The organism is Pauljensenia sp. C0254C2 (assembly GCF_056583835.1).
Genome location: NZ_JBWPJO010000001.1, coordinates 288,357 through 334,973, shown reverse-complemented (window position 1 = coordinate 334,973; position 46,617 = coordinate 288,357). Strand labels below are relative to the sequence as shown.

The 46,617-nt window shown below is 60.1% G+C and carries 46 protein-coding genes (1 of these 46 cut by a window edge); 6 read left to right on the top strand and 40 right to left on the bottom strand.

The window, feature by feature from the left end:
* Positions 1 to 400 (top strand): hypothetical protein (locus AC1DA5_RS01575; RefSeq protein WP_480289073.1); only part of this gene is annotated, 400 nt, incomplete at its 5' end.
* Between the two features lie 29 nt (positions 401 to 429).
* Here AC1DA5_RS01575 and thiL read toward each other — a convergent pair.
* From thiL to mraZ, 34 genes are all read right to left on the bottom strand, one after another.
* Complete coding sequence (gene thiL / locus AC1DA5_RS01570; RefSeq protein ID WP_058236485.1) at positions 430 to 1,422, bottom strand: thiamine-phosphate kinase; 993 nt, start codon at positions 1,420 to 1,422, stop codon at positions 430 to 432.
* Positions 1,419 to 2,258, bottom strand: a complete 840-nt coding sequence (locus tag AC1DA5_RS01565; RefSeq protein WP_227469197.1) for a TrmH family RNA methyltransferase — start codon at positions 2,256 to 2,258, stop codon at positions 1,419 to 1,421. The genes thiL and AC1DA5_RS01565 overlap by 4 nt, the downstream gene beginning before the upstream one ends.
* Positions 2,259 to 2,642 carry a 50S ribosomal protein L20 gene (gene rplT / locus AC1DA5_RS01560; protein ID WP_058236484.1) on the bottom strand — a complete coding sequence of 128 codons (384 nt, stop codon included), beginning with the start codon at positions 2,640 to 2,642 and terminating at the stop codon, positions 2,259 to 2,261.
* A gap of 32 nt (positions 2,643 to 2,674) precedes the next feature.
* On the bottom strand, positions 2,675 to 2,875 hold the full coding sequence (gene rpmI / locus AC1DA5_RS01555; RefSeq protein WP_058236483.1) for a 50S ribosomal protein L35: 201 nt from the start codon (positions 2,873 to 2,875) through the stop codon (positions 2,675 to 2,677).
* A 52-nt stretch (positions 2,876 to 2,927) separates the two neighbouring features.
* On the bottom strand, positions 2,928 to 3,644 hold the full coding sequence (gene infC / locus AC1DA5_RS01550) for a translation initiation factor IF-3 (RefSeq protein WP_227469198.1): 717 nt from the start codon (positions 3,642 to 3,644) through the stop codon (positions 2,928 to 2,930).
* 271 nt (positions 3,645 to 3,915) lie between these two features.
* Entirely contained in the window at positions 3,916 to 5,220 is a 1,305-nt protein-coding gene (locus tag AC1DA5_RS01545; protein WP_058236482.1) for a hypothetical protein, read from the bottom strand.
* Between the two features lie 269 nt (positions 5,221 to 5,489).
* Positions 5,490 to 6,572 (bottom strand): hypothetical protein, encoded by a 1,083-nt coding sequence (locus tag AC1DA5_RS01540; RefSeq protein ID WP_058236481.1) that lies wholly within the window; start codon positions 6,570 to 6,572, stop codon positions 5,490 to 5,492.
* 69 nt (positions 6,573 to 6,641) lie between these two features.
* A complete protein-coding gene (locus AC1DA5_RS01535; protein WP_074026157.1) occupies positions 6,642 to 7,364 on the bottom strand; it encodes an SseB family protein in 723 nt (240 codons plus the stop codon).
* A complete protein-coding gene (gene priA / locus AC1DA5_RS01530; RefSeq protein WP_058236479.1) occupies positions 7,361 to 8,098 on the bottom strand; it encodes a bifunctional 1-(5-phosphoribosyl)-5-((5-phosphoribosylamino)methylideneamino)imidazole-4-carboxamide isomerase/phosphoribosylanthranilate isomerase PriA in 738 nt (245 codons plus the stop codon). The genes AC1DA5_RS01535 and priA overlap by 4 nt, the downstream gene beginning before the upstream one ends.
* Positions 8,099 to 8,129: 31 nt before the next feature.
* Complete coding sequence (gene hisH, locus AC1DA5_RS01525; protein WP_257525446.1) at positions 8,130 to 8,786, bottom strand: imidazole glycerol phosphate synthase subunit HisH; 657 nt, start codon at positions 8,784 to 8,786, stop codon at positions 8,130 to 8,132.
* A complete protein-coding gene (locus AC1DA5_RS01520) occupies positions 8,783 to 9,448 on the bottom strand; it encodes a hypothetical protein (protein ID WP_058236478.1) in 666 nt (221 codons plus the stop codon). The genes hisH and AC1DA5_RS01520 overlap by 4 nt, the downstream gene beginning before the upstream one ends.
* Positions 9,448 to 10,050 carry an imidazoleglycerol-phosphate dehydratase HisB gene (hisB, locus tag AC1DA5_RS01515; protein WP_058236477.1) on the bottom strand — a complete coding sequence of 201 codons (603 nt, stop codon included), beginning with the start codon at positions 10,048 to 10,050 and terminating at the stop codon, positions 9,448 to 9,450. Before hisB ends, AC1DA5_RS01520 begins: the two co-directional genes overlap by 1 nt.
* Positions 10,047 to 11,171 carry a histidinol-phosphate transaminase gene (locus AC1DA5_RS01510; protein ID WP_058236476.1) on the bottom strand — a complete coding sequence of 375 codons (1,125 nt, stop codon included), beginning with the start codon at positions 11,169 to 11,171 and terminating at the stop codon, positions 10,047 to 10,049. The genes hisB and AC1DA5_RS01510 overlap by 4 nt, the downstream gene beginning before the upstream one ends.
* Positions 11,164 to 12,489 carry a histidinol dehydrogenase gene (hisD, locus tag AC1DA5_RS01505; RefSeq protein ID WP_058236475.1) on the bottom strand — a complete coding sequence of 442 codons (1,326 nt, stop codon included), beginning with the start codon at positions 12,487 to 12,489 and terminating at the stop codon, positions 11,164 to 11,166. Before hisD ends, AC1DA5_RS01510 begins: the two co-directional genes overlap by 8 nt.
* 15 nt (positions 12,490 to 12,504) lie before the next feature.
* Positions 12,505 to 16,053: a DNA polymerase III subunit alpha gene (dnaE, locus tag AC1DA5_RS01500; protein ID WP_058236867.1), complete on the bottom strand. Its 3,549-nt coding sequence runs from the start codon at positions 16,051 to 16,053 to the stop codon at positions 12,505 to 12,507.
* Between the two features lie 5 nt (positions 16,054 to 16,058).
* Positions 16,059 to 16,538 (bottom strand): GNAT family N-acetyltransferase, encoded by a 480-nt coding sequence (locus AC1DA5_RS01495; protein ID WP_058236474.1) that lies wholly within the window; start codon positions 16,536 to 16,538, stop codon positions 16,059 to 16,061.
* A complete protein-coding gene (locus AC1DA5_RS01490; RefSeq protein WP_058236866.1) occupies positions 16,535 to 17,461 on the bottom strand; it encodes an RluA family pseudouridine synthase in 927 nt (308 codons plus the stop codon). Before AC1DA5_RS01490 ends, AC1DA5_RS01495 begins: the two co-directional genes overlap by 4 nt.
* Positions 17,454 to 17,972 carry a signal peptidase II gene (lspA, locus tag AC1DA5_RS01485; RefSeq protein ID WP_257525445.1) on the bottom strand — a complete coding sequence of 173 codons (519 nt, stop codon included), beginning with the start codon at positions 17,970 to 17,972 and terminating at the stop codon, positions 17,454 to 17,456. Before lspA ends, AC1DA5_RS01490 begins: the two co-directional genes overlap by 8 nt.
* Positions 17,973 to 18,053: 81 nt before the next feature.
* Positions 18,054 to 18,695 carry a DivIVA domain-containing protein gene (locus AC1DA5_RS01480; RefSeq protein ID WP_058236864.1) on the bottom strand — a complete coding sequence of 214 codons (642 nt, stop codon included), beginning with the start codon at positions 18,693 to 18,695 and terminating at the stop codon, positions 18,054 to 18,056.
* 228 nt (positions 18,696 to 18,923) lie between these two features.
* The gene (locus AC1DA5_RS01475; protein WP_058236473.1) at positions 18,924 to 19,232 is read right to left on the bottom strand and encodes a YggT family protein; all 309 of its coding nucleotides are present in this window, start codon (positions 19,230 to 19,232) and stop codon (positions 18,924 to 18,926) included.
* Complete coding sequence (locus AC1DA5_RS01470; RefSeq protein WP_058236472.1) at positions 19,232 to 19,699, bottom strand: cell division protein SepF; 468 nt, start codon at positions 19,697 to 19,699, stop codon at positions 19,232 to 19,234. The genes AC1DA5_RS01475 and AC1DA5_RS01470 overlap by 1 nt, the downstream gene beginning before the upstream one ends.
* Before the next feature lie 58 nt (positions 19,700 to 19,757).
* On the bottom strand, positions 19,758 to 20,480 hold the full coding sequence (locus tag AC1DA5_RS01465; RefSeq protein WP_058236471.1) for a purine nucleoside phosphorylase YfiH/LACC1 family protein: 723 nt from the start codon (positions 20,478 to 20,480) through the stop codon (positions 19,758 to 19,760).
* 3 nt (positions 20,481 to 20,483) lie between these two features.
* Entirely contained in the window at positions 20,484 to 21,743 is a 1,260-nt protein-coding gene (gene ftsZ, locus AC1DA5_RS01460; RefSeq protein ID WP_058236470.1) for a cell division protein FtsZ, read from the bottom strand.
* Between the two features lie 120 nt (positions 21,744 to 21,863).
* A complete protein-coding gene (locus AC1DA5_RS01455; protein ID WP_257525444.1) occupies positions 21,864 to 22,850 on the bottom strand; it encodes a cell division protein FtsQ/DivIB in 987 nt (328 codons plus the stop codon).
* On the bottom strand, positions 22,847 to 24,244 hold the full coding sequence (murC, locus tag AC1DA5_RS01450; RefSeq protein WP_058236468.1) for a UDP-N-acetylmuramate--L-alanine ligase: 1,398 nt from the start codon (positions 24,242 to 24,244) through the stop codon (positions 22,847 to 22,849). Before murC ends, AC1DA5_RS01455 begins: the two co-directional genes overlap by 4 nt.
* Positions 24,241 to 25,356: an undecaprenyldiphospho-muramoylpentapeptide beta-N-acetylglucosaminyltransferase gene (murG, locus tag AC1DA5_RS01445; protein WP_070725884.1), complete on the bottom strand. Its 1,116-nt coding sequence runs from the start codon at positions 25,354 to 25,356 to the stop codon at positions 24,241 to 24,243. Before murG ends, murC begins: the two co-directional genes overlap by 4 nt.
* Positions 25,353 to 26,678 (bottom strand): FtsW/RodA/SpoVE family cell cycle protein, encoded by a 1,326-nt coding sequence (locus AC1DA5_RS01440; RefSeq protein ID WP_227469203.1) that lies wholly within the window; start codon positions 26,676 to 26,678, stop codon positions 25,353 to 25,355. Before AC1DA5_RS01440 ends, murG begins: the two co-directional genes overlap by 4 nt.
* Before the next feature lie 12 nt (positions 26,679 to 26,690).
* The gene (murD, locus tag AC1DA5_RS01435) at positions 26,691 to 28,124 is read right to left on the bottom strand and encodes a UDP-N-acetylmuramoyl-L-alanine--D-glutamate ligase (RefSeq protein WP_058236466.1); all 1,434 of its coding nucleotides are present in this window, start codon (positions 28,122 to 28,124) and stop codon (positions 26,691 to 26,693) included.
* Positions 28,124 to 29,209 (bottom strand): phospho-N-acetylmuramoyl-pentapeptide-transferase, encoded by a 1,086-nt coding sequence (mraY, locus tag AC1DA5_RS01430; protein WP_058236862.1) that lies wholly within the window; start codon positions 29,207 to 29,209, stop codon positions 28,124 to 28,126. Before mraY ends, murD begins: the two co-directional genes overlap by 1 nt.
* Positions 29,206 to 30,639, bottom strand: coding sequence for a UDP-N-acetylmuramoyl-tripeptide--D-alanyl-D-alanine ligase (locus tag AC1DA5_RS01425; RefSeq protein WP_058236465.1), 1,434 nt, complete (start codon positions 30,637 to 30,639; stop codon positions 29,206 to 29,208). The genes mraY and AC1DA5_RS01425 overlap by 4 nt, the downstream gene beginning before the upstream one ends.
* A gap of 34 nt (positions 30,640 to 30,673) precedes the next feature.
* Positions 30,674 to 32,416 carry a peptidoglycan D,D-transpeptidase FtsI family protein gene (locus AC1DA5_RS01420; protein ID WP_058236464.1) on the bottom strand — a complete coding sequence of 581 codons (1,743 nt, stop codon included), beginning with the start codon at positions 32,414 to 32,416 and terminating at the stop codon, positions 30,674 to 30,676.
* 24 nt (positions 32,417 to 32,440) lie between these two features.
* The gene (ftsL, locus tag AC1DA5_RS01415) at positions 32,441 to 32,839 is read right to left on the bottom strand and encodes a cell division protein FtsL (protein ID WP_058236463.1); all 399 of its coding nucleotides are present in this window, start codon (positions 32,837 to 32,839) and stop codon (positions 32,441 to 32,443) included.
* The gene (rsmH, locus tag AC1DA5_RS01410; protein ID WP_058236462.1) at positions 32,836 to 33,819 is read right to left on the bottom strand and encodes a 16S rRNA (cytosine(1402)-N(4))-methyltransferase RsmH; all 984 of its coding nucleotides are present in this window, start codon (positions 33,817 to 33,819) and stop codon (positions 32,836 to 32,838) included. Before rsmH ends, ftsL begins: the two co-directional genes overlap by 4 nt.
* A gap of 112 nt (positions 33,820 to 33,931) precedes the next feature.
* Complete coding sequence (mraZ, locus tag AC1DA5_RS01405; RefSeq protein ID WP_058236461.1) at positions 33,932 to 34,363, bottom strand: division/cell wall cluster transcriptional repressor MraZ; 432 nt, start codon at positions 34,361 to 34,363, stop codon at positions 33,932 to 33,934.
* Between the two features lie 246 nt (positions 34,364 to 34,609).
* Here mraZ and AC1DA5_RS01400 point away from each other — a divergent pair, with 246 nt between their 5' ends.
* Entirely contained in the window at positions 34,610 to 34,738 is a 129-nt protein-coding gene (locus tag AC1DA5_RS01400; protein WP_257590402.1) for a hypothetical protein, read from the top strand.
* A 45-nt stretch (positions 34,739 to 34,783) separates the two neighbouring features.
* Here AC1DA5_RS01400 and AC1DA5_RS01395 read toward each other — a convergent pair whose 3' ends face one another.
* Together AC1DA5_RS01395 and dinB are read right to left on the bottom strand one after the other, a co-directional pair.
* Positions 34,784 to 35,218, bottom strand: coding sequence for a DUF3040 domain-containing protein (locus AC1DA5_RS01395; protein WP_058236460.1), 435 nt, complete (start codon positions 35,216 to 35,218; stop codon positions 34,784 to 34,786).
* A 46-nt stretch (positions 35,219 to 35,264) separates the two neighbouring features.
* Positions 35,265 to 36,536 carry a DNA polymerase IV gene (gene dinB, locus AC1DA5_RS01390; protein ID WP_058236459.1) on the bottom strand — a complete coding sequence of 424 codons (1,272 nt, stop codon included), beginning with the start codon at positions 36,534 to 36,536 and terminating at the stop codon, positions 35,265 to 35,267.
* Positions 36,537 to 36,581: 45 nt separating this feature from the next.
* On the opposite strand from dinB, the gene AC1DA5_RS01385 reads away from it, so the two are divergent.
* The gene (locus AC1DA5_RS01385) at positions 36,582 to 37,403 is read left to right on the top strand and encodes a spermidine synthase (RefSeq protein WP_480289072.1); all 822 of its coding nucleotides are present in this window, start codon (positions 36,582 to 36,584) and stop codon (positions 37,401 to 37,403) included.
* Here the strand turns inward: AC1DA5_RS01385 and AC1DA5_RS01380 are convergent.
* Together AC1DA5_RS01380 and AC1DA5_RS01375 are read right to left on the bottom strand one after the other, a co-directional pair.
* Positions 37,378 to 38,625, bottom strand: a complete 1,248-nt coding sequence (locus AC1DA5_RS01380; protein ID WP_480289071.1) for an MFS transporter — start codon at positions 38,623 to 38,625, stop codon at positions 37,378 to 37,380. The genes AC1DA5_RS01385 and AC1DA5_RS01380 overlap by 26 nt on opposite strands.
* Positions 38,618 to 39,850, bottom strand: coding sequence for a PAC2 family protein (locus AC1DA5_RS01375; RefSeq protein ID WP_480289070.1), 1,233 nt, complete (start codon positions 39,848 to 39,850; stop codon positions 38,618 to 38,620). Before AC1DA5_RS01375 ends, AC1DA5_RS01380 begins: the two co-directional genes overlap by 8 nt.
* 157 nt (positions 39,851 to 40,007) lie before the next feature.
* Here AC1DA5_RS01375 and AC1DA5_RS01370 point away from each other — a divergent pair, with 157 nt between their 5' ends.
* From AC1DA5_RS01370 to AC1DA5_RS01360, 3 genes are all read left to right on the top strand, one after another.
* Positions 40,008 to 42,293: a HelD family protein gene (locus AC1DA5_RS01370; protein WP_480289069.1), complete on the top strand. Its 2,286-nt coding sequence runs from the start codon at positions 40,008 to 40,010 to the stop codon at positions 42,291 to 42,293.
* Positions 42,294 to 42,325: 32 nt separating this feature from the next.
* A complete protein-coding gene (gene serA, locus AC1DA5_RS01365) occupies positions 42,326 to 43,531 on the top strand; it encodes a phosphoglycerate dehydrogenase (protein WP_070725907.1) in 1,206 nt (401 codons plus the stop codon).
* A gap of 81 nt (positions 43,532 to 43,612) precedes the next feature.
* Positions 43,613 to 45,424 (top strand): AMP-binding protein, encoded by a 1,812-nt coding sequence (locus tag AC1DA5_RS01360; RefSeq protein WP_092648466.1) that lies wholly within the window; start codon positions 43,613 to 43,615, stop codon positions 45,422 to 45,424.
* A 31-nt stretch (positions 45,425 to 45,455) separates the two neighbouring features.
* Here AC1DA5_RS01360 and nrdR read toward each other — a convergent pair whose 3' ends face one another.
* Complete coding sequence (gene nrdR / locus AC1DA5_RS01355) at positions 45,456 to 46,079, bottom strand: transcriptional regulator NrdR (RefSeq protein ID WP_480289068.1); 624 nt, start codon at positions 46,077 to 46,079, stop codon at positions 45,456 to 45,458.
* A gap of 87 nt (positions 46,080 to 46,166) precedes the next feature.
* Positions 46,167 to 46,617: the 3' portion of a LysM peptidoglycan-binding domain-containing protein gene (locus tag AC1DA5_RS01350; protein ID WP_070725911.1), read on the bottom strand. The gene runs 32 nt beyond the window's last position; 451 of the gene's 483 nt are visible here — the last part of the coding sequence; its start codon lies beyond the right edge, outside the window — the gene reads right to left on this strand; the stop codon is at positions 46,167 to 46,169.

Below are 46,617 nucleotides of genomic sequence, written 5' to 3'. Positions count from 1 at the left end.
CAGGCTGCTGCACGTAGGGCTGGCCCGGCTGCTGGTACTGCGGCTGTTGCATGGGCTGTGGAGCATAGGGCTGGCCCGGCTGCGCGTAAGGCTGTTGAGGAGCGGGCTGAGCATAAGGCTGCTGGTACTGCGGTTGCTGCGGCGGAACCGGTTGCTGGTACTGCGGCTGTTGCATGGGCTGTGGAGCATAGGGCTGGCCCTGCTGCACCTGCGACTGGTCAGCAACTGGTTGCTGAAACTGCGGCTGCTGCGCAGGTTGCTCCGGCTGACTGAGTGGCTGTTCTTCGGCGGCTTCCGGCTCGGTCACAGGCTCACTTGGTTGCGATCCCTGGACTTGAGCGTCCTGGTTGCTATCATGAACGTTTTCGTTGCTCATGAAGTCCCCTCACTAGCGTATTGACAGGTTACACGTAGTCCTAGTGTATCGGTTTAACTATTGTCTTGACGGAAATGGTCGAAGCCACCACTCAGTCGCTGCCCATCAAGACGAATCCCAGGTTGATCTCCCGGGCTCACTGCTCCGATCACGCCAATTGCCCTGAACGGTGAGGGCAACACAACCTGAGGCGGGAAAGTAGCCAACATCGGATGATCCTCACCGCCGAAAAGGACCCAATCCATCGCGTGATGTCCACAGGCCCGTGCAGCAGCATCCAATGCCTCGACGTCATCGGCCAGCAGGGACGAATCGATTTCAAGCATCACACCCGACGCGCGTGCCATCCTGCCTCCGTCACGCACCAGCCCGTCGGACACATCCATCATGGCGTGGGCATTGTGGCGAGCGGCAATCGGACCGGCTTCCAGCGGAGGCTCGGGCGCACGGTAAATCCTCACCGCTTCAGCGAAATCTCCCAGCAGGATATCGTCATGAACTGAGGGGTCAACGATGCGGCGTGACAGCAATTCCAGGCCTGCGCCGGAACGCCCCAATGTTCCGGCTATCGCTACGATGTCACCGGGTCGTGCACCTGAACGCAGGACGGGAGGCCCATCGACCCACCCGTGTGCGGTGACTGAAATGATCAGTTCCTCTCCCCCGGTCAGGTCGCCGCCAACCACGCCTGCGCCCGCTTCACGGGCACGCTGACCGAAGGCCTGCACCATGTCCACAAGCCAGTCAACGTCGTAGTCGCCGCGCAGAACAAGGGACACGACAAGCGCGCTCGTGCGCCCGCCCATCGCAGCGATGTCTGCCAGATTCTGGGCCGCAGCCCGCGCACCTATTTCAGCGCCGGTGGACCAGGCTTTCAGAAAGTGACTCTCTCCGACCAATGTATCGGTGGTCACCAGGAATGAGGGTTCAGGGCAGGAGATCAGCGCGCAGTCATCACCTGAACCGACGATGGTGCGCTCACCTTGGGGAAGAACATTGACAAAACGGGCGATCAGGTCGCCTTCATCACAGTCTCGGACCTTCATGCTGTCAGTGTACGTGAGCGTGCTGACGCATACAGACACATTGCTGCCGCCGAGGCCACATTCAAAGATTCAGCTTTCCCTGCCATCGGGATGCACACCAGATGGTCGCACTGACGCATTTCATCGGGTGACAGGCCTCGCGCTTCATTGCCGAAAACCCATGCGTGTGTGCGGGAAAGGAGCGGCGAGTCGCCCTCGTCAATGTCGAGAAGGCTGACAGATCCGTGGCCTCCGGACGTCCCAAGGACGAGTGCACCCCAGGTGCGAGCGCGCTCGATCGCCGCATCGAAAGTCAGGCCTGACATGATCGGCAGGTGGAACACTGATCCCGCTGTTGAGCGGATCACTTTCGGGCTGCGAACGTCAGCGGTGCCCACCGTGGTCAGGACGCACTGCGCACCCATCGCATCGGCCGTGCGGATCAGCGTACCGACGTTGCCGGGGTCTTGGATGCGCGCAAGGATCACTGCCAGTCCGTCAACGCTCGGCATCTGCGTAACAATCGCGTCGTGTCGAGCGACCGCGATGATGCCCTGACAGTCAGGGGACATCGCGTGAGCAACCTCGTCGGTGACGCGGTGAACCCACCGTGTGGCCTGGCGGGCCTGCTCCACGATTTCTGGCTGGGATTCCTCGACTCGTTCGGTGACGTAGACGTCGGTGACGCACTCGGGGCGCCATGTCACCAGTTCGAGGACTGCTCCTGGGCCTTCAACCAGGAGGAGTCCGGTGCGTGATTGTGCTGAGCGCCCGCCGAGTGAACGGACTGTTCGCACGCGGTCGGCACGCGGGTTGTCCATCACAGGCGGGCGCTCAGGATGAAAATTGTGAGTCAATCAGGATGCCTTGGGGGCGTTGACGTCTTCGGGCAGCGCTTCACGGGCAGTCTTCACAATTGCTGCGAAGGCGTTTGCGTCGTTGACTGCCAGGTCGGCCAGCATGCGGCGATCGATTTCGATGCCGGCAAGGTTCAGACCCTGAATGAGGCGGTTGTACGTCATGCCGTTTGCGCGTGCGGCAGCGTTGATGCGCTGGATCCACAGGCGACGGAAGTCACCCTTGCGGCGCTTACGGTCACGGTAGCTGTATACGAAAGAGTGAGTGACCTGCTCTTTTGCCTTACGGTACAGGCGTGAGCGCTGCCCACGGTATCCGGATGCGCGATCAAGTGTGGTGCGACGCTTCTTGCGGGCGTTGACAGACCTTTTCACACGTGCCATGTTGTTATCTCCTTACCTACAAGTCTTCGCTATCACTTACCCAGCAGGGTACGAACTCGCTTCGCATCTGCAGGTGCCAGCACCTGGTCACGGGAGAGGCGGCGAGTACGGCGTGAAGACTTGTGCTCGAGCAGGTGACGCTTACCAGCACGTTCACGCATGATTTTGCCGGAACCGGTCACGCGGAAGCGCTTCTTGGTTCCTGAGTGCGTCTTGTTCTTTCCTTTTGACATAGTGTCGTTTCCTAACCTTCAACACCTCTTGGCACTGGTGCCAAGAAAGTAGCTACTGTTCCGCGCTTTCAGCGTTCCTGGCGCTGCGAGCTTGCTCCTTGCTGGAACGTTCTGCCTGCTTGTCACGGCGGGCTTCGCGCTCAGCCTTGCGGCGGCGGCGTTGTTCGCTCATTGCTTCTGACTTGCGTCGCGTTGGGGCGAGCACCATCGTCATGTTGCGGCCATCCTGACGTGGGACGGATTCGACCGTCGCCATGTCACCGACCTCTTCTGCCAGACGTTCCAGCAAACGAACTCCCGCTTCGGGGCGAGACTGCTCGCGTCCGCGGAACATGATCATGACCTTGACTTTGTCTCCCTGGTTCAGGAAACGCTCCACGTGGTTCTTCTTCACGTTGAAGTCGTGGTCATCAATCTTCAGGCGGAAACGGATCTCTTTGAGCTGGGTGTTTGCCTGGTTGCGTCGCGCGTCGCGCGCTTTCTGTGCGGCTTCGTACTTGTACTTGCCGTAGTCCATCAATTTGGCTACTGGAGGTTTCGCGTTGGGTGCCACTTCAACGAGGTCGAGGCCTGCTTCGTCTGCCAGACGCAATGCGTCTTCGACGCGCACGACTCCGACTTGTTCTCCCGATGGGCCGACAAGACGTACTTCGTTTACTTTGATGCGCTCATTGATCCGAGGCTCGCTGATGGGTGGCTCCTTCCATGGTGGTGCATCACGAAAAAATCTCCGTGCGCAACGCAACGGAGACTGACACCACGTGGCCACAGCGATGCTGCATGCAGCATCGGCTCAAGCCAGGAACCCGATCCCCTGAGGCGGGAATCAAGGTGGGAGTATCTCCGCTTACGTCCCGGGTACGGTACCCGGACAATCGACAGCTACTGTATCACTGCCGTCGAAGGCAAATCCAGCGAGATTAGGCAGGATCGTCATGGGGTGCCTCACACTGCCAGATGTGGAAGGCCCCGCGTGCAACATCTGGTCACACACAGGGCCTTCGTCACCGAGATGCGGTGGTATGCGAATCACCCGCGGTTTACCACCATGATCCTGACGACCTCAGTTCAGTGATTTCAGGTTCAGTGCTTCCCTCGGGGAATGTCACCTGGCCTGACACACGGAATTCAACGTTGTCCGGTGAGGGGTTCTTGTTGAATTCGGTCGGATTTGTCTGGGTCTTGATCGTGGCCTTATCCGTGACGAACTCAAATGCGGAGACGTCTTCGAGGGTGGTGGGCAGTTTGGTCACTTCCAGAACAGCGAGTTTGGTGCTCTGCACGCCGCTGGGGCATGCTTCATTCAGATTTCCACCGTCGAGGGAGGCACAGCTTTCCACGAATTCCTTGGCCCGATCAAGCATCAGTGTCTGCAGTTTTTCGGTCGGTTCGGGTGCGTCCCACCAGAGCGTCGAGGATGACTCCGGGCCCCCCACGATCAGGCTCTTGTCGGGATAGTTCACATACTCATTGGATCCGTAGGATGCCTGCGCTGGGTAGATTCCGGGGTACAGGTAAAACGTCTGATACTCCTGGGAGTTCTGATCATCGTTCGTGATCGGAACGCTTTGAGAGCCGATGGTGACCGAGTCAAAAGTGCCTGGCTGGAGGGTGATCTCTGTGGCCAGTGTGTCGTCAATCTTCCAGTTCTTGAGAACGAGGAAGGTGGGCTGGGCAGGGGTGACCTGAAGTGTCGTATCGACGACTTGCCCATCAAGGTAGTATTCGACATCCAGCGTTACTCCGCGCGGCTTGTCGGAGCTGAGTGAATAGTCATCGCTGCCGGAATCAGCTCGCGTCACCGAGAAGTTCTCGATTCGCGCGGTCGCGCCGGCCATTGCTTCGTTTGTCAGAAACGCTCGTTGATTATTGGGTTTGCCTGGGTCCACCATCTGCGATGCAGCATTCGCGTCACCCGCTGCAAGATATCCCAGGTATTCTTCAGCAGCTTTTTCAGGGGTCCGCGTGCTGTTGAGGATGTAGAAAGCGATTGTCCCGATCAACGCGAGTGTCATCAATACGCCGATGAACACCAACACGATGCGGACAGTCTTGCCGGACGAGGACTTAGTCGTGGTCGCTGCGTAGGAAGACCCGGCGCCAGAAGCCATCGCAGCAAACTGCGGCTGTGGTTGCGGCGAGTACTGTTGCGGGTTGGGCTGCTGATAGTACTGCTGCTGGGCATATTGCTGCGGTTGCTGCGTCGCTTGCGCGTATTGCTGTGCCTGCCCCTGCTGCGGTTCTGGCGAATCAGCGGGCGGTGGTGGCGGAGGCATATACGAGTCAGCACTCCCCTGAGTTTCGGAGTGTGAATTCAGGTCGTTGCCATTCGCATTTTCAGACATAGTGCCATACTCCCGGTAAAAAGATTTAGCGCATGAAAGCGCTTCTATCCTAGTCAACTTTCATCGTGAAATGGCCGATCGCGCCCGCTTTCAGAACTGGAAGGGGAAGTCGAACGAGTATGCAGGGGCTCCACTGTCATCAAAAGTAACGGCTCCGACCATCTCGAGCTCATCCTCGTGAGGGGAATCGCCTCCATCACTGCAGAGTTGAAGCTCTGGGCTGCGTAGGCATCCTTTTAAGGCAACATTTTGACAACAATCTTCCCGCTTCAGTCCTCAGGAGTCACGATCCGCATATGGAAAACAGGATTTGATTCCTTCGATAATTCGACCGTGCCCTGGACGGCGAGTTTTTGCTCCTTGTCTGGTATGTTGAGCCCGTCATCCCTGAAATGGAGTGTCACGCTCGTCACGTCTGTTTGCATGTCCGGAATCCCCGTGGAGTGTGCCATCGACACAAGCTGGTTGTCGGCGGGGCTGGCAGTGGTCAGTTCTCCATTGAGGGTGGCTGATTCTGATTGCCCGTCTGTGTAGACAGCATAAATGAATCCGCACTCTTCATCAGGATTGTCGCGCTCTTCCAGACATTCGTGCAGGAAAGCGTTCGCGCGGTCAACAAAAGCCGCAGTGAATTGCTCGGTCAGTTCCGGCTCCCACTCAACAACCGACTCAGGAGCGTATCGATCACTGTCGTCAGGTGCCACAATCAGATCCTGATCGCCAAATGTCACAAAGTCGGTGTATGTGGCCTCCGCATGGAGTTCGTAGTGCGCAGGATACAGACGCACCGCCAGTGCGTTGTCAGGGACCGTCTCCAGTGAGCTGTCCCCAATCGTCAGCTGATCGGCAAGGCCAGAGGGAAATACGACCGTCTCAGCCAGCGACCTGGTGATCTGCCAGGTATCGTCACCAACGGGCCGGCTCACCCCGATTTCCGCTTCATATTCCTGTTCGCCCAGCAGGTAAGTGACGCCGAATAGATGCGTTCCGTCTTCAGACGTGTCTCTAGCTTCGATGCTGCCTAGAACGATTCGTTCAGAAGCGCCTGAGAGCACCGCATCAGTTCTCGCCTCCGTGAATGTGCCGTCGTCATCAGAAACACTGTCTCTTTCCATCGCCCGGGCATCTTCAGCCTGTCCGGCGGCAAGATGCTCAATGTACTGGCGAACAAACACCTCAGGGTTGTCGGATTGCGACGGGCGGGCCATCATCACCATCACAATGACAGCCACGGCCACCACAGCGGCCACTGCACATACGATGCCAATAATCAGGCCGGCTTTCTTCCTGGGTGTCGTGACCGGGAGGTTGGATAACTGAAATGGGGCGGAATTCGGTGCGTGCTGCAACATCGGCTGATCTCCTTACCTGCGTCGCGACAAGTTACGATCATCGTAAGAGACCACGTTCAGGATTAACAGCTATACCGCCTGAACCCACGTTGGCGCGATCACGATCTGGTCAGCCGCAGCTTTGAGGCGATCACTGCCGTGAATGCAGTTGATTGCGCGCGACAATTCGCGTCGGACCGCTCGCTCATCACCACCGGCGGCCGCGCACAGCTCGACGATGACGCGACTGCCGCCTCCATGATGGATACGCACATCGACCACGCATCGGACACCCTCGTCCATAATGATGCGCAGCAGACCGGCGGCAAGTTCGCGATCTTTCCACGCGGGCAGCCACCTGTCCCCCACTGACAGCGAATTGCACGCGGGGCGCGGGATCACGATATTCGCACCGCGCGGATCGGCCACTATCAGCCCTCGGGTTTCGACGAGGGCGCTCAACGCGGCAAGGCGCGTTGAGACAGGCAATGGGCGTGCCTGTGGGTCAAACGCTGCAAGCTCATCCGTTGACGTGAACACGGCCAATGCCGGGCCTTCAGGTGTTTCCGCCCTGGTGAACTCCACGTGGTTGTCAGAGTTTCCGCCATTGAGGACAACTGGAATAATGACGCGCTCACTGCTCAGTGCGTGAACAAGCTGTTCGAGGCGCTCGCCCTGCTCGCTGCGGGTACCGGCTGGCAGTCCGAGTGCGTGACGCGTCAACGGCAACGTCTGGCCACAATCCGATGAGTCGGTGTGCAGTGTCAGGCGCTGCGCAATCTTGTCGCGTTGCTCATCGCTCAGTTCCATCATGACTGTTGAGGGCCGGCCGCTTCCAGCGCCTCTTCCAACGTGAACGCCCCGGCGTACAGGGCTTTACCAATGATTGCACCTTCCAGGCCGATCGACGTCAGTTCACGCAGGGCTCGAATATCGTCAATGCTGGACACACCGCCCGAGGCGACAACCGGCGCATCGGTACGTTCACATACGGCGCGGAGCAGATCAATATTCGGCCCCTGCATCATGCCGTCACGCGCCACATCGGTGACCACATATCGGGCACAGCCAGCCTCGTTCAGACGCTCCAGGACCTTCCAGACATTTCCACCTGGTTTCGTCCAGCCTCGTGCTGCCAGAGTCTCACCGCGCACATCCAGGCCCACGGCAACCTGATCGCCGTAACGCTGGATAATCGATTCGGTCCATTCGGGGTCTTCCAGCGCTGCCGTGCCGATATTGATGCGGCGTGCACCGGTGGCCAGGGCGCGCTGAAGTGAGGCGTCATCACGGATGCCGCCCGACAGTTCAACGTGCAGCGGGATCTGGCGTACGACATCAGCCAGCAGGTCGATATTGGATCCGCGTCCAAAAGCGGCATCCAGGTCAACCAGGTGCAGCCACGCGGCGCCTGCGTGGGTGAACGCCTGTGCAGCTTCCAGGGGTACGCCGTACTGTGTTTCCGTTCCTGCCTCACCCTGGCGCAAGCGCACTGCTTGCCCCTCAACCACGTCAACGGCAGGCAGAAGAATCAACGGAGTATCCATCAGTCACCTTTTCTAGTCAGATAGAGCGGTTTTAGTCAGACACGGTGGTCGCCAACCAATTCTGCAGCAGCTTCAAGCCGGCGGCACCAGATTTTTCGGGGTGGAACTGTGTGGCGTTCAGCGCTCCGTCTTCCACGGCTGCGACAAAGCGCTGACCGTAGGTTGCCCAGCTCGTCTGCGGAGCAGCTGCGGTGCGAGGGCGAGATGTCTGAGCCGGATCATCCATCACGGCGTAGGAATGCACGAAGTAGAAGTACTCCTCATCCAGTCCGTCGAACAGTGTCGTGTCGGATGCGGCTTCAACCTGTGTCCACCCCATGTGTGGAATGATGGGCGCGTCCAGACGGTCCACGGTTCCGTCCCACTGCCCCAGGCCCTCGGTCGTGCCCTTTTCAGTGGAGCGGTCGAACATGATCTGCAGCCCGACGCAGATTCCCAGCACGGGCCTTGCACCTGCGATCCGGCGTTCAATCATCCTCAGGCCTTGCACTGCGCGCAGCTGGTCCATCACCGTGATGAATGCTCCCACACCTGGCACCACCAGGCCGTCAGCTTCGCTGACTTCCTGCGGATCGGCGCTCAGTGAGACGTCGGCACCGGCTCGTTCCAGCGCACTGCACGCTGAGCGCACGTTACCTGACCCGAATTTCAAGACGACGATTCGAGGGCGTCGCTGCATCATGCTCATGGTTTTCTGAACCACCCTAATGGGCCGCGTGGCCGCTTCAGGCATGTGCCATCAGGTGCGACCGACCCGTTGTAGTCATCCGGGGTGGTTCTGCCCAGCAGCAGGTCTTCAAGGGCCACCGGCATTGATCCGATCAGCACGCCAGCTGGAATATCGTCTTCCGGCTCGCCCGACACGTATCGGCGTGCACTGATCTGTCCGGATACACCCGGCTCCACATCTTCCTCGTCACCTTCAACCAGCCACGACATGATTGCCACGGAGCCCAGCTTGGACAGGCGTGAGGTCAGTCGTGCCACCTGATCCACTTCGGGTGGCATGGAGCGGCACTTGCCCATCAGTGAGGCCAGCTCGTCTTCCTCGGTCATCGGCTGATTGGAATCAACTTTCAGCCAAATCGCGGTCCACGGCTTAATCGGGACGACGTGGACGGAAAGCCCGGCCAGCTGCAGGAGTTTGTGCAGCGCCTCGGCTGACGGAATCGGTGTGAGCACCAATGCGACCGACAGGGATCCACCTTCCAGGTGCAAGGATTCATCAACCGGAGTGTCCAGGTCATGCCGTTCGGCAGGTGCGCTTGAGCGCTCGAAGTCCGCAACGATTCCCGCGAACTTAGCGTCAATGTCCTCATCGTCAGGACGCTGAGGAACATCCTGGACCATTACAGTGCTCCTTTGGTAGACGGAATGCCACTCACCCGTGGATCCGGTTCAACAGCGCCGCGCATCGCGCGGGCAAGTGCCTTGAACTGCGCTTCCACAATGTGGTGCGGGTCGCGACCGGCAAGCAGACGCACATGCAGACAGATTCCGGCGTTATAGGCCAGCGACTCAAACACGTGTCGTGTCATGGAGCCGGTGAAGTGCCCGCCAATGAGGTGGTATTCCTGGCCGGCCGGCTCGCCCTCGTGCACGAGGTACGGCCGCCCTGAAATGTCCACAACAGCATGAGCGAGGGCTTCGTCCAGGGGCACCGTAGCATCTGCGAAACGGCGGATTCCTGCCTTGTCACCAAGCGCCAACTTGATGGCCTGGCCCAGGCAGATCGCGGTGTCTTCGACAGTGTGGTGCACGTCCACGTCCACATCCCCGCGCGCCTGAACAGTCAGGTCGATCAGGGAGTGACGCCCAAATGCGGTGAGCATATGGTCGTAGAACGGCACACCAGTCGAAATGTTGGTCACGCCGCTGCCGTCAAGATTCACTTCCAGGTGAATTGTTGACTCTGATGTTTCGCGGTCAATTGTCGCAGTTCGCGCGTTCATGAGAGAACCTCCTCCAGTGCCGTCATGAATTGCTGGTTTTCCTCAGGTGTCCCTACGCTGACCCGCAGCCAGCCGTCAGGGCCGACGACGCGGATCAACACGCCCCGCTCCAGGAGCTTGTCAAAGATGTCCTGCCGGTTATCGAAACGTCCAAAGAAAATGAAGTTCGCGTCAGATTGAGCCACCTGCAGCCCTCGTGATTCCAGCCAGTGCGCGAGGGCGTCCCGACTGTCACGCAGGTCGGCCACCTGCTGCATGAGGCTTTCACGGTGACGCAGCGCCGCCAGTGCCACTGCCTGCGTGATGGCTGACAGATGGTAGGGCAAGCGCACCAGCATGATCGCGTCAATGACGTCCTGGCAGGCCACCATGTATCCCAGACGCAGCCCCGCCATTCCAAATGCTTTCGACATGGTGCGGGAGACGACCACGTGCGGATTCTGCTCAACGAGTTCGAGTGCCGAGGATGTCCCCGCACGCCTGAATTCCGCGTACGCTTCATCGATGACCAGCAGGCTCGCTGTGGGCTGTCCGTCCGGCCCGACAGGCCCGCTGAATCGTGTGTCGTCAGCCAGGGAGCGGATGTCGTCAAGTGACAGTGCTGTTCCGGTGGGATTGTTCGGACTGGCCAGCAGAACGACTGCCGGATGCTCAGTTTCGAGCAGGTCGCGCAAAGCATCCAGGTCGATGGAAAAATCCTCGTGCCGATCACACGTGACCCACCGTGAGCACGTGTCGCGCGCGTACTCGTGATACATCGAGTATGTCGGGGCACATGAAACGACGGTCCGTGACGTGCCGGCGAATGCCTGCAGAATCTGGGTCATGACTTCGTTGGAACCGTTGGCTGCCCATACATGTTCGGGCGGAACACTTACACCGCTTTCGTCAGCCAGATATCGTGCCAGTTCCCCACGCAGTTCCAGAAAATCGCGATCCGGGTAGCGGTTCAGCCCGCTGGCGGCGCGAGCCACTGAGCGCGCGATATCGTCAACCAGCTCGTCAGAAGGCGCCCACGGATTCTCATTGACGTTCAGGCGTACGGGCACCTCCAGTTGGGGCGCGCCATACGGGCTCAGTCCCGCAAGTTCAGGGCGCAGCGGCAAACGTAAATCAGTCATTGCGTCCGCCTTCCTCGCGTCGGATCAGCGCGGCTGCTCCGTGCGCCGGCAGGTCTTCGGCACATGCCAGCGTGTTGAGGTCATCGGTGAGCGCTTCGAGCGCATCGCGTGAATACTCGACGACCTGCTGGCTGCGCAGATACTGTCCCACGTTCAGTCCGGCAGCGTAGCGGGCGGTGCCTCCTGTGGGCAGGACGTGGTTGGAGCCTGCAACGTAGTCGCCCAGCGGTACCGGCGTGTACGGGCCGACAAAAATGGCACCTGCGTTGCGCACGCGCAGCGCTACTTCGGCAGCATTCTCAGTCTGTACTTCGAGGTGTTCGGGAGCATACGCATCCACAACGCGCAGCCCAGCATCCAGATCATCGACGAGAACGATGCCCGACTGCGGTCCGCTCAGCGCCGTCATAATGCGTTCGGTGTGCGCGGTCAGCGGTGCCAGCCGCTGAATCTCAGCTTCCACTGCATCCGCAAGCGGCTCACTGTCCGTGATCAGAACAGATGCGGCAGCAGGATCATGTTCCGCCTGGCTGATCAAGTCAGCGGCAACGAAAGCGGGGTGAGCATCACCATCGGCAAGGATCGCTATTTCAGTGGTTCCCGCTTCCGCATCGATCCCCACGTGAGCAGACACCACCCGTTTAGCTGCGGCCACATAAATGTTGCCCGGTCCTGCTACGACATCAACCGGTTCACACACGTCACCCTCGTCGTCAAATCCGTAGGCAAGGCCGGCGATTGCCTGCGCACCACCCATTGCCCACACGTCGTCCACGCCCAGCAGTGCGCACGCTGCAAGGATTGTCGGGTGCGGCAGTCCGCCGAACTCGCGTTGCGGCGGTGAAGCCAGGGCGATTGAGCTGACGCCGGCGACCTGCGCGCACACCACGTTCATCACAACTGAGGAGGGGTAGACAGCCAAGCCACCTGGGACGTAGACACCGGCGCGCTGCACTGGTACCCACCGCTGGGTAATCGTGCCGCCGGGAATGATGGTGGCGTGTTGCGTGGTGGGCAGCTGGACAGTGTGGCCGGCGCGGTTATGCTCGATCGACACTTCCAGCGCGCCGCGCACCGCAGGGTCAAGTCCATCGAGGGCGGCACGGATCTGGTCGGCCGGTACCTTCAGGCGATCGGGACGCACATGGTCGAAACGCTCGGCACAGTCCTTGATGGCGCTCGCACCCTCGTGGATGACGCTGTCGATAATCGGCGTGACAGCCTCGACCGCTGCGGTGATGTCGAATGCAGCTCGTGGCAGTTGACGGCGGATTGCATCTGTGGTGGCACTGGTGCCGCGAAGATCCATGCGTTTCATAACTCTTAGCCTAACTCAGGAGGTCATCACTCCGTCTGCTCCGACCACGGCCTTGACCTGGCTGAAAAATGCGCTGGATTTTTCGACGCGGTACTTCGGGTCAACTTCGACGATTGTGACGCGCCCGCCTTGGCGCAAGTGGATGCGCACAGGTGATTCGCCTGGGAAAGCTTCCAGCACGTCTTTGAGTTCGGTCAGCATTGAGCGAGTGCATCGGCCAGGAGTCATCTGCAGGTCCAGCGGGGAGTCCTGATCGTCACGCAGATCCAGCAACGTCATGGCCTGGCCGATCAGTTCGACGTTCTCATCGCGCTGGGTGACGCGCCCCTCGACCTGGACGATCGTGTCGGTAGCCAGGTAGGACTGAATTGTTTCGAACGAGCGAGGGAAGAAAAGCACTTCGATGGAAGCGCTGAGGTCTTCCACCGTTGCGATCGCCCACTGGTTGCCCTGCTTGGTGACCTTCATCTGAACCGACGACACCAGTCCTGCGACGCGCACCTTGCGGTCCGCCATGGCTTCTTCGGAGGAGACGATCGCGGCGATGTCGATGTCCTGGTATCGGCGCAGCGCCGCTTCCACACCGCGCAGTGGATGGTCGGAGACATACAGGCCAAGCATTTCGCGTTCATCGGCCAGTTTGTGCCGCTTATCGAATTCGGGCAGGTCAGGGATTTCGACCGTGAGGGAGGACTGTACAGGTGCTGCTGCTCCACCCATGGCGGCAAACAGGTCGAACTGGCCGATGGCCTCATTGCGTTTCAGGTCGGTGACCGCGTCGACGGCCTCGTCGCAGCGGGACAGCAGGGAGCGCCGGTTCTTCCCCAGAGAGTCGAAGGCGCCGGCCTTAATGAGTGACTGGATGGTGCGCTTATTGCACACGGTGGCAGGTACCTTGTCCAGGAGGTCCTGGAAGGAGGTATACGCGCCTTTTTCCGAGCGCGCCTGCACGATACCGTCCACCACGTTCGCGCCGACGTTCTGGATCGCAGACAGGCCAAAACGGATGTTCGACCCATCTGGCGCGAACGTGCCCATCGAAGCGTTGACGTCGGGGGGCAAAACGGTGATATCCATGTGACGACATTCAGCCAGGTACAAGGCTCGCCGATCCTTGTTGTCTTTGGTCGAGGTCAGCAATGCGGCCATGTATTCAGTGGGAAAATTCGCCTTGAGGTAGGCAGTCCAGTACGACACCAATCCGTACGCCGCCGAGTGCGCCTTGTTGAACGCGTAGTTCGAGAACGGAACCAGAATGTCCCACAGTGTTTTCACCGCATCATCGGAATAGCCATGTTCGCGCATCCCCTGCGAGAACGGTCCGAACTCCTGGTCCAGAATCTTTTTCTTCTTCTTACCCATCGCGCGTCGGAGCATATCTGCCTGACCCAGTGAGTATCCGGCCAGTTTCTGCGCGATCTGCATGACCTGTTCCTGGTAGACGATCAGACCGTACGTAGTGCCCAGAATGTCTTTGAGCGGCTCAGCAAGTTCAGGGTGAATGGGAGTGATTTCCTGACGCCCGTTCTTACGCAGAGCGTAGTTCGTGTGCGAGTCTGCGCCCATCGGGCCGGGTCGGTACAACGCGCCCACAGCTGAAATATCTTCAAAGTTGTCGGGGCGCATCAGTTTGAGAAGTTCTCGCATCCCCGAGCCATCCAGCTGGAACACGCCGAGCGTGTCGCCGCGTGCCAACAGGTCGTAGGTTGCCGGGTCGTTGAGCGGCAACTGATCAAGGTCCGGGACATCCTTGTTGTTCAGCCTGATATTTTCGAGGGCGTCTGACAGGACCGTGAGGTTTCGCAGCCCCAGGAAGTCCATCTTCAGCAACCCCAGCGCTTCACACGTGGGATAGTCGAACTGCGTAATGATCGCGCCGTCAGCGAGGCGCTTCATGATCGGAATAATGTCGGTCAGCGTATGCGAGGACATGATCACCGCGCATGCGTGGACACCCCATTGTCGTGTCAGTCCTTCCAGTCCCATCGCCAGGTTGACGATGTCGTGAGTCTGCGGATTTTCCTCGTAGTATTTACGGAACTCCGCTGCCTCGCCGTAGCGCTTGTCTTCCTTGTCGAAAATGCCGTGCACTGAAATGTTCTTGCCCATCACTGCCGGGGGCAGTGCCTTGGTGAGCTGCTCGCCTGTCTTGAAGTCGTAGCCGAGCAGTCGTGCTGAGTCCTTCAGTGCCTGTTTCGTCATGATTCGTCCGAAGGTGACGACCTGACTGATCCGGTCTTCGCCGTATTTACGTTTCACGTATTCGATCACTTCGTCGCGGCGACGTTCGTCGAAGTCCACATCGAAGTCAGGCATGGAGACGCGCTCGGGGTTGAGGAAGCGTTCGAAAATCAGGCCGTGTTCCATTGGGTTCAGCTCGGTGATACGCATCGCGTAGGCCACCATGGAGCCAGCACCGGAGCCTCGGCCAGGCCCCACGCGGATGCCCTGATGCTTGGCCCAGTTGATGTAGTCCGCCACCGTCAGGAAGTAGCCGGGGAACCCCATCGAGATAATGACGTCTTCTTCGTATTCAGCCTGTTTACGCACGTCATCAGGAACGCCGTCCGGGAAACGGTCGGCCAGCCCTCGTTCAACTTCCTTGATGAACCACGATGTTTTGTCTTCGCCCTCGGGCACGGGGAAATCGGGCATGTAGTTGGCGCCCTCTTTGGTGGTGGTGAAGTGCACGTCGCAGCGTTCAGCAATGTCCAGGGTGGTGTCGCATGCTTCGGGCAGTTCAGCCCAGGTGCGACGCATGTCTTCGCTGGAGCGGATATAGTAGCCGTCGCCGTCGAATTTGAAGCGGTCCTGGTCAGCCAGCTTGGCACCCGAGTTGATGCACAATAACGCGTCCTGCACATCGCGGTCTTCATTTTTAACGTAGTGCGCATCGTTGGTCGCTACCAGTGGAGCATCCATGAGCTTGGCCAATTTGAGCAGGTCATTGCGTGTGCGTCGTTCAAATTCGATGCCGTGATCCATGACTTCGACATAGAAGTTCTCCGGCCCGAAAATGTCGCGCAGCTCCCCTGCTTCACGCACTGCTTCATCCCACTGACCCAACCGCATATGGGTTTGGACGGCTCCCGACGGGCACCCTGAGAAAACGATCAACCCTTCGTGGTATTCCTGCAGCAGTTCCTTGTCGGCACGCGGCCACTTACCAAACTGTCCTTCCGTGGAGGCGCGTGAACCAAGGCGAAACAGATTCAGCATGCCTTCGGTCGTGTAGGCCAGCAGTGTCAGGTGGTTGTATGCGCCATTGGCCGAAACGTCGTCACTGCGCTGCCACGGTTCTCCCCAGTGGACACGCTTCGTGTCAAATCTGGACGTGCCGGGAGTGACGTATGCTTCAAGGCCAATGATGGGTTTAATTCCGGCATCTTTGCACGCTGAATAGAATTCGAAGGCGCCGAACAGGTATCCGTGATCGGTCAGTCCGATTGCCGGTTGTTCGAGGCGGGCAGCTTCCTGAACCATCGGCGCGATTTTCGCTGCGCCGTCCAGCATGGAGTATTCGGAGTGGTTGTGAAGATGAACGAAACTGTCACGGGTGGCCATACGTGTCATCTTAATGGTTCTGCAGTGCCCTCGATGAGCTGAGCGAGGTGACGATGCTCAATTCCTGCATCCCAGAATGTGTCGTCGCCGTGTGACACATATCCGAGGCGTTCGTAGAATCCCTGTGCCTGCAGTTGCGCGTCGAGGTCGACCCGGGCGTGCCTGCCGGCAGGGGTTCGTCGTTTGACTTCTTCGTGCAGAGCATTGACGAGGGCGGCTCCGCATCCACTGCCGCGTGCCTCCTGTCTGACAGCAAGGCGCCCCAGGTGATAGCAATCATCACCATCCGGGATGAGGCGCACGGTTCCAACAGGGTGGCCAGCCTCGTCCTCGGCAATGAATTGGGTGACGGCGGGGTTGAAGTCGCGTGCATCAATTTCAAGGACCATAGGAACGTGCTGTTCAACAACGAACACATCCCACCTGATCGAGATAATGGCGAAGCGGTCGGAGTCGGTGGCGCGTCGGACGTGAAGAGTGGTCATCGTGGTTTTCTCAGGAGGGTGAGGGCAGCATCAAGGTCGTCCATGTACGGTGCGTCCACGGTGACGTGTTTGCCGGTGCGTGGGTGTGCGAAGCCGAGCTGGACGGCGTGCAACCATTGACGTTCCAAGCCGAGGCGTTCAGCCTGCGTGGGGTCAGCGCCGTAGAACACGTCGCCGACACACGGATGGTTGACCGCTGCCATGTGGACGCGGATCTGGTGTGTGCGGCCGGTTTCCAGGTGGATTGACAGCAGGGCTGCACCAGCCATGAGTTCGAGGGTGTCGTAATGTGTCACGGCACGCTTGCCACCTTCGATAACGGCCATGCGCCATTCGCGCGACGGATGGCGGCCAATGGGCGCGTCGATGGTGCCCGATGGCGGATCCAAGTGTCCGGCGACCACGGCATGGTAAATCTTCGTGACGGTGCGTTCCTTGAAGGCCCGTTTCATCACCGAATATGCCAGTTCGGATTTGGCGACCATCATGGCGCCAGATGTACCCACGTCAAGGCGGTGCACGATTCCCTGGCGTTCGGGCGGGCCTGACAGTGCGATGCGGAAGCCTGCGGCTTCCAGGTTGCCGATCACTGTGGGACCGGTCCATCCCGGGCCCGTGTGTGCCGCAACGCCGACAGGTTTGTTGACCACGACGATGTCGTCATCATCGTAGAGGATGTCCATGCCGGTCACGGGTGCGGGTTGCACACGGTGCTGCGGTATGTCGACTTCAATGAGGTCCTGAAGGCTGAGCCGGTCCGACTTCCGACTGACGGCACCGTTGATGCGCACGTGTCCTGCGCTGACAAGGTCACCGGCCTGAGAGCGTGACATGCCGAGCATGCGTGAGAGTGCCACGTCCACGCGGGTATCGACCAGCGCGTCCGGCACTGGCAGGTAGCGGTGCTCGAACTCGTCACTCATCGGTGCGCGCACCGGAATGGGAGTGTTCTGTTCGCAGGAAGATGATCACCATCAACACTGCTGCCACAACGATCCAGATATCGGCAACGTTGCCAACGAAGTAGTCGTTGTAGTTGATGAAGTCAACGACGTGTCCGCGCCCGAACGAGGGAGGCTGCACGAGGCGATCCACTAGGTTACCCGCCGCTCCCCCGGCAAGAAGACCCACCACGGCTGCCACACTCGTGGAGGTGATTTTCGGCAGGACCCAGATGATGACGCCGAGCACGACCACTGAGATGATCGTGAAAATCCACGTTGAGCCTGCCCCCATCGAGAAGGCGGCTCCGGAGTTCCTGACCAGCTGGAGACTCAGGAAGTCACCAATAAGTGGACGGCGCTGCCCCTCGGACAACGAGGACAAAGCCCAGAACTTCGTGACCTGGTCACTGATCAGTGCGACGAGTGCTACGACTATGGCGCTGACCAGTGGGCGCCGTGACACATTCGTTGCAGCTGGACTCGTTGACACATGTTCTCCTAACAGGTGGGGCATAAATGTGGCGGCAGCGTCTGGTACGCCGCCGCCACACAGTCATTGGCTTGAGAAACGTCAGTTTTCCGAGCTGTCCTCGTTCACTTCGGTCAGAAGTTTCTCGAGGTGAGTGCGGATGGACTGACGGTATTCCGTCTCGAATCCACGCAACTCGTTGATCTTGTTTTCCAGCAGTCCGCGCTCCTGGTCGAGCTGAGCAAGGATCGTTTCATGCTTGCTCTCTGCGTCGGCAACGATCTCATCGCCCTTGGTGCGAGCTTCAGCAATGATGCGTTCTGATTCTTCGCGGCCGTCGCGCACGTACTCGTCGTGGACGCGCTGCGCCAAAGCAAGCATCGAGGTTGCGGATTCGGGTTCGCTGGGCGTGGCAGGCTGAACCGGCTGCACAGGCTGAACGGGTTCTGGTTCTGGTTCTGGTTCGGGCTGCGCGACCTGCGGTTCTTCCTCGACAACAGGCTGAGCAGTTTCGGCAGGAGTGGAGAAGCCAGATGCGTCGGCCGAACCTTCCTGGAGTTCGGTGATGCGGCGTTCGGCTGCTTCAAGCTTTTCCTGGAGATTCTGCTTCTCCATGTTCAGGTAGTAGATCGTCGCAACGACTCGGTCGAGAAAATTGTCAACCTCGACGGGGTCGTAGCCTTCACGGAACTTCACTGCCTGGAAGTTCTTGTTCAGAACTTCGTCCGTTGTCAGCAGCTGAATCTGTTCCTGACCTGTGGGCTCGTCCATTTCCTCACCTCTCGGTATCTGCCCTGTCGAACGCCGATTGGTAACCGCCCGACGATCGTGGTGTCACCAGCATTCAACCTGATGACACTGATTGTAAGTGATACTTATTCTATCGGACACATGAATCACTGAGGCAACTTCAGTCACAGCGACATCACATTCCAATATGCGTTTCAATTAATCTACCGTTTGAACGCCTAACTAGCCAAATACCATCATCAATCGTGCAACGCGCTGAAGAAGCAGAATACCGATGAACAGCACCATGAAACCGACATCGAGTGCGATCCCGTTACCCAGTCTGAGCGGCGGAATGTAGCGACGCAGGAAACGCAGAGGTGGGTCAGTCAACGCGTAGAGCACATTACCGATCACAATGACGGCCGTTGCTCGCGGATGCCAGTCGCGGGCAAGAATACGGATCCAGTCAAAGATCATCCGTCCAAACAGCACCAGCAGGTACAAGCTGGCACAGAAGTGTACAGCGGCGCCGAGTATGTACACGGGCATTACTCTGCCTGGCTGAACAGCTCCGCACCGTGGGAGGGGGCCATTCCGGATGACACCTTGACAGATCGCGGCGACAGCAGGTAGACGCGTTGAGTCACGCGTTCAAAGTGTCCGCGCAGGCCGTACACCAGCCCGGCGGAGAAATCGATCACGCGGCGCGCTTCATTGTCAGGCAGGTCGGTCATGTTGACGATGACAGGGATATCGCTGCGGAAGGCGTCGCCGATGCTGCGCGCATCCGCATAGGAGGTGGCGTGAATGGTCTGAATTCGGGCCAGATCATTCGGCTCAGTTTGCTGCACTGTTTCAGTGCGGCGCACTGCAGGTGTGGGTTCATAGTCGGACAGTTCAGTGACGTCTGCCCACTGTCCGGGCTCTTCCTGTTCCATTTCGGGTTCATCGAACTCGTCGTCGGATGTGTCCCATCCCATGAATTTCTTCGCGCGCGTAGAAAATGATTCCGCCATCGTTTCTCCTCTGTCAGGCCGCTGATCTTACGCTAATCGAGAAGATAACGCACAGGCCTCAAGTTGCCTCGGCATGTCGCAACGATGGCGAAATGATCAATGCCTGGCGTCCGCAGGTGGGGTCGCGCCTGTAGGAGTGGAGGGCCGGCGTTTCCCGGGTGCACCGCAGGTCGTGTTCAATTGTGTCGACGCCTGCTTCGCGCAGTTCGCTGCATACCCCCTCGCGAAGATCAAGGCTGGGGGTGCCCCAACTGGTGTGGGTACACATATGTGGTCGAACGGCTGCTACGTCGTCCCACAGCGCGCGGTCCACCTCGTAGCATTGGCCGCATATGCAGGCGCCGACAAAGGCGCTGATCGGCTCCGCGCTCATGCGGCGAATCCGGCGAACTGTCGCGCTGAGTATTCCACCGAGCAGCCCCGTGCGTCCGGCGTGGATCGCCGCCAGGATCGTCCCATGAGCTGCACTCAGGCACACAGGCACGCAGTCGGCAACCATCACGGCCAGTCCCGTGCGTGGCCCCTCGGCCAGATTGACGACGAGGGCGTCTGCGTCAATGTGGTCGCTGATCGCATCGACGACGCGGACACGCGTGGAGTGTGTCTGGTCCATCCAGGTCAGCGGGCTTCCGGTCAGCTTGCTCAGGTGATCGCGGCGCTTCGCCACTGCCTGAGCATCATCGCCAACGTGGTATCCCACGTTATTGCGAAGTGGGCAGGTGCCCGACCCCGCTTCAGTGTGCGTGATCAGGGCGCCTGCCCACTCGATCGGTGTGATCATGTTTCAGCGCAGAAAATCAGGAATATCCAGGTCGTCAGCGGAGTCATCCTCGTCGAAGATGCGCGGCACTTCCAGCGAATCGGCATCTCGCGGAGCAGGCTGAGCACTGGGCGCATCCGACGGTGTGGCGGACGGCGCCTGCGTGCGGGTAGGCACGCGAGGTTCTGCACGATGTGCGGGGCGAACCGGCGTCTGGGAAATGGTTCCCGCTGAGCGTTCACGCAAGGGTTCTTCCGCAGACTTCGGGGCCGGCGCGGCGACAGGTGCCGGCTGTTCCGGCTTCTTCGCTGTCGCATCGGTGTTACCTGACGTCACGGGCTGGTCGTCAAATCCGGCCGCAATGATGGTGACGCGGATCTCGTCGCCCAGCGAATCGTCAACGACGTTGCCGAAGATGATGTTGGCTTCAGGGTGAGCGGCTTCGCGCACCAGCAGTGCGGACTGGTAGATCTCCTGCAGGCCAACATCCGAGCCACCCTGGAAGAACATGAGGACGCCGTGAGCGCCGTCAATGCTGGCTTCAAGCAGCGGGGAGGAAATCGCGGTTTCCACGGCGCGCAGCGCGCGGTCATCACCTGTAGCAGCACCGATACCCATCAGCGCGGATCCGGCATCCTGCATCACGGACTTCACGTCGTTGAAGTCGACGTTGATCAGACCCGGGGTGGTGATGAGTTCAGTGATTCCCTGCACTCCCGAGAGCAGGACCTGGTCGGCTGCCTGGAATGCTTCAAGGATCGAGATATTGGGATCCGAGATGGACAGCAGGCGATCATTCGGGATGACGATCAGCGTGTCGACTTCTTTGCGCAGTGCCTCAACGCCCTGTTCGCCCTGGGCGGCGCGACGCATGCCTTCAAAGGAAAAGGGGCGGGTGACGACGCCGACTGTCAGAGCGCCGGAGTCGCGGGCGGCTTTGGCAACGATGGGGGCTGCGCCCGTTCCCGTGCCGCCTCCTTCACCGGCGGTGACGAACACCATGTCGGCGCCTTCAAGGGCGGCCTTGATGTCATCGATGTGGTCTTCAGCTGCCTGACGGCCCACTGACGGGTCAGCTCCCGCTCCCAGGCCGTGGGTCAGGTCGCGACCGATATCAAGTTTGGTTTCAGCATCTGACATCAGCAGAGCCTGGGCGTCTGTGTTCACCGCAATGAATTCGACGCCTTTGAGTTCTGCTTCGATCATTCGGTTAACAGCATTGACGCCGCCGCCGCCGACTCCGACCACCTTGATCACTGCGAGGTGGTTTTGAGGTCCTGCCATTTTGTGCCCCTCCCACTCAACCCTCAACCTCAAGTTGAAGGTTGGTGTTTCTCCTGTATTCTGCCGGAAAGACGGTAGGAAACAACACCTCAAACTGCAAGGAAAGATGTGGGCGTGTCGCTAGGACGTGACCGGCCGGGTCGGAGAACTTACGTCATAGACCTGCGCAGGTCGTTGGTCGATCAGAACCTTCAGGACGCGTGACTTCAGATCCGAATCATCCTGGGTCCCCCACCGCACCACACGGTTATCCGCCAAGGTAATGGTCAGCTGCTGTCCGTCGGCACTGATCTTTCCTGTCATCTGACGCAGCTCAGAACTGAGCGCCGCCCACACCGTCTGGACCTGCTCAATTGCCTGCGCTCTGAGAGGGTCCTCAGATGGAAGCGCGACAACAGGCAGACCCTCGGGCGGATCCCCGGGTATCTCCACGCCGTCCTCGTCAATGACGCGGGCATTTTCACCGACCATTTCCACCATCACTGGCCTGCGAACGGTGATCGTAATGGTCAGCCCATTGGGCCACGAACGCTGCACCTGGCTGTCGCGTACCAGCGTCAGCGAATTCACAGCCTGCACAACTGATGACATCGACAGTCGCGTAATCGGGGTTCCGCTGAATTCGTCGACGCTGGCAATCACCTGCTCGGCCGGTACGACGTCATTCGCGCCCTCGACGGTGATGCGCGAGGTCGTGAGGGCGAAAAGTGGCGAAAAGAAGATGGCCCAGATCGCCGCTGCAGCAAGGAGGACAGTGACAATAATCGACATCAGAGTGCGAAGAGACAGCCGTCTACGTGCTTTGCGTCGTTCATCAAGACGGGTGACCTTCGAGTTTTTCTGGCCCCTCGCGCGCCGCTCGCCGAATGCGTCGACCGCACTGGACGAGGACAGCGGCGTGCGCATCTGGCGTGGCCCGCGGATACGTTCCACCGACGCGGATCGCGTGGCCGACGCAGATCGCTGAGTCGAGGCGGGCCGCCTGCTCGATTCGGAATGCTGCGTTGATGCGGATCGCCCACCGATTGCATGGCGATCATGCACGGTGGAGCGTTCAGGCTGTTCGGCAGGCTCGTGGGGAGGGCGAGGCCGGGGTGGTTGCCTCACTGCACGTCCCCGTTGCGCCATTCATCGAGAACGTCATCCGCGCATTGCGTGATTGAGCCGGCACCCATGGTCATCACTATGCCATGTTCTCCTGTCTGACGCGCTGCCAGGCGGGCAGCTTCATGCATGTCCGGGATCCATTGGGCTCGAGGCAGGTGCGCCACGATCAATCCAGAGTCGACTCCCTCGATCGGATCTTCACGCGCCGGGTAAATATCGGTGACGACCACATGATCCGCGTGCGCCAGAGCGTCAGCGAAACGCTGGGCAAAAGCACGTGTGCGACTAAACAGATGCGGCTGGAAGACGACGGTTACCTCGCCGCCGTCAGCTACGATCCGGGCCTGCCTGAGAGCTGCTTCCACCTCGGTCGGGTGGTGCGCGTAGTCATCAATAACGCGTCTGGAGCCCACCTGGCCGCGAAGTTCGAATCGGCGACCTGTACTTGAAAAATGCGACAGACCGTTGGCAAGACGGCCGGCATCGACCCCCAGCGCGCATCCTGCCGCCCATGCACCCGCCGCGTTGAGCACGTTATGATCACCCACCACGGCGAGGCGAATCGTCGCCTCCAGCGTGTCAGGTCCGCACAGGTGGGCGCTCGAGCCATGATCAGTTGTCGCAACATCAGTTATCGTCACATCCGGCACCGCCTCACAGTGTTCAGGGCGGCCATAGGTCAGCGTGGTGATGCCATCGCGACGAGCTGCCTGCGCCAACGCCCGCGCACCTCGATCTTCCGCGCAGCACACCAGTGTTCCACCGGCAACGATGCGGTGCGCAAAGTCCACAAATGCCTGCTCGAACGCCTCCGTTGAGCCGTAGTGATCCAGGTGGTCCGGCTCAACATTGGTGACGAGGGCGACTGTCGGATGGTAGTTCAGGAATGAGCCATCGGATTCATCTGCCTCGGCCACAAAAATGTCTCCGCCGCCCAGGTGCGCACCAGTGCCAAATTGGGGCACGATACCGCCGACCGCGCACGAGGGATCCTCCCCTGCTTCAGCTAACGCAATAGTCAACATGGCAGATGTCGTAGTCTTGCCGTGCGCGCCGGCAACAGCGACAAAACGCATGCCGCTGGCGGCATAGGCAAGTGCCTGGGAGCGGTGAATAACACTCTGGCCACGCTCGGTGGCACGGACCAGTTCCGGATTCGTTGGACGCACTGCCGTCGAGACTACAACTGTGGCGTCGGCCGGGACCCGATCGGCGTCATGGCCGACATAGGCGTCAATTCCCGCTGCCTGAAGCCTGTCAATGACAGATGACGGATTCTGATCCGACCCGCTGACGGTACAACCACGAGCATGAAGCAGCTCTGCCACCACGCTCATACCGGCTCCGCCGACGCCAATGAGATGAACTGTGCTGATACCGGTTTGCGCGTTCATCTGCACATCTCCTCCACGAGGTCTGTCAGGCGCTCAGCGGCGTTGGCAGAGGATCCATGAGCTGACGCGCTGCGCATCCGGCTGAGGCGCTCCTGGTCAGTCAGTATGCCCATGACGTCGGTGCGTGCGCGTTCAACGGTGAAGTGCGCGTCGTTGATCAGCTCTGCACCGCCTGCTGCGACGTGGTCATGCGCATTCAGACGCTGCTCACCGTTGCCGATCGGGAGGGGGACATAGACGGCAGGCAGTCCGAGGGCGCTCAGCTCCGCGACGGTGCCGGCACCTGAGCGGCAGACCACCAGGTCGGCCACGGCCAGCGCATCATGCATGTCAGTTGTGTAGTCCACCACGTGCCATCGGTGAGCCACTCCCGCCTCGTCAATACTGGCACGCACGGCATCGTCCTTGCCTTTACCGGTCAGGTGCAGAACCTGACAGCCCTCAGGCAGCTCGGAGGCGATGGATGCCATGACTGTGTTGATGTGAAGCGCCCCCAGGGAGCCGCCCGTGATGACCAGCGTGGTCAGATCCGGGTCAAGTCCGAAGCGCTGCGCGCCTTCGACGCGGGCGGTGCGGGCACCCTCGTCGGTGGTTCGCAGATGCGCCAGGCGCGCGATCTGCGGGCGGAGGGGCAATCCGACGACCTCGGTGCGTCCCTGTCGTGCTGCAAGCGGCGTGGAAGCGAACGTGAGTGCGACGAGGGCGGCCCATCTGGCTCCCAGTCGGTTCGCCAGGCCGGGGCGCGCATTTTGTTCATGAATGGCGATCGGGATGTGCTCTGAACGTGCGGCAAAGTAGGCGGGGGTGGAGACGTATCCACCAAAACCCAACAACCCGTCAGCTCCTGTGATCACGTTGCGGGACTGCGCGATTGCGTGGCGCAGTCGCTGCGGAACTGTCAGCAATGCCGGGGTGGGTCGGCGTGGCAGGGGCACACGTTCAATTTCGTGAAACTCAAATCCTGCTGCCGGGACCAGATCTGCTTCCAGGCCTTCGCGCGTGCCGAGGATTCGCACATCCCATCCGCGCTCACGCAGGCACGTGGCCGTTGCCAGCAACGGATTGACGTGACCGGCTGTGCCGCCGCCTGCCAGAACTATTGTGTGTGTCATCGCGCCTTCTGTGCCTGTCGTACTGGTCGTGTGCGCGCGGGACGCTTGTGAATGCGTCGGCGTGGATCGCGTCCTGCGGAAGCCTCGTCGGGAGAGCCGAACATTCGCATGCGAGCATTCGCGCGCGCACATGACGCTACCACCCCAACAGCGCTAGCGGTAAATACGAACGCCGAACCGCCAGAGGATACCAGCGGCAACGGCACGCCGATCACCGGGCCGATGCCGGTTACCGACATGACGTTGATGACGGTCTGAACAGCGATCCACGATGCGATGCCGCCGCACATAACAGCGGCAAAAAGCGATGTGGTTTCCCTGCTGACGCGCACCATTCCCCACACCATCAGCATCATGAGAACCAGGACCGAGCATGTGCCCAGCAGGCCGAACTCCTCGCCCACGATGGCAAGGATGAAGTCGGTGTGCGCGGCCTGGAGGTATTCCCACTTTTCACGCGATGCGCCCGGTCCCAGCCCCATCAGCCCTCCAGAGCCGAATGCCCACAGCGCGTGGTCGATCTGTTCGGGAGCTGAGGTGGAGCGCTCCGGCCCCATGCCGGGAATAATGGCGATGATGCGCCTCAGTCGCGTGGGGTTCTGCACGACGAGGAATGCCAGAATCGGGATTGCTGCCAGGATCGCATAGCCGAACCACTTCCTGGGCAGTCCTGCCACCCACAGCGCGCCAAAGGCACACGTGGCGACGACGAGGGCTGTCCCCATGTCGTGTCCGAGCATGACCAGGCCAAGCGCAACGGCGGTCGCACCACCACAGCGGATCGCCATTTGCTTGAAGTCATCACGGCGCGAATCCCTGCGGGCGACGAGCTGGGCCAAAGCGATGATGAGCGCCAGTTTAAGCAGTTCGGATGGCTGGATCAGGAACGGCAGACCGGGAATATGGATCCAGTTCGTGTTGCCGCCCTCGGCACGGCCAAACAGCGGCACCATGACCAGGGCCTGGAGGAGGCAGGCGAGTGCGAACAGCACAAGGGCTCCGGCGTAGTAGACCTTCTCGGGCACCATCTGTGCCACGAACATCATGATGAGCCCGATTGTCGTCAGCGCCAGCGGCTTCAGGAAAGCGATATAGGGGTTTTCACCCTGGGCAATGTTGGTGACGGCGGAGGCAGAAAACCCCATGAGCAGTCCGATCAGTGCCAGCAGCACTGCGGGGATGATGACGAGGTAGTAGGACGTGACAGGCGAGGATTCACGCGCGGCAGATGACTGGCCTTCCCGCCCGAAGCGGATCGCCGGTATGCGATGCCACAGGCGCGCCAGCCGTTCGCGCGGACTGCGGGTCACCTGGTCCGCCACAATCTGCCTCCCCTACTTGTTGGTGTTCCACATGTCTTCCAGGCGCTGCACCGCCTGGGCAAAAACATCGCCTCGCTGGCCGTAGTTGTCGAACTGATCCCACGATGCGGTTGCCGGAGCCAGCAACACGGTGTCGCCCGGTCGCGACAGGCCAACCGCCTCGTTCACCACCGAGAACATCCAGTCATCATGACCATCGACTTCCACGACAGGCACCGACGGAGCGTGCGCCGCCAGTGAGTTCCTCAAAGGCGCCCGGTCGACGCCAATGAGCACCACGCCGCGCAACAACGGGGCGACGCGGGTGACAAGGTCGTCGAAGTTCTGCCCCTTTGCGTCTCCCCCAGCAATCCAGATGGCAGTTCCCGGCGTGACACCAGCCAGGGAAGCAGCGGCGGCATGCGCATTGGTGGCTTTTGAATCATCAATCCACGTCATGTCCGCTGCGTGCGAGATAATGGCTCGCCGGTGGGCGGGTTGCGTGAAAGTGCGCAGACCCTCTGCAACAGCTTCGGGCGTCACTCCGTGTGCGCGTGCAAGAGCGGCGGCCGCCAGCGCATCCATCAGGAGTGCGGGCGAGGGCTGTGCACCGGAGACATGAACGAGGTCATCGAATTCAGCCAGATGCAATGCGTGCGTGCGTCGTTCATCCAGAAAGGCCCGATCGACGAGGGTGTCCTCGACAATGCCGACCTGTGAGACAGCAGGGGTGCCCAGTGTAAATCCGATGGCGCGCGCCCCTTCAATGACGTCCGCGTTCTCCACCATTTTTTCGATGCGACGGTCAGCTGACGGATAAACGCATGCGATGCGTGTGTTTTCGTAGATGCGTGCCTTTGCCTGCGCGTAGGCCTCGACACTGCCGTGCCAGTTCAGATGGTCGGCATCGACGTTGAGGACAACGGACGCTTCCGGGGATACGGTGCGGGTCGAATACAGTTGGAATGAGGATGCCTCCACTGCAAACACGTCAGCATCATCGTCAATGAGCTGCGTGATGGGGACGCCGATATTGCCTACTTCGAGGGCATTCTCTCCGCCTGCGCGCAGCATGGCCGCCAGCATCGAGACCGTTGTGGTCTTGCCGTTCGTACCGGTGACCATCAGCCAGGGGCGGCCTGCATGCAGGCCGGATTCCTGCAGGAGCCACGCCAGTTCCATCTCGCCGACGATTGGGATATCCGCAGACAATGCCGATTGCCATACTGGCTCGTGGGGTGCGATTCCCGGAGACATGACGATCAGGTCGGGCGCGGTCTGCACGACGCGTGTGGCCAGTTCATCGGCGTCAGCGATAACCTCGACACGGTCGTTGTTTTCGGCAACGTCGTGCTGGTCGAAGCCCGTGACGTCCCAGCCTCGTGAACTCAGGGCGCGGCCTGCGGCCCGACCGGACATTCCCCATCCGATGATTGCTGCACGACCGGGTTGGGGCAGTTGTTCCATTACAGCCATGACACCCACTCCGCGTAGAACAGGCCGACGCCGATCACTGCCAGGAGTGCGGCGATCAGCCAGAAACGGATCACGATGGTGATTTCTTTCCAGCCCTTGAGTTCGAAGTGATGGTGAAGCGGCGCCATGCGGAAGACACGTTTGCGCGTCAGTTTGAACACACTGATCTGGATGACGTCAGACATCGTGATGATGACGAAGAGTCCGCCGATGATGACGGCCAGGAACTCCGTGTTCGTGAAAATCGACATGCCGGCGACTGCGCCGCCCAGGGCGAGAGATCCGGTGTCCCCCATGAAGATCTGTGCGGGTGAGGCGTTGAACCAGAGGAAACCGGCCAGCGCTCCCACCAGGCCGGCGCAGAAAATTGCCAGTGACAAGGGGTCACGGGTCGTGTAGCAGGCTGCCGTATTGATCGTCGTTCCCCAGCACGACTGTGTCACCTGAAAAACTGAGATCAGCGCGTACGCTCCGAAGACGAAGATTGATGCGCCGGTCGCCAGACCATCCAGGCCGTCTGTCAGGTTCACGGCGTTGGACCATGCGGCAACCAGAAAGTTGACCCACAGGACGAACAGGATGCCGCCCACGATGATGCCCGCGAACGCCAGATCGATACCGGTGGGACGTGCCACGGATATCGCCGTCGATCCAGGTGTGATGCCGCGTTCGTTGGGTCGCATCAGTGCCAAAATGGCGAAGATGGAGCCGATCGCCACCTGCATGATGATCTTCGCACCTGCGTGCAGGCCAAGGGATCGTTGTTTGCGTATTTTGATGCCGTCGTCGAGCAGGCCGACGATTCCCAAGCCGACAAAGAGGAATGCGAGCAGGAGTGATGAATAGGCGGGCAGCGTGCGGTTTACGGCGTTGCCAGCAAGCCACGCGATGATGGTGGCGCCAATGAAGACAACGCCACCCATTGTCGGTGTGCCACGTTTGGTCAGGTGTTGGGTGGGGCCGTCCTGGCGGATGAACTGTCCGTATTGGTGACGGACAAGGAATCGGATAAACAGGGGTGTCAGGCCCAGTGAGAGCACCAGGCCGACCGCGAATGACGCAATAACCCCGATCATCGACTGCACCCGCTTTCCATCAGTGTTGCGGCAATCTGCCACGCATGAGATCCGTATGAGCCTTTGACTAACACAATGTCGCCGTCACGAACGGCGCTGGTGAGTTCGCCCAGTGTCTCATTCCAGTCTTCACTGTATGTCACTTCGGTGCCTGAATCTGTTTTCGCCTGCGCGTGGGAGGCAAGTGGCTGCGCATCAGCTGACCACGTGAAGATATGGGACACGCCTGCATCAAGTGCCATTTGGGCAACGTCTCGGTGCAGGGCCTCGGACTGCTCCCCCAGCTCCAGCATGGCGCCCAGCACTGCCACGGTTCGCGCATTGCGTTGAGCACCCAGATGCTTCAGAGCGGTCAGTGCTGCGCGCATGGAATCCGGGTTGGCGTTGTAGGCGTCATCGATCAGGATGATGGTGCGTCCCTCGTCCAGCGTGACTGTCTCGATGTCCATCCTGTGTGGCGATGATGGCCCCGAAGCGGTCAGGACTTGCGCAATGGTCTGCGTGTCGATGCCGCACGCGTATGCTCCGGCTGCGGCTGCCAGCGCGTTGTGCACATGATGCGCGCCCACCAATGTCAGGTGCACGTGAGCACATCCTTCGGGTGTGATTAGGTCGAATGCGGCGCGTTCGTCAGCGTCGATCGTAATGTTTTCCGCGCGGATCCACGTGTCGGTGAACTGCGGGTACTGAGTGCGCGTGGTGAATCCGATGATGCGTCCTGGCGCACGCTGAGCCATCGCCGCCACGTAGTCATCATCAGCGTTCAGTACAGCTGTCCCGTCAGGTTTCATGCCCTTAATCAGTTCGGCTTTTGCGGAGGCGGTGGCTTCGCGCGATCCAAAGCCTCCCAGATGCGCTGTGCCCACCATCAGTTCAATCGCCACATCCGGAGCGGCAATGCCAGTGAGCATGCGCAGATGTCCGGGCCCCGATGCACCCATTTCCAGCACCAGGTGACGTGTGTGTTCGTCGGCCTTGAGGACGGTCAGTGGCAGGCCAACCTCGTTATTGAAGGACAGTTTGGGCGCAACGGTCGGCCCGTCGGTCGCCATGAGCGCAGCAAGCAGATCCTTGGTGGTGGTTTTTCCGGCGGACCCTGTCACAGCGATGACATCGAGGGGGCCTGCCTGTCGCAGGTCCTCCAGATGTGCATGGGCGAGGACGCCGAGCGCCTCGGTCGATTCGGGGGTGACGATCTGGGTCAGTCCGGCCTGTGGTATTTCACGTTCGACCAGGGCGGCCACCGCTCCGTTGTCTCGCGCACTGGCGATGAAGTCGTGCCCGTCGGCGTTCTCGCCGCGACGGGCGACGTAGAGCGATCCTGCGGTTGCTTCACGCGAATCGGTGACCACTGGTCCCGTGACCGTCACATCGGGGCCGATCATCTGCCCGCCCACTGCTCGGGCTACCCATTCTGCTTGCCTGTTCATCGTCCTTCTTTCAGCAGGTTGTCCCTGTCCTCTATCATGAGCCCGGTCTGAGCGGGAATAGCTCTGCCTGTTCCTGTGATGCGGGAATTGCGAGATTTCGCACCGCCTGTGAGGCGACCTCAGCGAAGAGGGGCGCCGCCGAATCGGATGAGATCACTCCGACTTTCGGATTGTAGAGCACAACTGACACTGCGATCTGAGGCGCTTCGGCGGGGAGGACACCTGCCACAGTGGATACGGTTGCGGGCACGCCGTCCACGAAGATGTCAGCAGTACCCGTTTTGAGGGCCAGCCGGTATCCGTCGATCTTGGCTGTCTGTCCCGTGCCGACGTCCGTCGCCACGGTCGATTCCATCATCTTCAGCAGGTCGGATGCACTCTGTGCGCTCATTGCCTGGACTGGTTGGACTGGGTCGGGGGTGTGGACAGTACCGTCGGCCAATTGCCACGAGTCGATGATGCGTGGCGGCATGCGCACGCCGCCGTTGCCGATTGTGGCCATCATCGTGGCTTCCTGGACGGCTGTCATGGAGTAGGACTGTCCGAACATGGACACCCATTTGTCTCGTCCGATCCACTGGTCGGGTGTGCGAACCACGCCGGATGATTCGCCGGCCAGTTCAATGCCGCTAGGGGCACCGAGACCCAGTTTCAGCATCATGTCATACCGGTCGGCATCGTCAACGGTCTGGCCAATCAGGATCGTGCCTGTGTTGGATGATTCTGCCAGGATTCCTGTTGCCGTCATTCGTTCTGTGGGATGCTCGTGGAAGTCACTAATCGGGCCGTCAGCTCCCGGCAGGTCGTCCAGAGAGTAGGGCACGGTAAATTCACTGGTCGGGGTGATTGTGCCCTTATTCAGGGCTGTGGCCACGGTGACGACCTTGCCGACCGATCCGGGTTCAAATGCATATTGGACGGCGGAAACCGGCTGAAGTGTGGCACTGTTGGGCGCGGTGGAATTGGAATCAGCCAGGGCGAGGATTCGTCCGGTCTTCACGTCGGTGATGACGACGGCACCCCAGTCGGCGTTGTGTGCTTTCACGCGCGCATCGAGGGCTTCCTGGACACCATGCTGAAGGTCGGCGCGAAGTGTTGTGCGCACCGATCCGCCTGAGACCGGTTCAGCCACTGTGTGCTTTCCGCCTGGCATAATGGCGCCGTTCGGAGCAATTTCGAAGGCTTCACGTCCGGCGCTGCCCTGCAGAATCTGATCCATCGTGGCTTCAAGACCGGAGGCGCCGACCCCCTCGGCATTGATGGTGCCGATGACGGGGCCTGCGGTCGAGCCATTGGGGTAGGTGCGCTCAAAAGCTGATTCCCACTCAATGCCGTAGATGTCCATGGCACGAATCTTGCGATAGGTCACCGCATCCACGTTCTTCTTGACGTAGGCATACGTCGAATCACCGACCATCAGTCCGCCCAGTTCGACCGGGTCCATCCTGAGCAGTGGGGCAAGCTGCGAGGCTGCTGCTGCCGGCCCGATCTGACCGTCATGTTCGTAGGTGCGGATATTGATCTGGTTGACGGCAATGTGGTAAGTCTGCACGGATTCAGCTAGAACGATTCCGGTGTCATCAGTAATGGAGCCACGTTGAGCGGTGATATCAGAGGCCGATGTTCGCACTTCGAGGCCTTCGGCAGCCAGAGCTGGCCCCTGGACGATTTGCAGCAGGAAGAGGCGCAGCACGCATGCGCACAGTGCGAAAAGGGTGATGAACAAGATCCAGTGGGCGCGCCGAGCCGACTCCTGCCGCCCCGCACGAGTGTTCATCTAGTGAGCCTTTCTAGCTGCGCGTTATTCACTACGAAAAGCGGCCTGGCCGCCCTCGACGGTGCCGTTCGACAACGTGACGAACCCGGTGGGTCCTGCCGGAACCATACCAAGATCGCGTGCAGATTTTTCGAGGGCCTGAGGTGACGATGCGTTGTGCAGTTGCGTCTGCAGGGTCCACGCTTCAGCATCTAGCGCGTTGACCTCCAGCTGCATCTCCCTGATCTCAAACGCAGTTTCAGCCATCTGCGTGTTGACGACCAGCGGCACGACAATTGCCGCCAGCAGAATCGCGATCGCCAGGAGTGCGAGCGGGATGACTGAGCGCTGCGGAATCTTTCCCTCGATCAGGTGCAGGGTGGGCCGCAGCGTCTCGCGGGTACGGGATGCTGGACGTGTACGCGCCACTGCTTCGTTTGTCATTGTGGCCTCCATGGGGAACGGATTTCGACGGCGCGCACGCGCACGGATCGTGATCGAGGGTTGGATTCCTGTTCAGCGCTGTCAGCTTGAAGAGCGCCACGTGTGACCAGTGTCAGTGTCGCTTTCATGGACTCAGGCACCACCGGCAGTCCGGGCGGCGCATTGTCACGGGCGCCCTGAGCGAAGATCTCTTTGACGATGCGGTCTTCGAGGGACTGGTAGGCTTCGACAACCATTCGTCCGCCCACGCGCAGATGGCTCAGTGCCTGCGGAATGGCGGCCCGCAAAATGTCCAGCTCGCTGTTGACGGCAATTCGCAGCGCCTGGAACGTGCGTTTGGAGGGGTTTCCGCCCGTGCGGCGTGCCGGCGCAGGGATGGCGCGTTTGACCAGATCCGCCAGCTGTCCGGTTCTCGTGATGGGCTGCTCGGCGCGCTCTTTGACAACCAACGTGGCGATGCGGTGCGCAAAGCGTTCCTGCCCGAAGGTGCGCAGGATGTCCGTCAGTTCCTGCACGCTCGCATCTGCAATGAGTTCGGCTGCGCTGCGTCCACGGGTCGGGTCCATGCGCATGTCGAGGGGTGCGTCATGCGCATAGGAAAAGCCTCGCTCTGTCTCATCGAGCTGCAGTGAGGAGACGCCCAGATCCATCAGGACGGCATCTGCCAGTCCGTCTGCCGAGTGGTCGTCAATGACCTGGCCGATTTGATCGTATGTTGTGTTCACGGCTTCGAAGCGCTGTCCAAATTCGCGCAGACGTTCGCTTGCCAGCGCAATGGCCTGCGGGTCGCGGTCAATTCCGACCACACGGATGTAGGGAAAGCGTGTCAAGGCTGCGTGCGTGTGACCGCCCATTCCCAAGGTGGCGTCGATCAGAAGAGAGTCGGGCCGAGTGAGGGCAGGGGCGAGCAGATCCATGCACTGGTCGACAAGGACGGGCGTGTGCAGCTGAGCTGCATCGCGTGTAGTTTCTGCGCTCACGTCGCCTCCTTGTCCGTGATCTGCCTGTGTGCGTTCTTCCCACCTGCTTCTCCCCCGCCGATCTGCCATCGGGGAAGTGATGTCAGAGCGTCGGGCGGAGGGCACGGTGGGGTCAGAACATTCCGGGGATGATTTCGTCCGCTGTATTGGCGAAAACATCTTCTTGGACGGTGAGGTACTCGCGCCACGCTGTGGTGTCCCAGATTTCAGCACGTGCGCCAGCTCCGATGACTGTGAGTTCCCGGTCAAGTCCGGCGTATGCTCGCAGGTCAGCTGGAACGACAACGCGTCCTTGTTTGTCTGGAATTTCCTTGTAGGCACCTGAGAGCATGACGCGAACCCAGTCGCGCGCCTGTTTCGATGACAAGGGCGCGCGCATCAGTTCTTGTGCCATGGACTCAAACTCATGGGCAGGGAATGCGTAGATGCAGTGTTCCTGACCACGGGTGAGGACGATTCCACCTTCCATGTCATCACGGAAACGAGCAGGCAGAATGACACGCCCTTTGTCGTCGAGCTTCGGCTCGTACGTTCCCAGGAACATGCCACACCTCCCTTCCCCTCCGTGACACGCAGCTCCACTTTAACCCACTTTCAACCACTATGGGAACATTTTGCGCCCATGTTTCGGTTTATTTTGAAAATAAACGTTGGAAAATCGCGTAAAAATCAGGGTGGAGGAAGGTGGAGGGAAAATTCTCAACGCCGGGTGTTGACGGGCATGAATATGTGCCACATCGAGGCATATCAGGGTCGAGGCTGCAGATTTCGCAGGGGTATTCCCTCATCGATGAGGGGTCAGCACACGCAGTGGTGCACAGTGGTGGACGTCCACGACATTCGCGGCGCGGTGATATCAGTGGGCAGCCAGCGCCAACTCACGTCAGTCACCCTCGTCGATGAGGGCACAAAAGAATGAGCGGCGGCAAGAATGGAGAACGAAGGAACGGCGAGTGTGCAGTGACTAGTCGCGGCCGCGTTCGTCCCAGCGGCGATTTTGATTCGCAACGAAATCCGTCCAACGTCCACTGGACGGCTTCGTGCCAGACTTCTTCGACGAGGCGGGATCCACCGGGCGCGTATGCAACGCGAAGAGAATACCGGCGACCATGATGCAGAATCCGAGCACTCCCAGAAGGATCGACCATATGCCGTAACCGAGCGTCACACCACCGAGCACCACACACATGCCGATGACAGCGAAGAAAGCGCCGAGGATCATGTTGCGCGGGGAGAGTTTGGAGCGCCGAGGGGAATCAGCGGAAGTGTCGTACGAGGAACGTGCACGTGAGGATCGCGAGGTGCGAGCCGACATGGTCGAGGCGAGTTCCGGATCGTCCTCACGCAGCTGGCTCTCCATTTGTTCGAGTATTTCTTTTTCATAGTCGGACAGGGCCATCGCGCACCTCCTTCGGCTGTGGACGTTACGGATCCAGTGTAACGGTCTAAGGTTCCCTAAGACCATTCGGGCCACGATCTGCAGGCGACACATCGTCTTTTTTGACGCTAGTGCCCAGCAAAGAAGCTGGTCGCAGTGCTCCGTCACCGAAACGCTCACTGGCGTGATCCATCGCCTCCTCCACAGCCCGCGAGCGCCCGTCATTGTCCATCAGGACCGCCACGCCGTCCCGGCGCAGCTGCAGATTTTCGGCTCGCACGCCCATGAGTCTGACTCCCCCGCTCGGCATCACTTCGGCTGCAAACAGGTCGTGGGCAGCGCGGGCAATGACGCGGCCTTCATCGGTAGGCGCCACCAGTGTGGCGGATCGTGTGATCGTGCGGAATGAGGCATCGCGCATCTTCATCGTAACCGTCCACGCCACCTGTCCGCCTGCTCGCAGTCGACGAGCGCACTTGTGGGCGGCTCGCACGATGAACTGCTCAAGGTCACGCCGGCTGGTCACGTTCGTCTCAAAGGTTGTTTCGGTTCCGACCGATTTTTCTTCGCGTTCCACATGCACGCGCCTGCGGTCGATGCCCCACGCCAGGTCGTGCAAGTGGTGCGCACTGGCCACTCCCAACAGCTTCGTCAACCGTGTCATCGGCATCTGCGCCAACTGGGCGACACGTTCAACGCCTTCCTGCTGCAGCACATCCAGCGTTCGACCTCCCACGCCCCACAACACGCCCACTGGCAAACTGTGCAGAAATGCCACCGTCTGATCCTCAGGTATCAGCAGTAGTCCGTCCGGCTTGGCGTGTGATGACGCGATCTTTGCAACGGATTTCGTGGAGGCGATCCCGACTGAGGCCGGCAGGCCGACCTCCTCCCGGATTCGCCTGCGGATGAGATGTCCGATCGTGGTGGGTGACCCGAGCCGGCGCCTGGCGCCGGCGACGTCCAGGAAGGCCTCGTCAATACTGACCTGCTCAACCAGTGGCGTGATCTGAGCGAGGATCGCCATCACACGCGTCGAGTATGCGCTGTATATTTCCCGGCGCCCGGAGACCACCTGCGCACTGGGGCACAGTGCGCGCGCCCGCGCCATCGGCATACCGGCACGCACTCCGAATTCACGTGCTTCGTAGGTTGCGGATGTGACCACGCCCCGCATTCCTGATCCGCCGACGATCAGCGGTCTGCCACGCAGCTGCGGATTTTCCAGCAGTTCAACCGAAGCAAAGAAGGAGTCCATATCCACGTGGATGATCGGGGTGGCTGAATCGTCATCGCCCCAGTTGCGTTTGGCGCGCTTGTCGCGCGGCGCGTTCGACATGGCTCCTCCCCTCATCACTATCTTAGGGGCGTTACAGTAACGGGTATGTCTTCACGCGACGCTCACGAATTTGCGATCTCCACTGGCTCGGCACGGGTGACGTGGGATGGTTCCCATGCGACAGTGTTCGTCAACGGTGCAGAGTCCTCCAGTGTCGATGTCGACCATCCTGAGGTGCTCGAATTTGAATACATGCAGCATATGGATGCCGCCCTCGAAGCGCTTGCACCATCACCTGAGCCGGTGCGTGCTCTCCATATCGGCGGAGCCGGCTGCGCTCTGGCATGGGCATGGAGCATCAAGCGTCCACAGTCGCGCCATTGCGTCGTTGAAATCGATGAAGATCTGGCGCACAGCATGCGTGACCTGTTTGATCTGCCGCGCTCGCCTCAACTCAAGATACGTGTGGGCGAAGGGCGCCAGGTCCTCGATTCGACGCGCCCTGAGCGGTGGGACGTCATCGTACGTGACGCTTTTTCCGATCAGAGCGTGCCCCGCCAGTTGATGACGCTTCAGGCGGCTCGATCAGCATGGGATGCCCTCGTACCGGGTGGACTGTACGTGGCCAACGTGCCGCACGGTGGGAAGGCAAACGGGCGCCCTGACGTTGCTGCAATCAGCGAGGCGTTCGATGAAGTTGTCGCCGTTGCGGACCCGAAGGTGGCGCGTTCAGGCAGGTGGGGCAATGTCATGGTGGCCGGACGGAAGACGGTCCGCGACCAGTCGCCGCACTTTGCGCCGCTGGATGTTGCCCAGTTGGACCGGCTGCTGCGCAAGCTCGCACTTCCAGCGCGCATCATGGCAGGTAAGTCGTTAAACCAGTGGATTGCGGGGGCTCGGCCTATGGAAGATCCACAGGGCGAATGATGCGTACGTGAGCACGCCGCGCATTCACGATCACACCGATCACCCCGATGAGCAGTGTGATGGCCTGGATGGACATCGCCACGCGGAACTCGCTCCACCCGTATTCGCGTGTCGGGTTCAACAGGTCAAGGACGACGCCGATGACCTGCACTGTCACGATCGTGGCAACGAAACCGCCCATATTGACCGTTCCGGTTGCCGTACCCAGGCGGTGTTCGGGTGAAGAGCGGCGCACAAAGTCGAATGCAATTGTTGAAGCGACGCCGCTGACGGGAAGCACGATTCCCAGCAAGAATGCTGCCCAGGCACCGGCAGGCTGTACGCGAGCCAGCACAATGACCCATGCGAAGGTGGAGGCAGCGGCCGCGGCCAACACGCCCAGAACTCTGCCACCGGGTCGTAACGCGGTCAGCTGACCGACAACTGGACCGATCGCAATATTGACGCAGGTGAATGCTACGAGCACCGCTGAGGCGACAGCGGGGCTCAGTCCCATGCCGAGAGTCATGAACGGAACGCCCCACAAGAGTGTGAAAGTCATTCCGGGCATTCCGCCTGTCCAGTGGGCAAAGAACCCGAGCCATGTCGACGGGTCACGCATGACGAACTTAATGATGGTCAGCGCGTGCTCCCCCTGCTGATCTGAACGCTCACGTTTCGCTCCGGGTTTGTCCGCAACAGCCAATCCGATGAGGAGCGTTGCCGCAAATCCAAGACCCGCCAGGATGCAAAAGGCTGGAGTCCAGCCGAAGGCGCGCAGCGCCCACAGGAAGGGAACGGCTGACACCACCTGGCCGAGCAGTCCGACAATTGCGGTGAGCTGAGTCATCAGCGGTACGCGAAATGGGGTGAACCAGCTCGGTACCAGGCGCAGCACAGAAATAAAGGCCGTCGCGTCACCCACTCCCAGCAGAATGCGGGCAGCAAATGCCAGCGGCAGGTTCGTCGCGCACGCCATGGCAATGTGGGCGATGGACACGAGGGCTGCGCCGATCATGAGAACGCGTCGCGGCCCCCACCGATCCAGCGCAAGTCCCGATGGGATCTGCATCGCAGCGTAGACGAACAGCTGCACGGAGGAGAACGCAGCCAACACGGATGCGGGCATGGCGAAACGATCCATCGCTTCAATACCGGCAACGCCCAGGGATGTACGTGCAGCAACGGCCAGCACGTAGGCGAACATGGCGCTCGTCCAGACGAGAAGTGCCCGCCTAGTCATCGGATGGCTGCTGAGGGGGTCCCCATGTCGGATCGGCACGGTGGCGCAGAGTCTGGTTACGTTCGGTTGCCTCACTGTCGTTGCTGCGTTCACGCAGGCGTCGCAGAACATCCTCGACAGTTTCGCGCTGGCCCTGTGATGGGCGCGCCGATGATTCGCTCTCGGCGCCACGAGCAGGACGCGCGTGGAAGGAACCTTCTTCGAGGCGGTCGAGGACATCATCAATGGTGACTTGATCCTCCTCGTCACCCTGCGTTGCCTCGTCGGTGTTCGCGCTGGTCGCGTCAGCCTCGGCTGAACGCTGTGAGCGGGTACGCAGGAACTCCTCGATGGTCTCGGTAATGTCCTCCGCCGACATTGCGGAGCTTTCCGAGTCAGGCAGCCGGAAGGTTTCCGTGCTGTTCGACGCGGTCGCCAGCGCGTCATAGTGCTTTTCGAGGGCGGCGATGGTACGCGAGACTTCCTCGTTGGCCTCAATGAGCTGAGTTACCTGGTCAATCTCCTCGCTGGCACCGCGCTCCAGGTCGCCAACCGGAAGAGACAGGTCAGCGTAGTCCGACAGCGAGGTCAACAGCGCTGAAGCGGCACGCGGGTACTGCGTGTCAGACATGTAATACGGCACTGCCGCCAGCATGGTCACACCGTCAATGCCCTGACTGGCCAGGTGGGACTGCAGGAATGACGTCATGGGTGCCGGAAAGCGCATCGTTCCCGACATCTGCGGCTGCTCAGGCAACAAGGAGCCGTCTGTGGCGTGCATATGAACAGGTGTGGGCCGGGTATGCGGCACACCGGAAGGGATGCCGTGCAGCGAGAACGAGATCTCCACGCCTGCCTGCTCGGCAAGGTGGGACACGGCTCGGACGAACGTTTCCCACTTCGCGTCGGGTTCAGGCCCGTGGAGAACCAGCAGCGGCACTCCCGCATCGTCGTAGACCAGGTCAAGTGCAATTTCAGGCACTTCAAGAGAGGTTGTCACCCAGTCGTCAATATTCATCACAGGGCGGTGTGAGCGGTAGTCGATGAACATGTCCGACTCAAACGTGGCCACGCGTTGGGTGTCCAGCGTGTGCAACAGTTGCTCGATTGCGAGGTGGCCGGCGGTTCCCGCATCCATCGCACCGTCAAAGTGTGTCAGCAAAATGGGGGCACGCGCGCCTTTGGCGGGGCCGTCGTCGTACGCTTCCTGGTCGTCCAGGAACTGATCAAGCGTATTGTCAGCCATCGCTGCCTCCTTTCAGCTGTGTCGTTACTACCACGGTACCCAAATCCGTGCCCTCAGGCGAGCTTTGAGCTACAAGGTGAAATTTCTATCTCGCTATGTATGCCGAAGTCCTCCAGATAGGGCACAATAGTATGCCGTCAATTAGCCAGGAGGATGCATGTTCGAACCCGTCGACGCAGGCTCACAGGACCCCGAGATTGCTCATGAGCAGGCTGTCGTTGATGCGACGTACCACCGACTTGACCAGTTGAAGGATGAGTACCGTCTGGCGCAGGAACGCGCCCACCGCCAGCATGGTGTCGGCAACGCTCAGGGATTCACAGAACGTGACGTGCTCTCAGCACACTTCTCTGACCTGCGTGAGCGCCTCGATCAGGTGGAGGACCGCCTGGTGTTCGGCCGGATCGACATGGAAGATGATCTCACTCACTATGTGGGTCGCATCGGCATCTCAACTGCCGAGGGCGAACCCATGCTGATTGACTGGCGCGCCCCCGCTTCGCGACCCTTTTACCAGGCGACGGCCATTGATCCACAAGGTGTAATCCGGCGGCGCCACCTGACCACCCGAGCCCGCCGCGTCACCGCAATCGAAGATGAAGCACTGGATCAGGAGGCCGCACACAAGCGGAATATGACGCTCCAGGGCGAAGGCGCACTCATGTCCGCACTGAGCGAAGCCCGTCAGGGCCACATGACCGACATTGTGTCGACCATTCAGGCCGAGCAGGACAGCGTGATCCGCTCAGAAGATTCCGGCCTGGTCATCGTTCAGGGTGGTCCGGGAACCGGGAAGACCGCTGTTGCGCTGCATCGCGCCGCCTACCTGCTGTACACACAGCGTGACAGGCTCCAGCATTCCGGTGTCCTCCTGATCGGCCCCTCCCACGTTTTCCTGCGCTACATCGAGCAGGTATTGCCGTCTCTAGGTGAAACAGGCGTCGTGTCCGTGACGATGGGTGACCTGCTGCCCGGATTCCATGCACAGGCCCACGACAGCGAGCGCGTGGCACGCATCAAAGGCAAGGCGGTGTGGCAGTCGATTATTCGCCGCGCAGTCAAGGGGCTGCAGCGCGTACCTGACGCTGATCAGGAGCTGCGCGTGTGGTCACGCACCGTCACGCTGACCGTAGAGGATATCCGCGCTGCACATGCTCACGCCCGCCGCACGGGCAAGCCCCATAATGAGGCGCGTGACGGTTTTGCGCTGGAGCTCATGGATGTTCTGGCGCGCCGACTGGCTGCCGATGAACGTGATCGCCGTTCGCGCGAAGGGGTGCATGACGTGGACGGCAACGACGTGGAGATGTGGCGTCAGGAGATCCGTGATTCGGTGGATGCTCGTCGCGCCATCAACCTGGCGTGGATGCCGACTTCTCCACTCACGTTGCTGGAGAGGATTTTTGCTCGCCCGGGCTATCTGGAACAGCTCAACGCTTCGGTTCCCAATCGCCTCACTTTCGATGAGATTGCTGGGCTTCGGCGCCCGAAAGGTTCCCCGCTGACAGTCAGTGATATTCCTCTGCTTGATGAGTGTGCGGAGCTGCTGGGGACATCCTCGGCCCTGCGTGAACGTGAGAATAATGAGCGCGCCGAGCGTCTGGCATATGCGCGCGAAGCCATTGAGCGCCAAAACCTGGGCGACGGTATCGTTACGGCTCAGATGCTGGCTGATGCGACACGTGAAGGGGAATCTCATTCCTCACTGGCTGAGCGTGCGCGACGCGACCGGTCGTGGACATATGGGCATATCGTCGTGGATGAGGCTCAGGAGCTCTCCCCTATGGCGTGGCGCGCTCTGTTGCGCCGCTGCCCGTCCCGCTCGTTTACTGTCGTCGGTGATCTGGATCAGCGTCGCGGACATGATCGCCCGTCCACGTGGCACGAGGCTCTTGGGCCAGCTGCGCGCGCCTTGAGTGAGGAGTATGTGCTGACGATCTCGTATCGCACGCCTCGCCAGCTCATTGACCGTGCTCAGCGCGTTATGGCGGCGGTAGGCGAACCCATGTCCGGTGAGCTTCAGGCTGTGCGTGATGTGACCGATGCCTATGAGCTCACGCATCTCGCGCAGGAGCACCAGCCACCCTCGTCACCTGAAACAGACGACATGTGGGAGCCGACGCGTGAGGCGATCCGGCGAGAATTGTCCGTACTTGACCACACGGTTGGGAATGGACGAGGGCGCCTGGCCATCATCATGGGATCGGAGCGCGCCGACCAGTGGAACGCTGACGCAGATGGGCACACCACTCTCAGTGAGCGGGTCGCAGTGCTGAGTGCGACGGCTGCGAAGGGGCTGGAGTTTGACTCAGTTATCGTGGTGGAGCCGTCTGAGATTCTGGGCGACGGGCCGGGTGATCTTTTTGTGGCGCTGACGCGGTCCACTCAGCGCCTGCATATCGTCTCCAGCGGACAGGTTCTGTCCGGACTTGAACAGAACTGACTTTCAGGTCACCTTTGTGAGAATATGAGCTTATGACTCGTGTTCTCTTGCTTGAAAATCCTCACGCTGACGCTGATCAAATCTTCGCAGATCACAATGTCGAGGTTGAACGCGTGAGCGGTGCCCTGGACGAAAATGAGTTGATTGAGGCGCTTCACGGTTTTGACATGGTGGGCGTGCGGTCCAAGACCCGTGTCACACAGCGTGCCATTGAAGCGAACCCTCAGCTTCAAGCAATTGGTGCTTTCTGTATTGGGACGAACCAGATTGATCTTTCCACGGCCACCAAGCACGGTATCGCCGTGTTCAACGCTCCGTATTCCAACACCCGTTCAGTTGTGGAACTGGCGATCGGTTTGATCATTGACTTGACGCGTCGTGTCACGGTCAAGAACTCGCGTCTGCACCGCGGCGTGTGGGAGAAGAGTTCGGACGGATCGCACGAAGTGCGCGGACGCACCCTGGGCATTATCGGCTACGGCAACATCGGCACGCAGTTGTCAGTGCTGGCCGAGGCGATGGGGCTGAACGTTATTTTTTACGACATTGCGGAGCGACTCGCCCTGGGCAACGCCACGCAGATGCCGACGATGGAATCGGTGTTGCGTGAGGCGGATATTGTGTCGATCCATGTTGACGGCGCACCGCAGAACCGGAATCTGTTTGGCGAAAAAGAATTCGACATGATGAAGAGCGGGGCGGTTTTCATCAACCTGTCGCGCGGGTTCGTGGTGGATATTGACGCGCTGCGCTCACACTTGTTGTCTCGTCATCTGGCGGGCGCCGCTATCGACGTGTTCCCGCAGGAGCCGAAGAAGAATGGCCAGCCGTTCTCCTCGCCGCTGGTGGGGATGGATAACGTGATTTTGACGCCGCACGTGGGTGGCTCCACCGAAGAGGCTCAGCTGGACATCGGACACTTTGTGTCAACAAAGCTGTGCGATTATCTGACGACAGGGTCGACGGATATGAGTGTGAATCTGCCGAATCTGCAGCTTGCGGCTTCGGCACAGTCGCGTTACCGGATTGCGCTCATTCACCGCAATACGCCCGGCGTTTTGGCTTTGATCAACCAGACATTTGCTGAGTCCGGGGCCAACATTGACGGCCAGATTCTGTCGACGCAGGGGTTTGTGGGCTACGCCCTGACCGACATTTCTTCGGAATTGCCGCGTGAGGCTCTTCATGCCATTGAGTCGATGGACGATACGATTCGTCTGACCGTGACCAGTTTGTAGTGTGATACGCGTTTCTCCTGGCCTGCCAACCTACGCTACCGTAGGGCAGGTAAATTCTAGTGGCACGATCCAGGAGGAACAATGACACTGATGCATCAGCTTCAGGCTGGGTACGCCCCTGGCATTCCTTACTCTGTTGACATCAAGGACCACCGCATAACCGACGTTCTTGAGGATGTCGCTTCGCGTTATCCGAACCGCGTGGCGCTAGATTTCTTCTCACGCCCGACCACTTATCAGGAGTTGGTGAAGCAGGCTCGGCAGGGTGCGACGGTGCTGAAGAGAGCCGGTGTGCGGCCAGGCGATCGCGTGGCAATTCTGATGCCGAACTGCCCACAGCACATTGTGGCGGTGTACGCAGCGCTGTACGTGGGTGCTGTTGTGGTGGAGCACAATCCGCTGGCACCTGAGCGCGAAATTCACGAATCTTTTGACCGTCATGGTGCGCGCGTCGCTATCGCGTGGGAAAAAGTGGTGGACAAGCTGGCTTTTCTGCGCGGAACCGGCAGGGTTTTCGCAATGGATTTGACGCACGCCATGCCGAAGGTGACGCGTTTCCTGCTGAGCTTGCCGGTTAAGGCTGCGCGGGAAAAACGTCAGGAGATCTCCGCTCCAGTTCCCGCCTATGTACCCTCGTGGGACACGTTGGTTGAGCATGCCGAGCCGATGTCCGGTGACAGTCCTGCTCGCCCCGACGATGCTGCGCTGTTGCTGCATACAGGCGGCACGACAGGCACTCCGAAAGCTGCGACGATTACGCACCGCAACATCATGGCGAATGTGGCGCAGGATATTGCCTGGGTTCCAGATCTACACGAGGGCTCTGAGGTTGTGTACTGCGTGCTCCCTCTCTTCCACGCCTTTGGCTTCGGTGTTTCGTTTATGGCAGGTATCCGCCTGGGCGCAACGTTGGCGCTTTTCCCGAAGTTCGACACCGCGATGTTGCTGACTGCACAAAAGCGTTTGCCGTGTACCTTCTTCGTCGGCGTTCCGCCGATGTATGAGCGCATCCTGGATGCGGCAGAAGAACTTGATTCCGATCTCACGTCAGTCCGATTTGCGATCTCGGGCGCGATGCCGCTGGATGGTGAGCTTGCGGCCCGCTGGGAAGAAACCAGCAGGGGCCTGATCGTGGAGGGCTACGGCATGACGGAAGCAAGCCCGATTATCTTGGGTTCGCCGCTTTCCCCCGCGCGCCGCCCCGGCACGCTGGGTCTGCCCTTCCCGTCCACCGAGGTGCGAATTGTCAATCCTGACAACATTGACGAGGATGTTCCCGACGGTCAGATCGGTGAATTGATCGTCAAAGGTCCCCAGGTGTTTGCCGGTTATTGGAACCGTGAGGATGAAACCGAACAGACACTGATTGACGGGTGGCTGCGCACGGGCGATCTGGTGGTCCTTGATGACGGTTTCATCACGATGGCCGACCGCCGCAAGGAGATGATCAATTCGTCGGGCTTCAAGGTGTTCCCGAGCCAGGTTGAAGATGCGGTGCGCTCAATGCCAGGTGTTCGCGATGTTGCCGTGGTGGGATTGCCTGACAAGAAGTCGGGCGAGTCGGTTGCTGCAGCGATTGTGCTGGAGGCGGGCGCCTCTGTCACGTTGGATGACATTCGCACGTGGGCTGAAAAGTCACTGTCGCACTATGCGCTGCCACGACAACTCGTTGTCCTCAATGAGTTGCCGCGCTCTCAGATCGGCAAGGTGATGCGCCGCAGGGTGCGTGAGGATATTTTGTCGATGCAGTCGCGTGCCGCTGACCTTGCCCAGCAGGCCCAGGAGGTTGTCGACCAGGCTCAGTCTGCCGTGTCTGCTGCAGTGGAGCGTCTGCGTGATAAACGGCAGGGAGATTCGCACCGCGATCAGGATTCGAGCCGCAGCGACAAGTAGGCCGCTCGGTTGTAGGAACCCACGCTGGCGATTAGGAGTCGAGCAGTGTGGGCTCTTCTTCTCTGATCTGCTTCTTGCGAGGCTTTCGGGCGTGCTGCTTGCGCACTCCAGTGTGCTGCGGTACCCCAGCCGCACTGTCGCGGGTGTTGCCGGGGATAGACACCGTTGCTTCCTTGTCATCGGCCGTCTTGTCAGCATCGTCATTTTCCTGGCGCTGCAGGCGCAGCTGCGCAATCGCATCTTCGAAGTCTTCGAGCGAGTTATACGAGCGGTAGACAGATGCGAACCGCAGGAATGCGATCTCATCGAGTTGAGACAGGAACGGCAGAATTGCTTTGCCCACTTCTTCTGACGAGACGTTCGAGACGCCACTGGATCGCAGATGCTCTTCTACTTGTTGAGCGAGCAATGCGAGGTCGTGATCTGTAACTGGCCTTCCCTGGCATGCTTTACGCACGCCGGCGATAACCTTGTTTCGGGAGAAAGGCTCAACTGCTCCTGAGTTTTTGACGACCTGGAATGAGGAGGTTTCAATCGTGGTGAAGCGCTTCTTGCACACAGTGCATTCGCGGCGGCGTCGAATTGACGCTCCGTCATCAGCGATCCTGGTGTCTACGACACGTGAGTCAGGATTATGGCAAAAGGGGCAGTGCACGCGAGCCTCCATCTAGTGTTAGCTCAACGCTACGAGTTTTCACACCTCATTTGCAACACGAGACACAGTGACAACAGGCTCGCAATCCTACTCTGCTGGGATTTGCAGACGCTGCCCCACCTGAAGAGGACCGTCAATGTCATTGAGGCGCTCAATGTCGACAACAACCTGCTCGAGCGGGCGGGAAGTATCCACGGCTTGAGCAAGGCTCCACACTGACTCTCCATTCGTCACCGAATGCGCCACGGTCGGCCCCGAGTAGTCGTCTGGCTGGAAATACAGACCGGCACCCACGCTCAGTGTCGTGGCGGCAGCCAATGTGCTCAGTGTGCACACCACAGAGCGAAGAGTGAGCCGCGGCGTGGCTGCCTCGCGATGTCGCGCGAAAACAGGATGACGACGAATGGCGGGGTCTTCTTCCAGCAGGCGAGCACGCTTGCGTTGAAGAGACGGTGCAGTGGAGATGTCACGAACTGTCGCGAGTTCGCCGGTGTCCACCACATGCAGATTCGCAGCATGACGCGTTGTGGAGTGTTCG

What these genes read in the sequence shown, in the direction of transcription:
- AC1DA5_RS01510 (WP_058236476.1), bottom strand. Translation starts at nt 11,171, where the DNA reads ATGACTGATTTACGTTTGCCGCTGCGCCCTGAACTTGCGGGACTGAGC.
- AC1DA5_RS01375 (WP_480289070.1), bottom strand. Translation starts at nt 39,850, where the DNA reads ATGGCTGACAATACGCTTGATCAGTTCCTGGACGACCAGGAAGCGTAC.
- AC1DA5_RS01395 (WP_058236460.1), bottom strand. Translation starts at nt 35,218, where the DNA reads ATGGCCCTGTCCGACTATGAAAAAGAAATACTCGAACAAATGGAGAGC.
- murC (WP_058236468.1), bottom strand. Translation starts at nt 24,244, where the DNA reads ATGAACGCGCAAACCGGTATCAGCACAGTTCATCTCATTGGCGTCGGC.
- priA (WP_058236479.1), bottom strand. Translation starts at nt 8,098, where the DNA reads ATGGATACTCCGTTGATTCTTCTGCCTGCCGTTGACGTGGTTGAGGGG.
- mraZ (WP_058236461.1), bottom strand. Translation starts at nt 34,363, where the DNA reads ATGTTCCTGGGAACGTACGAGCCGAAGCTCGACGACAAAGGGCGTGTC.
- AC1DA5_RS01545 (WP_058236482.1), bottom strand. Translation starts at nt 5,220, where the DNA reads ATGTCTGAAAATGCGAATGGCAACGACCTGAATTCACACTCCGAAACT.
- mraY (WP_058236862.1), bottom strand. Translation starts at nt 29,209, where the DNA reads ATGATCGGGGTTATTGCGTCATTCGCGGTCGGCCTGGTGCTCTCACTG.
- murD (WP_058236466.1), bottom strand. Translation starts at nt 28,124, where the DNA reads ATGGAACAACTGCCCCAACCCGGTCGTGCAGCAATCATCGGATGGGGA.
- hisH (WP_257525446.1), bottom strand. Translation starts at nt 8,786, where the DNA reads ATGAGCATGATGCAGCGACGCCCTCGAATCGTCGTCTTGAAATTCGGG.
- murG (WP_070725884.1), bottom strand. Translation starts at nt 25,356, where the DNA reads ATGACACACACAATAGTTCTGGCAGGCGGCGGCACAGCCGGTCACGTC.
- thiL (WP_058236485.1), bottom strand. Translation starts at nt 1,422, where the DNA reads ATGAAGGTCCGAGACTGTGATGAAGGCGACCTGATCGCCCGTTTTGTC.
- dnaE (WP_058236867.1), bottom strand. Translation starts at nt 16,053, where the DNA reads ATGGCCACCCGTGACAGTTTCGTTCATCTTCACAACCACTCCGAATAC.
- dinB (WP_058236459.1), bottom strand. Translation starts at nt 36,536, where the DNA reads ATGTCGAACGCGCCGCGCGACAAGCGCGCCAAACGCAACTGGGGCGAT.
- AC1DA5_RS01475 (WP_058236473.1), bottom strand. Translation starts at nt 19,232, where the DNA reads ATGCCCGTGTACATACTCGGCGCCGCTGTACACTTCTGTGCCAGCTTG.
- AC1DA5_RS01370 (WP_480289069.1), top strand. Translation starts at nt 40,008, where the DNA reads ATGTTCGAACCCGTCGACGCAGGCTCACAGGACCCCGAGATTGCTCAT.
- AC1DA5_RS01470 (WP_058236472.1), bottom strand. Translation starts at nt 19,699, where the DNA reads ATGGCGGAATCATTTTCTACGCGCGCGAAGAAATTCATGGGATGGGAC.
- AC1DA5_RS01520 (WP_058236478.1), bottom strand. Translation starts at nt 9,448, where the DNA reads ATGGTCCAGGATGTTCCTCAGCGTCCTGACGATGAGGACATTGACGCT.
- AC1DA5_RS01535 (WP_074026157.1), bottom strand. Translation starts at nt 7,364, where the DNA reads ATGATGGAACTGAGCGATGAGCAACGCGACAAGATTGCGCAGCGCCTG.
- AC1DA5_RS01400 (WP_257590402.1), top strand. Translation starts at nt 34,610, where the DNA reads ATGAGGGGTCAGCACACGCAGTGGTGCACAGTGGTGGACGTCCACGAC.
- hisB (WP_058236477.1), bottom strand. Translation starts at nt 10,050, where the DNA reads ATGAACGCGCGAACTGCGACAATTGACCGCGAAACATCAGAGTCAACA.
- hisD (WP_058236475.1), bottom strand. Translation starts at nt 12,489, where the DNA reads ATGAAACGCATGGATCTTCGCGGCACCAGTGCCACCACAGATGCAATC.
- rpmI (WP_058236483.1), bottom strand. Translation starts at nt 2,875, where the DNA reads ATGTCAAAAGGAAAGAACAAGACGCACTCAGGAACCAAGAAGCGCTTC.
- ftsL (WP_058236463.1), bottom strand. Translation starts at nt 32,839, where the DNA reads ATGACAAACGAAGCAGTGGCGCGTACACGTCCAGCATCCCGTACCCGC.
- AC1DA5_RS01490 (WP_058236866.1), bottom strand. Translation starts at nt 17,461, where the DNA reads ATGAGTGACGAGTTCGAGCACCGCTACCTGCCAGTGCCGGACGCGCTG.
- AC1DA5_RS01425 (WP_058236465.1), bottom strand. Translation starts at nt 30,639, where the DNA reads ATGAACAGGCAAGCAGAATGGGTAGCCCGAGCAGTGGGCGGGCAGATG.
- AC1DA5_RS01540 (WP_058236481.1), bottom strand. Translation starts at nt 6,572, where the DNA reads ATGTTGCAGCACGCACCGAATTCCGCCCCATTTCAGTTATCCAACCTC.
- AC1DA5_RS01380 (WP_480289071.1), bottom strand. Translation starts at nt 38,625, where the DNA reads ATGACTAGGCGGGCACTTCTCGTCTGGACGAGCGCCATGTTCGCCTAC.
- AC1DA5_RS01420 (WP_058236464.1), bottom strand. Translation starts at nt 32,416, where the DNA reads ATGAACACTCGTGCGGGGCGGCAGGAGTCGGCTCGGCGCGCCCACTGG.
- AC1DA5_RS01465 (WP_058236471.1), bottom strand. Translation starts at nt 20,480, where the DNA reads ATGATCACACCGATCGAGTGGGCAGGCGCCCTGATCACGCACACTGAA.
- AC1DA5_RS01385 (WP_480289072.1), top strand. Translation starts at nt 36,582, where the DNA reads ATGTCTTCACGCGACGCTCACGAATTTGCGATCTCCACTGGCTCGGCA.
- ftsZ (WP_058236470.1), bottom strand. Translation starts at nt 21,743, where the DNA reads ATGGCAGGACCTCAAAACCACCTCGCAGTGATCAAGGTGGTCGGAGTC.
- serA (WP_070725907.1), top strand. Translation starts at nt 42,326, where the DNA reads ATGACTCGTGTTCTCTTGCTTGAAAATCCTCACGCTGACGCTGATCAA.
- AC1DA5_RS01495 (WP_058236474.1), bottom strand. Translation starts at nt 16,538, where the DNA reads ATGACCACTCTTCACGTCCGACGCGCCACCGACTCCGACCGCTTCGCC.
- AC1DA5_RS01360 (WP_092648466.1), top strand. Translation starts at nt 43,613, where the DNA reads ATGACACTGATGCATCAGCTTCAGGCTGGGTACGCCCCTGGCATTCCT.
- rplT (WP_058236484.1), bottom strand. Translation starts at nt 2,642, where the DNA reads ATGGCACGTGTGAAAAGGTCTGTCAACGCCCGCAAGAAGCGTCGCACC.